Annotated in this window: 60 protein-coding genes and 3 pseudogenes (1 of these 63 running past the window's edge); 46 read left to right on the forward strand and 17 right to left on the reverse strand. The window is 36.7% G+C overall.

Annotated features, from left to right (window positions below; genetic code table 11):
* The 7 genes from CN326_RS03515 to CN326_RS03550 form a co-directional block, all read left to right on the forward strand.
* Positions 1–309: S4 domain-containing protein (locus CN326_RS03515; protein WP_255258085.1), on the forward strand; the 309-nt coding region annotated here is incomplete at its 5' end.
* A 383-nt stretch (positions 310–692) separates the two neighbouring features.
* Positions 693–1406 (forward strand): protein rep, encoded by a 714-nt coding sequence (locus tag CN326_RS03525; RefSeq protein WP_098306288.1) that lies wholly within the window; start codon positions 693–695, stop codon positions 1404–1406.
* Positions 1407–1973: 567 nt separating this feature from the next.
* On the forward strand, positions 1974–3413 hold the full coding sequence (tyrP, locus tag CN326_RS03530; RefSeq protein WP_098306290.1) for a tyrosine-tyramine antiporter: 1440 nt from the start codon (positions 1974–1976) through the stop codon (positions 3411–3413).
* A 54-nt stretch (positions 3414–3467) separates the two neighbouring features.
* Positions 3468–5330, forward strand: coding sequence for a tyrosine decarboxylase (gene tdc, locus CN326_RS03535; RefSeq protein WP_098306292.1), 1863 nt, complete (start codon positions 3468–3470; stop codon positions 5328–5330).
* Positions 5331–5447: 117 nt separating this feature from the next.
* Positions 5448–6263 (forward strand): pyridoxine/pyridoxal/pyridoxamine kinase, encoded by an 816-nt coding sequence (gene pdxK, locus CN326_RS03540; protein ID WP_218007842.1) that lies wholly within the window; start codon positions 5448–5450, stop codon positions 6261–6263.
* 282 nt (positions 6264–6545) lie between these two features.
* Positions 6546–7931 carry a Na+/H+ antiporter NhaC gene (nhaC, locus tag CN326_RS03545; protein ID WP_098306296.1) on the forward strand — a complete coding sequence of 462 codons (1386 nt, stop codon included), beginning with the start codon at positions 6546–6548 and terminating at the stop codon, positions 7929–7931.
* A 457-nt stretch (positions 7932–8388) separates the two neighbouring features.
* Positions 8389–8682 (forward strand): YerC/YecD family TrpR-related protein, encoded by a 294-nt coding sequence (locus CN326_RS03550; protein WP_098306298.1) that lies wholly within the window; start codon positions 8389–8391, stop codon positions 8680–8682.
* 214 nt (positions 8683–8896) lie between these two features.
* On the opposite strand, the gene CN326_RS03555 is transcribed toward CN326_RS03550, so the two are convergent.
* Complete coding sequence (locus CN326_RS03555; protein ID WP_098306300.1) at positions 8897–9181, reverse strand: hypothetical protein; 285 nt, start codon at positions 9179–9181, stop codon at positions 8897–8899.
* A 273-nt stretch (positions 9182–9454) separates the two neighbouring features.
* Complete coding sequence (locus CN326_RS03560; protein WP_098306302.1) at positions 9455–10312, reverse strand: glycine betaine ABC transporter substrate-binding protein; 858 nt, start codon at positions 10310–10312, stop codon at positions 9455–9457.
* Between the two features lie 210 nt (positions 10313–10522).
* Between CN326_RS03560 and CN326_RS03565 the strand changes: the two genes are divergently transcribed.
* Together CN326_RS03565 and CN326_RS03570 are read left to right on the forward strand one after the other, a co-directional pair.
* Entirely contained in the window at positions 10523–11728 is a 1206-nt protein-coding gene (locus tag CN326_RS03565; RefSeq protein ID WP_098306304.1) for a quaternary amine ABC transporter ATP-binding protein, read from the forward strand.
* A complete protein-coding gene (locus CN326_RS03570; protein ID WP_098306306.1) occupies positions 11721–12560 on the forward strand; it encodes an ABC transporter permease in 840 nt (279 codons plus the stop codon). The genes CN326_RS03565 and CN326_RS03570 overlap by 8 nt, the downstream gene beginning before the upstream one ends.
* 270 nt (positions 12561–12830) lie before the next feature.
* Here CN326_RS03570 and CN326_RS03580 read toward each other — a convergent pair.
* Positions 12831–13112 (reverse strand): annotated as a pseudogene (locus CN326_RS03580) (IS66 family transposase); the annotation flags it as partial.
* A gap of 60 nt (positions 13113–13172) precedes the next feature.
* Positions 13173–13325 carry a hypothetical protein gene (locus tag CN326_RS24490; protein ID WP_176524524.1) on the reverse strand — a complete coding sequence of 51 codons (153 nt, stop codon included), beginning with the start codon at positions 13323–13325 and terminating at the stop codon, positions 13173–13175.
* A gap of 402 nt (positions 13326–13727) precedes the next feature.
* On the opposite strand from CN326_RS24490, the gene CN326_RS03585 reads away from it, so the two are divergent.
* The 5 genes from CN326_RS03585 to CN326_RS24495 all read left to right on the forward strand — a co-directional run bounded on the left by CN326_RS03585 (position 13728) and on the right by CN326_RS24495 (position 18912).
* A complete protein-coding gene (locus tag CN326_RS03585) occupies positions 13728–15194 on the forward strand; it encodes an amino acid permease (RefSeq protein ID WP_483295627.1) in 1467 nt (488 codons plus the stop codon).
* Positions 15195–15236: 42 nt separating this feature from the next.
* Positions 15237–16559: a 4-aminobutyrate--2-oxoglutarate transaminase gene (gene gabT / locus CN326_RS03590; RefSeq protein ID WP_098306310.1), complete on the forward strand. Its 1323-nt coding sequence runs from the start codon at positions 15237–15239 to the stop codon at positions 16557–16559.
* 36 nt (positions 16560–16595) lie between these two features.
* Complete coding sequence (locus tag CN326_RS03595; RefSeq protein ID WP_098306312.1) at positions 16596–18038, forward strand: aldehyde dehydrogenase family protein; 1443 nt, start codon at positions 16596–16598, stop codon at positions 18036–18038.
* Positions 18039–18202: 164 nt separating this feature from the next.
* Positions 18203–18562, forward strand: coding sequence for a DUF3870 domain-containing protein (locus CN326_RS03600; protein WP_098306314.1), 360 nt, complete (start codon positions 18203–18205; stop codon positions 18560–18562).
* Positions 18563–18765: 203 nt separating this feature from the next.
* The gene (locus CN326_RS24495) at positions 18766–18912 is read left to right on the forward strand and encodes a hypothetical protein (RefSeq protein WP_176524525.1); all 147 of its coding nucleotides are present in this window, start codon (positions 18766–18768) and stop codon (positions 18910–18912) included.
* Between the two features lie 159 nt (positions 18913–19071).
* Here CN326_RS24495 and CN326_RS03605 read toward each other — a convergent pair whose 3' ends face one another.
* Together CN326_RS03605 and CN326_RS03610 are read right to left on the reverse strand one after the other, a co-directional pair.
* Positions 19072–19983, reverse strand: a complete 912-nt coding sequence (locus CN326_RS03605) for a sigma factor regulator N-terminal domain-containing protein (protein WP_098306316.1) — start codon at positions 19981–19983, stop codon at positions 19072–19074.
* Positions 19983–20474: an RNA polymerase sigma factor gene (locus tag CN326_RS03610; RefSeq protein ID WP_098306318.1), complete on the reverse strand. Its 492-nt coding sequence runs from the start codon at positions 20472–20474 to the stop codon at positions 19983–19985. The genes CN326_RS03605 and CN326_RS03610 overlap by 1 nt, the downstream gene beginning before the upstream one ends.
* A 430-nt stretch (positions 20475–20904) precedes the next feature.
* On the opposite strand from CN326_RS03610, the gene glaH reads away from it, so the two are divergent.
* The 19 genes from glaH to CN326_RS24935 all read left to right on the forward strand — a co-directional run bounded on the left by glaH (position 20905) and on the right by CN326_RS24935 (position 33842).
* Complete coding sequence (glaH, locus tag CN326_RS03615) at positions 20905–21843, forward strand: glutarate dioxygenase GlaH (protein WP_098306320.1); 939 nt, start codon at positions 20905–20907, stop codon at positions 21841–21843.
* Between the two features lie 85 nt (positions 21844–21928).
* Positions 21929–23161, forward strand: coding sequence for an L-2-hydroxyglutarate oxidase (gene lhgO, locus CN326_RS03620; protein ID WP_098306322.1), 1233 nt, complete (start codon positions 21929–21931; stop codon positions 23159–23161).
* A gap of 259 nt (positions 23162–23420) precedes the next feature.
* The gene (locus tag CN326_RS03625) at positions 23421–23804 is read left to right on the forward strand and encodes a hypothetical protein (RefSeq protein WP_098306324.1); all 384 of its coding nucleotides are present in this window, start codon (positions 23421–23423) and stop codon (positions 23802–23804) included.
* Between the two features lie 50 nt (positions 23805–23854).
* Positions 23855–24160 carry a WXG100 family type VII secretion target gene (locus CN326_RS03630; protein WP_098306326.1) on the forward strand — a complete coding sequence of 102 codons (306 nt, stop codon included), beginning with the start codon at positions 23855–23857 and terminating at the stop codon, positions 24158–24160.
* A gap of 428 nt (positions 24161–24588) precedes the next feature.
* The gene (locus CN326_RS03635) at positions 24589–25320 is read left to right on the forward strand and encodes a DUF5081 family protein (RefSeq protein WP_098306328.1); all 732 of its coding nucleotides are present in this window, start codon (positions 24589–24591) and stop codon (positions 25318–25320) included.
* A complete protein-coding gene (locus CN326_RS03640; RefSeq protein WP_098306330.1) occupies positions 25320–25652 on the forward strand; it encodes a hypothetical protein in 333 nt (110 codons plus the stop codon). Before CN326_RS03635 ends, CN326_RS03640 begins: the two co-directional genes overlap by 1 nt.
* Positions 25653–25683: 31 nt before the next feature.
* Complete coding sequence (locus tag CN326_RS03645; protein WP_098306332.1) at positions 25684–27381, forward strand: GH-E family nuclease; 1698 nt, start codon at positions 25684–25686, stop codon at positions 27379–27381.
* 12 nt (positions 27382–27393) lie between these two features.
* The gene (locus CN326_RS03650) at positions 27394–27810 is read left to right on the forward strand and encodes a tetratricopeptide repeat protein (RefSeq protein WP_098306333.1); all 417 of its coding nucleotides are present in this window, start codon (positions 27394–27396) and stop codon (positions 27808–27810) included.
* A 13-nt stretch (positions 27811–27823) separates the two neighbouring features.
* Positions 27824–28243: a hypothetical protein gene (locus tag CN326_RS03655; RefSeq protein WP_097837230.1), complete on the forward strand. Its 420-nt coding sequence runs from the start codon at positions 27824–27826 to the stop codon at positions 28241–28243.
* A gap of 232 nt (positions 28244–28475) precedes the next feature.
* Positions 28476–29024, forward strand: a complete 549-nt coding sequence (locus CN326_RS03660) for an AHH domain-containing protein (RefSeq protein WP_255258086.1) — start codon at positions 28476–28478, stop codon at positions 29022–29024.
* 20 nt (positions 29025–29044) lie between these two features.
* A complete protein-coding gene (locus tag CN326_RS03665) occupies positions 29045–29554 on the forward strand; it encodes an ankyrin repeat domain-containing protein (protein WP_098306335.1) in 510 nt (169 codons plus the stop codon).
* Positions 29555–30084: 530 nt separating this feature from the next.
* Complete coding sequence (locus CN326_RS03670; RefSeq protein ID WP_141524959.1) at positions 30085–30408, forward strand: hypothetical protein; 324 nt, start codon at positions 30085–30087, stop codon at positions 30406–30408.
* An 11-nt stretch (positions 30409–30419) separates the two neighbouring features.
* On the forward strand, positions 30420–30809 hold the full coding sequence (locus tag CN326_RS03675; RefSeq protein WP_098306340.1) for an immunity 22 family protein: 390 nt from the start codon (positions 30420–30422) through the stop codon (positions 30807–30809).
* 115 nt (positions 30810–30924) lie between these two features.
* Entirely contained in the window at positions 30925–31125 is a 201-nt protein-coding gene (locus tag CN326_RS25520; protein WP_483295628.1) for a GH-E family nuclease, read from the forward strand.
* On the forward strand, positions 31122–31691 hold the full coding sequence (locus tag CN326_RS03685; protein WP_098306342.1) for a suppressor of fused domain protein: 570 nt from the start codon (positions 31122–31124) through the stop codon (positions 31689–31691). Before CN326_RS25520 ends, CN326_RS03685 begins: the two co-directional genes overlap by 4 nt.
* Positions 31692–32123: 432 nt before the next feature.
* Positions 32124–32579, forward strand: a complete 456-nt coding sequence (locus CN326_RS03690) for a hypothetical protein (RefSeq protein WP_255258092.1) — start codon at positions 32124–32126, stop codon at positions 32577–32579.
* Between the two features lie 186 nt (positions 32580–32765).
* Entirely contained in the window at positions 32766–33176 is a 411-nt protein-coding gene (gene mce / locus CN326_RS03695; RefSeq protein WP_098306346.1) for a methylmalonyl-CoA epimerase, read from the forward strand.
* Positions 33177–33397: 221 nt separating this feature from the next.
* A complete protein-coding gene (locus CN326_RS24930) occupies positions 33398–33604 on the forward strand; it encodes a DNA/RNA non-specific endonuclease (RefSeq protein ID WP_255258087.1) in 207 nt (68 codons plus the stop codon).
* A gap of 13 nt (positions 33605–33617) precedes the next feature.
* Positions 33618–33842: a DNA/RNA non-specific endonuclease gene (locus CN326_RS24935; protein WP_255258093.1), complete on the forward strand. Its 225-nt coding sequence runs from the start codon at positions 33618–33620 to the stop codon at positions 33840–33842.
* 135 nt (positions 33843–33977) lie between these two features.
* Here CN326_RS24935 and CN326_RS03705 read toward each other — a convergent pair whose 3' ends face one another.
* From CN326_RS03705 to CN326_RS24500, 5 genes and pseudogenes are all read right to left on the reverse strand, one after another.
* Positions 33978–35213 carry a helix-turn-helix domain-containing protein gene (locus CN326_RS03705; protein ID WP_098306348.1) on the reverse strand — a complete coding sequence of 412 codons (1236 nt, stop codon included), beginning with the start codon at positions 35211–35213 and terminating at the stop codon, positions 33978–33980.
* A 14-nt stretch (positions 35214–35227) separates the two neighbouring features.
* Positions 35228–35379 (reverse strand): annotated as a pseudogene (locus CN326_RS25525) (DDE-type integrase/transposase/recombinase); the annotation flags it as partial.
* Between the two features lie 52 nt (positions 35380–35431).
* Complete coding sequence (locus CN326_RS03710) at positions 35432–36556, reverse strand: M20 family metallopeptidase (RefSeq protein WP_098306350.1); 1125 nt, start codon at positions 36554–36556, stop codon at positions 35432–35434.
* Between the two features lie 32 nt (positions 36557–36588).
* Complete coding sequence (locus CN326_RS03715; RefSeq protein ID WP_098306352.1) at positions 36589–38043, reverse strand: YfcC family protein; 1455 nt, start codon at positions 38041–38043, stop codon at positions 36589–36591.
* A 259-nt stretch (positions 38044–38302) separates the two neighbouring features.
* Positions 38303–38473 (reverse strand): hypothetical protein, encoded by a 171-nt coding sequence (locus CN326_RS24500; RefSeq protein ID WP_176524526.1) that lies wholly within the window; start codon positions 38471–38473, stop codon positions 38303–38305.
* A gap of 96 nt (positions 38474–38569) precedes the next feature.
* Here CN326_RS24500 and CN326_RS03720 point away from each other — a divergent pair, with 96 nt between their 5' ends.
* The gene (locus CN326_RS03720) at positions 38570–40666 is read left to right on the forward strand and encodes a sigma-54 interaction domain-containing protein (RefSeq protein ID WP_098306354.1); all 2097 of its coding nucleotides are present in this window, start codon (positions 38570–38572) and stop codon (positions 40664–40666) included.
* A gap of 156 nt (positions 40667–40822) precedes the next feature.
* Here the strand turns inward: CN326_RS03720 and CN326_RS03725 are convergent.
* Positions 40823–41188: pseudogene (locus tag CN326_RS03725) on the reverse strand (IS6 family transposase); the annotation flags it as partial.
* 626 nt (positions 41189–41814) lie between these two features.
* Here CN326_RS03725 and CN326_RS03730 point away from each other — a divergent pair.
* From CN326_RS03730 to CN326_RS03750, 6 genes are all read left to right on the forward strand, one after another.
* Positions 41815–45777, forward strand: coding sequence for a S8 family serine peptidase (locus CN326_RS03730; RefSeq protein WP_255258088.1), 3963 nt, complete (start codon positions 41815–41817; stop codon positions 45775–45777).
* Positions 45778–45965: 188 nt separating this feature from the next.
* On the forward strand, positions 45966–46523 hold the full coding sequence (locus tag CN326_RS03735) for a signal peptidase I (protein ID WP_176524527.1): 558 nt from the start codon (positions 45966–45968) through the stop codon (positions 46521–46523).
* A 29-nt stretch (positions 46524–46552) separates the two neighbouring features.
* Entirely contained in the window at positions 46553–47278 is a 726-nt protein-coding gene (locus CN326_RS03740; protein ID WP_098306360.1) for a hypothetical protein, read from the forward strand.
* Positions 47279–47295: 17 nt separating this feature from the next.
* Positions 47296–47421: a hypothetical protein gene (locus tag CN326_RS24940; RefSeq protein ID WP_255258089.1), complete on the forward strand. Its 126-nt coding sequence runs from the start codon at positions 47296–47298 to the stop codon at positions 47419–47421.
* An 85-nt stretch (positions 47422–47506) separates the two neighbouring features.
* On the forward strand, positions 47507–47812 hold the full coding sequence (locus CN326_RS25530) for a TasA family protein (protein ID WP_483295626.1): 306 nt from the start codon (positions 47507–47509) through the stop codon (positions 47810–47812).
* Between the two features lie 2 nt (positions 47813–47814).
* Complete coding sequence (locus CN326_RS03750) at positions 47815–47970, forward strand: aspartyl-phosphate phosphatase Spo0E family protein (protein ID WP_098306362.1); 156 nt, start codon at positions 47815–47817, stop codon at positions 47968–47970.
* A gap of 406 nt (positions 47971–48376) precedes the next feature.
* Here CN326_RS03750 and CN326_RS03755 read toward each other — a convergent pair whose 3' ends face one another.
* The 3 genes from CN326_RS03755 to CN326_RS03760 form a co-directional block, all read right to left on the reverse strand.
* The gene (locus tag CN326_RS03755; protein WP_255258090.1) at positions 48377–48760 is read right to left on the reverse strand and encodes a protease inhibitor I9 family protein; all 384 of its coding nucleotides are present in this window, start codon (positions 48758–48760) and stop codon (positions 48377–48379) included.
* 296 nt (positions 48761–49056) lie between these two features.
* Positions 49057–49194: a hypothetical protein gene (locus CN326_RS24505; RefSeq protein WP_176524528.1), complete on the reverse strand. Its 138-nt coding sequence runs from the start codon at positions 49192–49194 to the stop codon at positions 49057–49059.
* Between the two features lie 3 nt (positions 49195–49197).
* Positions 49198–50115, reverse strand: coding sequence for an AraC family transcriptional regulator (locus CN326_RS03760; RefSeq protein WP_098306364.1), 918 nt, complete (start codon positions 50113–50115; stop codon positions 49198–49200).
* Between the two features lie 199 nt (positions 50116–50314).
* On the opposite strand from CN326_RS03760, the gene CN326_RS03765 reads away from it, so the two are divergent.
* From CN326_RS03765 to CN326_RS25375, 5 genes are all read left to right on the forward strand, one after another.
* Positions 50315–51037: a ThuA domain-containing protein gene (locus tag CN326_RS03765; RefSeq protein WP_098306366.1), complete on the forward strand. Its 723-nt coding sequence runs from the start codon at positions 50315–50317 to the stop codon at positions 51035–51037.
* A 24-nt stretch (positions 51038–51061) separates the two neighbouring features.
* On the forward strand, positions 51062–52087 hold the full coding sequence (locus CN326_RS03770) for a Gfo/Idh/MocA family protein (RefSeq protein ID WP_098306368.1): 1026 nt from the start codon (positions 51062–51064) through the stop codon (positions 52085–52087).
* A gap of 12 nt (positions 52088–52099) precedes the next feature.
* The gene (locus CN326_RS03775; RefSeq protein ID WP_098306370.1) at positions 52100–53113 is read left to right on the forward strand and encodes a Gfo/Idh/MocA family protein; all 1014 of its coding nucleotides are present in this window, start codon (positions 52100–52102) and stop codon (positions 53111–53113) included.
* Position 53114: 1 nt separating this feature from the next.
* Complete coding sequence (locus CN326_RS03780; RefSeq protein WP_098306372.1) at positions 53115–54083, forward strand: sugar phosphate isomerase/epimerase family protein; 969 nt, start codon at positions 53115–53117, stop codon at positions 54081–54083.
* 556 nt (positions 54084–54639) lie between these two features.
* Complete coding sequence (locus CN326_RS25375; RefSeq protein ID WP_369680107.1) at positions 54640–55035, forward strand: M23 family metallopeptidase; 396 nt, start codon at positions 54640–54642, stop codon at positions 55033–55035.
* Between the two features lie 561 nt (positions 55036–55596).
* Here CN326_RS25375 and CN326_RS03795 read toward each other — a convergent pair.
* Positions 55597–56274, reverse strand: a complete 678-nt coding sequence (locus CN326_RS03795; protein ID WP_176524529.1) for a GNAT family N-acetyltransferase — start codon at positions 56272–56274, stop codon at positions 55597–55599.
* Between the two features lie 65 nt (positions 56275–56339).
* A complete protein-coding gene (locus tag CN326_RS24945; RefSeq protein ID WP_483295629.1) occupies positions 56340–56573 on the reverse strand; it encodes a hypothetical protein in 234 nt (77 codons plus the stop codon).
* Between the two features lie 391 nt (positions 56574–56964).
* Here CN326_RS24945 and CN326_RS03805 point away from each other — a divergent pair, with 391 nt between their 5' ends.
* On the forward strand, positions 56965–57671 hold the 5' portion of the coding sequence (locus CN326_RS03805; protein WP_098306380.1) for a proline racemase family protein. It continues 298 nt past the right edge of the window; only the first 707 of its 1005 coding nucleotides appear in the window; the start codon lies at positions 56965–56967; its stop codon lies off the right edge, out of view.

Genomic DNA, 57671 nt, shown 5'->3' on the forward strand with positions numbered 1-57671 from the left:
ACAGAAGCATTATTTAGCGGGGATATTAAAGCGTTAACTGCGGATGAAATTGAACAAGGCTTTAAAGATATGCCAACTTTCAATGCTGCAAAGGAAACAAAAAATATTGTCGAGTGGTTAGTAGATTTAGGAATTGAACCTTCTAGACGCCAAGCAAGGGAAGATATTAATAGTGGGGCTATTTTGATGAATGGAGACAAAGTAACAGATGTAAATACAGATGTTACAGTAGAAAATTCATTCGATGGAAGATTTATTATTATCCGTAAAGGTAAAAAGAATTACAGCTTGGTGAAATTAGGAGAATAAAGCTCTGTAAATATATAAATACAACCCCCTTTTCTTTTTAGGTGGGCGAGGGCACCTGGCCATGCGTATAAGCGGTCAGGGCCTTTTTCTGCCAGCAAAGGGAAAGCGAGTGCAGGTTATTTTTTATCCCGCTATTCGCAGGCTTTCCATCAGTGGAGGACCACTAATGGAAGTTTCACTTTATCCCGCATTAACGGGCAGTAAGCCCCCCACCTCAAGATTGAGANNCCGTAAAAGCCCGATTGGTTCAACTAACCGTAAGTGGGGGATAAAGAACCCCCCACTTACAGAAGGTTCACTTTATTCTGCATAGCAGCGACTTATCTGTTTGGAAATTAAAGTAGATTTATATATAGATAAAGTGAAGGTGAGGGGGATTAATTATGCTGACATCATGGGAACGAACTCTGGAATTAGCATATGTTAATCATCATGTGATAACGGAAGTTAATAAAAAGCAGCAAGTCAATTGGTTATTAGTAGATTTAGGCTTAGATAATATAAACGAAGAACAAATTAATGGAATGCTAGACAAGATGTTAATTGGGTTCAATCGGTTATTTAAGTATAAATCTGTACAACAAGCCAATCTAGGTTATTTTAGGATGTTGGATATTTTTAAAAAAGGTGATATGTATCATCCAAGAATTCACGTTTTACTTCCGGTGATAAAAAGCTATTTTCAAGGGAGATACTATATCAAATATGATAACTGGATCTCTTTGTGGAGTAGAGCGTTAGGAATAGAAAATGATTTGTATGTAAAAGTGAAAGTAGTTAACGGAAAAGAAGATGGACGTGAGATTTTTCAAGAAAAATTGTTAAAATTTCGTGAACAGAGAAGTGAAATCCCTCTTCGGGAAAGTAAAATAATTACATCTAGACGTTTAATAGGATACAGCAAATTGTTAAAAAATGTAATGGAGCGGTTTTTTTATGAAAATGAATCTCATTTAGGTGTGGATGAATTATGTATAAACGATTCAATTGCAAATCATGCGTTTGTAAATATGTTAGACTGGCATCCAGGTTTAAGAGAAGATGAAAAACTCCTTTTTAAAAATAATAATCAGCCTTTTTATGTAGCAGAAGAGTGAAGCAAATTCACTCTTCTTTTTTTTTGATTTTTACCGTGGTTATTTATCATTTAATTGTGTATTAATATTCATTTTTATTTATATTTATTTCGTGTGTTTTTATAAATAAAAGATTTAAAGCTTTAATGGATGAAAGCATTAAATCTTTAATGCTTTAAATAATAAGTTTTTAATTTATTTCAATAAACACTGTCAAATCAGTGTTTATTCGATTGTTGACAAAACAAAATTACGGGAGTAGACTGACGTCATAAGTTAACTTGTGTAATGATTCACAAGATGAAACTTAAGTTTTGTGAAGTGGTTTTTAGCAAAACAGATGATTATTTTATGAATATTATTCATTTCGTATTATGAAGAAATGAATGGCTGTATTCTACGAAATAATAGCATTGTTTGAAGAAAGGAATGATTCTATAGGATCTACAAATCTTGTATCAGATATTTTGTTTTAATACCCTAGTTTTTAACGTTTGTATTTTGATAGTGCAGTTCTTTTGAAAATTAGCGTATTAGTTCAGTTTATGTATTCTATAAAAATTAAATAAAGGAAAGAAGGGCATAGTTATGGCCAAGACAAAAAAATTAACGCTTTTTGGGTTAATTGGTATTACGATGGCATTCTTTGGTACTGTACGTAGTGTACCGACGCTTGCTATTACAGGATGGACGCAAATTTTCTATATGTTAATTGCTGCAGTTGTATTTGCTCTCCCTATTGCGCTCATGTCAGCCGAACTTTCGACAGGATTTCCTGAAGAAGGTGGCCCACAAGTTTGGGTTAGAAATGCATTAGGTGAAAAATGGGGATTTGTTACCTCATGGTTATTATGGGTTCAAATGTTTTTCGGGATGGTAATGGTTTCGTCAACTGTTGGTGTTCTATTCGGTTACGTTATTAATAAGCCAGAACTATCTTCAAACAACTACTTTATTTTTGCCGTAATCTTAATTTCATACTGGGGTGTGACTTTATTAAACCTTAAGTTTGATATGGTAAAAATCGCAGGTAACTGGGGCGCTGTTATTGGTGTATATATTCCATTTGTTATTCTCGTAGTTCTAGGTGTTATCTATATGATTAAAAATGGAATTCAGCCAAATAGTTACTTAGGGAATTTTAAACCAAGTGATTTAATACCTAATTTAAAAGACTTGGGAAGCTTAGCGTATTTATCAGGGATTATCTTTATTTTTGCGGGGGTAGAGATCTCATCTGTACATGCAAATAATATTGAAAATCCGAAACGTAACTATCCAATTGCTGTTATCGCTTCTGTTGTTTTACTAGTAATCTTTAATATTATCGCTGGTTTAACAGTTTCTAACGCAGTGCCACGCGGTCATTTAGAGTTAGCTAACATTACACAACCATACTTGATTTTCTGTCAAGATTTAGGAATTCCATCTATCTTTGTTAACATCATTTCTTTAATGATTTTAATTGGTGTTTTAGTGCAGCTAAGTGCATGGGTACTTGGACCAAGTAAATCTATGATTAAAGTGGCAGACGAAGGGAACCTACCTAAGTTCTTCCAAAAGAGAACAGAGAAAGATGTTCCTATCACTTTTGTAATGATTCAAGCAATTGTTATTTCGTTAGTATCTTTCTTATATGTAGTCGTTCCAGATGTTAATAGTGCATTCTTAATTATTACCATTACAACAACGATTCTATATTGTATCGTATATGCTTTAATTGCAATTTCAGCAATTCGCTTACGCTATAACATGCCTAATGTTAAGAGACCATTTAGATTAGGTAGTAAAGGAAATGGATTAATGTGGTTTGTATCTATTGTTTCAATGATAGGTATTGTACTTACGATTATTGTAAGTTTGATCCCACCATCCATTTTAAAACCAAGTCAGTATACTGGTTACGTAATTTATCAAGTGGCCGCTACGGTGGTTATGATTGGGATTGCTCTTATTATTAACAAATGTAAGAAACCAGAATGGAAAAAAGAAAATAACGAAGCAGAATATTTAAAACAAGCTAATTAAAAATAATTATTCTATATATTTATATAATTTGATTGAAAATTGGAGGAAATGAAAATGAAATATGAAATGCCAGACATTAATTTAAAAGCATTATTCTTAGGAGATAAAGGGGAAAATGTAGATTTATTTAAAGAACTATTATTAAAAATGGTAGATGAGCATGTCGGTTGGAGACAAAACTATATGCCGCAAGATTTACCTGTTATCACACCTCAAGATAGAAGTTCTAAAAATTTCCAAGAAACTGCAGATCATATTCGCAGTGTGTTCAATGTATTATCTTCTAAATTACGTACGAACTCTTTACCTTGGCATGCTGCTGGTCGTTTCTGGGGACATATGAACTCTGAAACATTAATGCCTTCTATCATCGCTTATACAGCAGCAATGTTATGGAACGGTAATAACGTAGCATATGAATCTTCACCAGGTACTTCTCAAATGGAAGAAGAAGTGGGACATGAATTTGCTGCACTGATGAGCTATAAAAAAGGTGAAAGTTGGGGACATATTTGCGCAGATGGTTCCATTGCTAACCTAGAGGGCTTATGGTATGCGCGTAATATGAAATCCTTACCACTAGCAATTAAAGAAGTAGCTCCTGAATTTGTTGCAGGTAAATCTGAATGGGAATTACTGAATATGTCTACAGAAGAAATTCTAGATATTTTAGATCAAATTCCTGAACAAATTGATGAAATTAAAGCTCATTCTGCACGCAGTGGTCAAAATCTACAAAAATTAGGTAAATGGTTAATTCCACAGACAAAACATTATTCTTGGTTAAAAGCTGCTGATATTATCGGTGTTGGTCTTGAGTGTGTAGAGCAAGTAGATGTTGATGACAACTATCGTATGGATATTAATAAATTAGAAGAAAAAATTCGTGAACTAGCAGCACAACAAATTCCTGTTCTAGGTGTTGTTGGGGTTATTGGTACAACAGAAGAAGGTCAAGTAGATCGTATTGATAAAATGGTAGAACTTCGTGAAAAATTAGCAGAAGAAGGCATCTATTTCTACATTCATGTAGACGCAGCTTATGGCGGTTATGCTCGTTCTATTTTCTTAGATGAAAATAACGAATTTATCGAATGGGATCAAATCGAAGAAGTGTACGCAAAACACAACATCTTCAGTGAAAAATGCGAATGGTTAACAAAAGAAGTTTATCATTCATTTAAAGCAATGAACCAAGCAGAAACGATTACAATTGATCCACACAAAATGGGATATATTCCTTACTCTGCGGGCGGTATTGTTATTAAAGATATTAGAATGCGCGATGTAATTTCCTACTTTGCAACGTATGTATTCGAAAAAGGTGCAGATATTCCAGCATTATTAGGTGCATATATATTAGAAGGTTCTAAAGCAGGTGCAACTGCAGCAGCAGTTTGGACAGCTCATAAAGTGTTGCCGTTAAATGTAACTGGTTATGGAAAATTAATTGGTGCAAGTATTGAAGGAGCTTATCGTTTCTATGACTTCTTAAGTGAAAAAGAATTTAAAGTTGGCGATAAAACAATTCGTGTGTATCCATTAACAAAACCTGACTTTAATATGGTTGACTATGTATTTAATGAAGAAGGTAATACAGACTTAGAAAAAATGAACAAATTAAATCATGATTTCTTCGATCAAGCTTCTTACGTTAAAGGCGGATTATATAATAATGAGTTCATTACATCTCATACTGACTTTGCTATTCCTGACTACGGTAACAGCCCACTTCCATTCGTGAAGAGTCTTGGATTTAGCGAAGGAGAATGGGATCGTGAAGGTAAAGTAACAGTATTACGTGCTTGTGCGTTATCTCCATATGCTCATGATAAAGAAGTATTTGAAGAATATGCTGTTAAGTTAGAAAAAGCAATTCAAGCTAAACTTGAAGCAATCTACAATGAAATGAAATAAGTTTAGTAGAAAACCATTTTAATAGAATGAATGTATAACGCTAACAGTCGTTATGCATTCATCTTTATATATAATTGACCTTATTTATTTGAGTAAGATCAATTGAGGAGTGAAAACGTGATGGTAAAAAAAGTATTAACGATAGCAGGTTCTGATTCAAGTGGAGGAGCAGGATTACAGGCGGATCTGAAAACATTTGAAGAGTATGGTACGTTTGGCCTAACTGCCATTACAACAATCGTCACAATGGATCCTGATCAAAACTGGCATCATCATGTTCATCCAATTGATAAGGAACTTGTACAAGCGCAATTAAAAACAATTTTTTCCGGCGGCAAATTAGATGCGATGAAAACAGGAATGCTTGGATCTATAGATATGATTGAGCTCGTAAGTGATGTAATTGAAACGTATGAGATGCAAAATGTTGTCATTGATCCGGTCATGGTTTGTAAAGGAGAAAACGAACCACTGCATCCTGAAAATGGACTTGCCATGCGTGATCTTCTTTTACCAAAGGCAACAATTGTAACACCAAACTTATTTGAAGCGGGTCAGTTATCTGGAATGCAAAATGTAAAAACGGTAAACGATATGAAAGAAGCAGCAAAGAGAATTATCGATTTTGGTGCTAAAAATGTTGTAATAAAAGGCGGAAAATCTCTAGCGGATCATAAGGCAATCGATTTACTTTATGATGGAACAGAGTTTGTGCTTTATGAAGCGGAGAAAATTCATACGAACTGTAACCATGGTGCCGGATGTACGTTTGCAGCAGCGATTACAGCCGGACTAGCTAAAGGACTTTCGGTAAAAGAAGCTGTGGCGAAGGCGAAGGACTTTACGACAGAGGGAATTAAACGCGGATTTGCTTTTAATACATTTGTTGGTCCAGTTTGGCATGGTGCATATAATAAAGCTGATTTGCGTTAACTGTTTTATATTTTTAGGTGAATAAAATAGGGCATAAACATCCATTGGCATGATTTGTAAGTGATATATACTCATCCAAAGCATTGTTTATGCCTTTTTATGGTTTATCCCGCTATTTGCGGGCAGTAAGACCTCCACTGATAAAAGTTTCACTTTATTTTCATTGATTCTTTTTTAATATAGTGTTTAGATATTGAATGTGCAATTGTTCACAAAAGTTAATAGTAAATGGATTAGTTGGTAGAATCCTACAACCATTTTACATGATAAGGAGTTATTAAAATGAAAAGAGATGTAACACTTAAAGAAAGTATCTTTCTTTTAGTTGTTTTATTAGCGATTATAGGAACTTGTATTATAGGCTTAAGTTTACCTCCTCAAGTGCCTATTTTAATCGCCATAGGAATTGTTATTTTATTTGCAAAAGTGAAAGGTTTTTCTTGGGACACAATTCATAAAGGGATTCAAAACGGAATTATACCCGGTTTAATTCCTATCATTATATTTATGCTAATTGGGATTTTAATTAGTGTTTGGATTGCGGCAGGAACAATTCCAACCATAATGATTTACGGATTTAAAATTTTATCTGCAAAATTCTTTTTACCTTCTGTTTTTGTCATATGTGCACTTGTGGGGATAATGGTGGGAAGTTCCTTTACAACCATTTCAACTGTGGGCATTGCATTTTTAGGAATGGGACAAATGATGGGCTTAGATCCAGCGATGATTGCAGGTGCTATTATATCGGGTGCTTTTCTAGGGAATAACATTTCTCCGTTATCTGATACAGCGAACTTAGCAGCTGCTATTGCAGAAGTAGATTTATTTGAACATATTCGTAGCATGATGCGGACAATTATTCCAGCTTTTGTTATAACTCTTATCTTTTTCTTACTTGTGGGACATGGAGCATCAGTATCAGCAGGAAATAATATCGATGAGCTGGTTCAGACACTTCATTCATCTTTTACTATTTCAGCTTTTACATTAATTCCAGTGTTAGTATTATTTTTATGTGCAAGAAAAAAAGTACCAGCTATTCCGACATTGTTACTTAGTATAATGATTACGATTGTTATCTGTTATATTTATCATCCGCATACTAGCCTTAGTCAAATGGCTGCTTTTATGCAAGATGGATTTGTTTCTAAAACAGGTGTAAAGAGTGTAGATGTGTTACTTACTCGCGGAGGAATGCAAAGCATGATGTGGTCTGTTTCTCTTATCCTTCTTGCTTTAGCACTAGGCGGATTATTAGTGGAAGTAAAAATCATTGAAAAGCTAATTTCTAAAATTTCGGGCATGGTAAGTACGAAAGGAAACTTAATGCTCATGACTGCATTAAGTTCTATTGGCATCAATGTTCTTTTAGGAGAGCAGTATTTATCAGTTATTTTACCAGGTGAAGCATTCAAATCACAATATGAGAAAATTCATGTAGATCCGAAAAATCTTTCAGGGATCTTAGCGAATGCCGGGGCTGCTGTGAATCCATTGATTCCATGGGGAGTGAGCGGTGTGTTTATCGCTGGTACACTAGGTGTACCTACGCTGCAGTATTTGCCATTCACTATATTTTGTCTAGTAGTTCCTGTAATTCATGTTGCTTTAGGATTTATTGGGAATGGAAAACAACAATTAAAAGAACATAAAGAAGCTAGTTAACGCATCATTTTCCATCGTAAAAGGAATTTTAATAGTTTTAAAAAAGCTGGTAAATGCCAGCTTTTTTATTTGAAGTATATGATACATAATGTAGACAAAATTTTGCCACGAATATTTAATATAGAGGCAGGATTCAATATTAAAAAATAGTGATATAATACCTTATACTCTTTAAAGTATTAATAAGATGGAAATAGAGGTGAATTACCTTTTTTTATATTTTTTTGATATATCTTTAGGGGTAGATTTGACATGAGAGTGTAATCGTACTATTTATATTTGTGAGGAAATTCACATTTGATATAGAAGAAAATAAAAAATAGATAAAGTCTTATCAGATAAAACATAATAGAAGATAAAGCAAACTTTCTCATGTGGAAGAGCTTTCATATACTTTGGCATAAGAATGAGGATCTTGTGGCGCAGCGGCTACTCTAATGAAAGTGGAGGTAGGCATATGCTAATAGATAAATTACGTGGAAAAGATTTAGATGAATTTTTTGAAGCAATGTTAACATTGGAAACGGTAGATGAGTACTATAGTTTTTTTGATGATTTATGCACAGTGAATGAAATGAAGACAATCTTTCAAAGATTTAAAGTAGCTAAAATGTTATATAAGCACAACACGTATCATGAAATTGAAGAAGAAACAGGAGCTAGTACAGCAACAATTTCTCGTGTGAAGAGATCTTTACACTATGGAAATGATATGTATGATGTTGTTTTTAATCGTATGAAAGAAAAATAAGTTTCACTTTATAGTTGCAGAAAATGAAGCGTTTTTTACTCTATAAACCTGGCCCTTTATCAAACCAATCATAGAAGAAACACCTTCACAAATGTGGTGGGTGTAAGAGTTGAGATACGGGGTATGGAAACGATTCAAGGAATGAGAGATTGCTCATACAATCAATTTGAAATCAAAGAAGAAAGCAGGTTCATTCGGCCTGCCTCTTCTTTTTTTATATATGTTGATCTGCTTGATCCAGTAAATTTGCCAGTATCATGCTATTCTCTTGATCTGCATCGTACTGTACAATATCGTCATACTCAAACAGTTCGAATCCTTCATCAAATTCCCGTTTCATGAAGTTGATAAATTCTCCAACGTTTTCTCCTATTTCTTTATTACGGCGAAACTCCATCATAATCGCTCTAAATCGGTGGGGAGGAATTTCGCATTTAATATGATAAGCTTTGCTGATACTAAAGGAATCTCCTGAATCGTATAAGGTGTATGTATACAATAGGAATCGTCTCCTTTCTTACGTGATATGTATATTGTTCTATAATTGAGCAAAATTCATCCGTGCTTATGAGATGGTTGCTTGTATAATTCATTCATCATCTTCTCCATCTACAGCATGAATGATTTTAAAAAAGTAAAAGACGGTTATCCCGCATTAACGGACAGCGGAAGAAGCGAAAAAATACGGTATCGTGGATGCTGTGATTGACAAAAAATAATGTGAAATAGGCAAGAGAATCTCATGTTCTCTTGCCTATTTTTGAGTAGTAAATTAATCCTTTATCCACCCATCCACTAATGCTTGATTCTTTTTAATCCATTTTCGTGCAGCATCTTCAGGGTCCTTTGTTTTATTTAACATTACCATCAATGTACCAAGCTGTTCATCATTCATTTTCCATCTATCAAAATAGTTCACAATTGCCGGATAATCTTTTTCGAAATCTTTTCGTACAGAGTAATAAATGTCGTCTTTTTCCCCATATACTTTCTTAGGATCCTTTAAATATTTTAAATCAAATTCTGAAAAGCCCCAGTGTGGATTCCAAAGCGTAACAGCGATTGGCTTCTTTTGCGTATATGCTTTTTTTAACTCGCTCATCATTGCAGCTTCTGAAGACTGGACAAGTTTTAGTTTTATATCATATTCTTTCATCGCTTTATTCGTTAAATTCATAAGGCTACTACCTGGTTCAATACCGACAATTTTATTATCCAGTTCGTCTTTATGAGCGTTTAAATCTTCGATACTGTTAATGTCCTTCATATAAGAAGGGACGACTAAACCTAGCCCAGTTCCTTCATACCATTTTGATTTTAAAACAATGTCATTTTTATACCGATCATTTAATGGTTTATCAGTAACAGGGAGCCATACTTCTAAGTTTGCATCTACATCGCCGCGAGCAACGCCGGTCCAAATGGCAGCTTTTTCTAAATACATGAGTTCAACTTTGTATCCTTTTTGTTCTAATAAAACTTTCCACATATTTGCAACCGCAATATTTTCCTTCCAACTTGTTACACCAAGTTTAATTTTTCCTTTTATATTTGCATTTGTTGCATTACAAGAGGTAATAATCATACTGATGAATAACAAAATGCATATAAGCCATATTTTTCGTTTCATTGAAAGCCTCCCGTTTCATAAATAGAAAATTTCTTTTTATGGGAATGTGTGTATTTAATTTTGTATAGCATTGCTAAATCTATATGCGAACCTTCTTATTATGAACGGAAACGAAGATTTTAAAAAATCTTATAGGAGTAATTTCTATGTAATATTTCTGTTTAAAATCGCTACACTATGTGAATAGATGGGCAGAAAAGGAGTCGTTGTATGGAAAATACAAAAGTTCGTGTTGAAAACGTAACAAAAGTATTTGGAAAAAACCCTCAAAGAGCAGTTGCTTTATTAAAAGAAGGAAAAAGTAAATCAGAAATATTGAAAGAAACAGGGATGAACGTTGGGGTGAAAAAGGCAACGTTTGAAGTATATACAGGAGAAATATTTGTAATTATGGGATTGTCAGGAAGTGGGAAGTCGACTTTAGTTCGGATGTTAAACCAATTAATAAAACCAACAGCAGGTCATATATACATAGATGGAGAAGATATCGCAACGATGGGAAAAGAGGCGCTTCGAAAAGTCAGAAGAACAAAGATGAGCATGGTTTTTCAAAAGTTCGCGTTATTTCCTCATCGTACAGTTATACAAAATGTTGCCTATGGTTTAGAAATACAAGGGGTTCCGGTAGGGGAAAGAGAAGTAAAGGCACTGGAATCACTTAAGTTAGTAGGATTAGAGCATCATAAAGATAGTTATCCAGGGCAATTAAGCGGCGGTATGCAGCAACGCGTCGGCATTGCAAGAGCTCTTACAAACGACCCGGATGTCCTACTTATGGACGAGTCATTTAGCGCATTAGATCCACTCATTCGAAAAGAAATGCAGGATGAATTGTTAGAGCTACAAGATAAGATGGAAAAAACAATTATTTTTATTACGCATGATTTAGATGAAGCGCTTCGAATTGGTGATCGTATTGCATTAATGAAAGATGGAGAAATCGTACAAATTGGAACTCCTGAAGAAATTATGATGAGCCCTGCGAATGAATTCGTGGAAAAATTCGTTGCAGATGTGAATTTAGGAAAAGTTATTACTGCTGAATCTATTTTGAAAAGACCAGAAACATTACTAATCGATCGCGGACCACGTGTAGCACTGCAAATTATGAGAAATGCAGGCGTGTCTACTGTATATGTTGTAAATAAAAAACATGAATTTTTAGGGATATTAACAGCTGATGACGCAAGTAAAGCAGTTCAAAAACAGTGGCCGATTGCTGATTTACTGCTGAAAGATATTCCGCACGTGTATTTAGATACATTACTTGAAGAGACATATGGGAAAATGGCAGAGATGAAGCTCCCATTACCGGTTATTGATGAGAAGAAAAGGTTAAGAGGCATAATCAAACGAGAAAGTGTCATTCAAGCCCTTGCAGGAAACATTGAGGAAGAGGTGAATGACGATGAATAGTATTCCACGCATTCCATTAGGTGAATGGGTCGATGTGTTTGTAGCTAGTTTATATGCTCATTTTGAAGGGCTATTTAGAGGTTTTTCATACGTTATTGGTGGTTTCGTTGATTTATTTACAAATTTTTTAACGTTGATTCCATCATTTTTCATGATCATCATTGTATGTTTTCTCATTTGGTATACAACGCGGAAAATATCCTTGGTGGTTTTTGCGTTAATTGGCTTATTATTCATTCTAAACATTCACTACTGGGGACAAACGATGCAAACATTAGCGCTTGTTCTTACGTCGGTTATCATTTCCATTATTGTTGGGATTCCAATCGGTATTTTAGCGTCACAAAATGAACGATTTTCAAAAATTTTAAGGCCAACATTAGATTTTATGCAAACAATGCCAGCGTTTGTGTATTTAATTCCAGCGATTACATTTTTTGGGGTAGGTGTCGTTCCAGGGATTATTGCATCTGTAATTTTTGCGATGCCACCAACAATTCGCTTTACAGACTTAGGAATTAGACAAGTACCAGAAGATTTGGTTGAAGCTGCGAATGCTTTTGGCTCTACTGCATCACAAAAGTTGTTTAAAGTACAATTGCCGCTTGCGACAGGAACCATTATGGCCGGGGTTAACCAAAGTATTATGTTATCATTATCAATGGTTGTTACAGCGTCACTTGTAGGAGCACCAGGACTTGGTGTAGATGTATATCGCTCTGTAACACAAGTTAACATTGGAATGGGATTTGAAGCGGGGCTAGCTATTGTAGTAATTGCAATTATATTAGATCGAGTTACACAAGGGTTTCATCGAAAAAGAAGAGGATAAAAAAGCATTCATTATATGAAGATAGTTACCGAAATAAAATTTTGAATTGAATATAATATGTCGAAACATATTTATGATGGAATTTTATCCCGCTATTTGTGGGTAGTAAGACTCCCACCTCAAAATTCGGCGAAAGCAAAGAAGTTAAGTGGGGATAAATTGCCCGTAAAAGCACGATTGGTGAGGGCTGATAATCAGTGGAGGAGTAAACGTAAAGTAACTCCAAAATATACAATAAAAGTTGATTTAGGAGTTATTTTTTGTTTACTTCACTTTTTTCCCCTTCTGTGAATCAGGTAAAGCCTTTAAGGTTTCATCAAATTTCCGTCTGGCATGTGCCCAACATCCCACAAGGGTGACATCCGGTACTTGATGATAACCACTATATCCATCTACTTGTAAATACCCTTGAAAACCAGTTAAAAAACGTTTCGGATGCTCCCCTGCTCTTGTGGGTTGATAGTCATAAAGAAAGATAGGGATATCTCCTGTACGGTATCACCACAGATAGGACTTGGTTGTTGCGGCCCGCCCAGGTTCGCGTAAGACTTCCGATTGGGAGGGCCATCAGTGGGGGATGAAGAAAACCCCTCCACTGTTGGAAGTTTTACTTCATTGCAAAAGAGTTACTACTATGCCGTAAATTGATAATCCAATGAAAGTTGGAATACCGACAATAACAATTTGCTTTACATTTTCATATGCTTTCGGTTCTACAAGAGGCAAATCTTTTTCCTCCATTTGTCTATACTGTTCTCGTTCCATATTATCCCACCTTTATGATTGTACGATAATGTATTCAAACAAGGCGGTTTATGTTAATTTTGCTGAATTTAAAATAAATGTTGAATATTCAGTTTATTTGTATTATTATTAGTCTATTAACGGATGACAGTGATTAGCCTCCCTGCAAGCCCGGATATTGTTACGATGAATTGAATAGAAATGAATTGGCTTCTTTCCACTTGAACTTCCTTAGCAGGAAGACGAGCCATAGGGATAGAGACAGTAAAATCCAATGTGACTCTTTACATTGTTTTTCTGGCTCTTTTTATTTTTTCTATAAATAAGAAAAGGATGAGCGTTACATATGCTTATCAGAAGAACGATTTATAGGACGGGTTTTAGAAAGCGTTATCAATGACGGGCAATGTTTCAATCTTATGTATGCTAGAAGGATTTGTGAAAATAAATACTTATAGGTTGGTGATCTTTTTGGTTAAAGAAAAAAATGAACTGCAAAAAGACTTAAAAACCAGGCATATAACAATGATTTCAATTGGTGGGGTTATTGGAGCAGGATTATTTGTAGGGAGCGGAACGATTATTCAATCAACAGGTCCAGCAGCAATTTTGTCTTATATTATTGGTGCTTTAATGGTTGTACTCGTGATGCGGATGTTAGGAGAGATGGCTGCGGTAAATCCTGATAGTGGTTCTTTTGCAACATATGCTCATAAGGCAATTGGACCTTGGGCAGGGTACACAATCGGTTGGTTATACTGGTTTAACTGGGTCATTATTATCGCAATTGAAGCGGTATTGTTAGGGGCGATGGTCAACAATTGGTTCCCTTCCATACCAGCATGGATAGCTAGTCTTTCCATGATTATTTTGATGACGATTACGAATATGTATTCTGTAAAGCTATATGGAGAGTTTGAATATTGGTTAGCTTTTATTAAAGTTGCAGCGATTCTTGTATTTTTAGGTTTAGGAATTGCTATGATTTTTGGAATTGTCCCTGGTGTGGACAGGCCTGATTTTTCTACAATCTCTGAAAACGGGGGCTTTTTTCCAAAAGGGATTGTTCCTGTACTGCTGAGTGTTGTATTTATTTCCTTCTCTTTATCGGGGAGTGAGGTAGCTGCTATCGCGGCGGGAGAATCTGAAAATCCAGAGAAAAATGTTATAAAAGCAATTAATACTGTTGTATGGCGTCTTATGCTTTTCTTTGTAGGGTCTGTAACAATTTTGGTCATTTTCATTCCGTGGAACGATGCGTCAGCATTGAAGCTTCCTTATGCAAGTTTATTTCGTATGGCAGGAGTCCCTGCTGCTGCTGAAATTATGAACGGGGTTGTGTTCTTATCTTTGCTTTCTGTTTTAAATTCAGGATTATACACGAGTTCTCGCATGTTATTTTCGCTTGCGAAAAAGGGAGATGCTCCTATTGCTTTTTCAAAATTAAACAGTAGAGGTGCACCAATTTGGGCAATATTTGCAAGTGTATTATTTGCATTTGTTTGCGCTATGCTGAAGTTTATATCTCCTGATAAACTATTTGCTTTCTTAGCAAATAGCTCAGGCGGCGTTACAATGCTTATGTATATGTTTGTTGCGGTTTCTCATATTCGATTAAGAAGAGAGGCGGAAAGAGAAAACCCAGGAAAACTAAAGGTGAAAATGTGGTTATTCCCTTATCTCACGTACGCAACGCTTCTTATGATTGTTACGATATTTGTTTCGCAAGCATTTATAGCCGATATGCGCATGCAATTTTATATGACGATGTTAGCTACTGCTATAGTGATAGCATCCTATTTTCTAAGAGTTAGAAATACGCCTATCAAGGATGATAAGGCAGGATTTCCAATTTTAAAAGGTTCGGGGATCGGTTTAGAGAAGGACTAGGTCGTATGTAACGCAAAAAAAACGAAAAAAGGGGTAAGTTCAATGTTAAAAGAAAATATTGTAACTACAAAATCTGATATTTTAAACGAGAGAAGAAAAAATGCGGTGCCTGCAGGTCCATATAATATTACCAATTTATATGTTCAATCTGCGAAAGGAGCTATTATTACTGATATAGATGGTAACGAATTAATCGATTTTGCAGGCGGGATTGGGATGCAAAATGTAGGCCATTGTCATCCGAAGGTAGTAAAAGCAATTCAAGAGCAAGTAGAATCTTCTATTCATAGCTGTTTTCATGTAGCGCCGTATGAAAGCTATATTGCGTTAGCTGAAAGACTGAATGAATTAACGCCAGGAGATTTTAAGAAAAAAACAATGTTTGCAAACAGCGGAGCTGAAGCTGTAGAAAATGCTGTGAAGATTGCTAGAAAAGCGACTGGGCGCAGTGCCATCGTTTCATTTGAACGTGCGTATCACGGACGTACGCTTATGACAATGTCTCTTACAAGTAAGGTAAAACCTTATAAACATGGATTTGGTCCGTTTGCACCGGATGTGTACAAGCTGCCTTATCCGTATTATTACCGCGCAGAAGACGGGATGACGACAGAAGAAGTAGATCAACAAATTTTAGATTATTTCGAACGTTTTATGTTAGAGGAAGTAGCAAGTGATAATATTGCCGCAATTATTTTGGAACCGCTTCAAGGTGAAGGTGGATTTATTGTCCCAAGTGCTACGTTTATGCAAGGAGTAAGAGATCTTTGTGATAAATATGGAATTGTCATGATTGCAGATGAAATTCAAACAGGCTTTGCTCGTACAGGAAACTTGTTCGCAATGGATCATTTCGGTGTAGCACCTGATTTAATGACATTTTCAAAATCCATCGCAGCAGGTATGCCGCTTAGCGCAGTGACAGGAAGAGCTGAATTAATGGATGCACCTGGCCCAGGACAACTTGGCGGGACTTTTTCAGGAAGCCCGGTTGCTTGTGCGGCTGGCCTAGCTGTTTTAGAGGTAATTGAAGAAGAAAACTTAGTACAACGTGCTCGTGAAATCGGTGATCGTATGATGGAAGTGTTCAATAGCTGGAAGGATAAATATGAATTAATTGGCGATGTAAGAGGCCTTGGTGCGATGACAGCTATGGAACTTGTAAAGGATCGAAATACGAAAGAGCCGGCAACAGAAGAAGTGAAAGCAATTATGCAGGAAACACATAACAAAGGTTTAATTACAATAAGTGCTGGTATTTATAGCAGTGTACTTCGTTTCTTACCGCCGCTTGTCATAACTGATGAACAGCTTGAAGAAGGACTTGCTATTCTTGAAGCAGTAATTGCTAAGGTATCCAAATAAGAAGAAGCAATTATTTTTCCAGTTGGAGGTAGTACAATGAAGTTTTTTAATTATATAAATGGTCAGTGGAAAGAGCCATCTACTAATCAATATTCTAAAAACTATAATCCGCATAATGGGGAAGTATTAGGAGAATTTCCATTAAGTTCAGCAGAAGATACACAAGCAGCGATTGCATCTGCGAAAGAAGCCTTTCAAAATTGGCAAGGTTTATCGTTTCAAGAGCGGGCAAGTTATTTATGGAAAGCGGCAGCTATTTTAAAAGAACGAGTGACTGAAATCGGTCATGATTTAACGAGTGAAGAAGGAAAAACACTCGCTGAAGGAATAGGAGAGACGAAGCGGGCGATTAGTATTCTTGAATATTATGCAGGAGAAGCGAATCAGCCTGTGGGAGAAATCATTCCTTCGGCCAATCCGAAAACGATGCTCTACAGCAAACGAGTAGCGGTTGGACCAGTAGGATTAATTACGCCGTGGAATTTCCCGATTGCGATTCCAGTATGGAAAATGGCACCGGCACTGATTTACGGAAATACTGTTGTCATTAAGCCTGCAGAAATTACACCAAAATCAGTATTTCACCTCGTGAATGCTTTTCACGAGGCGGGAATTCCTGCTGGCGTTATCAATTGTGTATTTGGGAAAGGTTCAGTAGTTGGATCGGAATTAACAGAAAATCCTGATATAAAAGCAATATCCTTTACTGGTTCTAATGGCGTCGGAAAAACAATTCAGCAAACTGCTGTTGCGAACGGCAAAAAAGTACAATTAGAAATGGGCGGGAAAAATCCATTAGTTGTATTAAAAGATGCTGATATTAGTAAAGCAGTAGAGATTGCGATAAGAGGTGCATTTATGTCAACAGGACAAAAATGTACTGCAACAAGTAGAATTATAATTGAAGAGGAAATTTATGAGGAATTTCGTAATGCACTCGTGTTACGTACAGAGGCTCTTAAAGTTGGAAATCCATTAGAAAATAATACGTTTATGGGCCCATGTGTATCCGAGAATCAGCAGCAAACTGTTTTATCGATGATTGAAGCAGGTAAGAAAGAGGCTTCCTTAATTTGCGGGGGAAGCGTACCAACAGAAGATGAGTTAAAACACGGGTTTTATATTTTACCTACTATTTTTGAAGATGTACCTCACGATGCGCGCATTGCGAAAGAAGAAATTTTCGGCCCGGTTATTTGTTTGTTTAAGGTGAGCAATTATCAAGAAGCAGTTCACCTAGCTAACGATACGGAGTATGGGCTTAGCGCATCCATTTGTACAAATAATCTAAGTCTTGCGCAGCAATTTATTGATGATATGGAAGTTGGAATGGTTCATGTAAACTCCGAAACAGCAGGAGCAGAGCCGCAAGTTCCGTTTGGAGGAATGAAAAATTCTAGTGCCGGACCACGCGAACAAGGGAAAGCAGCTGCAGAATTTTATACAAGGTTAAAAACAGTGTATGTAGATCAAGTATAATTATAAAGTGAAACTTCCATCAGTGGGGGTTTCACTGATGGTTAGTTGAACCAATCGGGCTTTTACGGGCAGTTATCCCCCGTCTATCTTTTTCTCTTCTGGGGGATCTTACTGCCCGTTAACGCGGGATAATATAAACTGATGCACAATAATGGGGGATGAACATGCGTAAAGGTACTTTTTTCATGGCAGGACATGCAAGGCTTCCGAAAGGGATGGCTGTACGCAGCGTCTATGAAACACTAACGATTACAATAGAGGCAGATCACAAATATCATGTAATTATCGAATCGTCATGTACCCTTGCTACAGGACACGGGAGAGACTTTATTTCTCAAATTTTAAGAGGATATAGTTTACGAGATGGCATTGAAGACATCATTCAAGAAATCTCTTACCATTATCAAGGAAAAGCGCAAAATGCGATTATTAGCGCTTTAAAAGATTTGTACCGCCAATATACAAGTTACGTAAACGGCGAAACACCTGAGGAGGACTATGAGGAAATAGGTCCTATAAAGTGAAACTTCCATCAGTGAGGATCTTACTGCCCGTTAGTGCGGGTAAAATAGCTTTTTGATTTCAAATTAAATTATGAAACTGTCGAGTTTATTGCACTTTACTGTTTAAAGAGCGTTCGTAAACGAGAGCCAGTTGTATTTCTGCTTATTTGATGCGCGGAATATAACTGGCTCTTTCATTTTATATACAATAAGGAGGCAGAAATATGTCAAAATCAAGTGAAGTTCAAGGTGTAAAGGAGCAGGTAAAGCCAAAAAGAGGGTGCGTGGAAAGTAGTGCAGCGAAATCGTGTAAAATGTGTAAAGTGTGTGGTCGAGATCAAGCAAAGTACACGAATATTGTTCACAAATAATAAAGTTATTTAAAAATGCGGTATAGAATTGGAATTTTACACCGCATTTTCTTTTTGTCTTCTATGAATAAAGATAGAAATATTTCGATATTAGTTAAGTTAACCAAAGGGCAGATTAACAAAAAAGAGAGACCAAATGTTCATCTGGTCTCTTGCTTATTATTTCTCTGGTTTAATATAAGGGACGATTTGTGCAGTAGCTCCTACAGAGGCACCACGAATAAAATCTTGATTTTCTAAAGCTTTAAAGTTTTGGGTTTGACCAGTCAGCATTACCCCTAAAATTTTTATTTCATCAAACTGTTTATTTTTATTTGAATTTAAAAACTTCTGGATTGTTTCGTCATCACCACTTGCATCATATTTTTTAAGTGCATCAATAAAGCTATTGTATGCCTCTTTCGGTGAATCAGATGGGCCAAATCCATAAATCGACGTACCAGCGGGTCCCTTACTTTCATCTACAATTGGTGATGTCATATACAACCATACGATGTTTAAATTATCGGGAATTTTTTCTTGAATTTCTTGAAATGTATAAGGCTGATCGAAAGAAATCGCAACTTCTGCAACGTGATTTTCCATTTGTGAAATTTCCCCTAGTTCATTTTGTACACCATCATAGTACTTTTTAATAGACGGATGATAAAATGTAGCGACTTTCTTCTTTGTTTGTTTGTCATATTCATAGAACTCCGTATCAGACCAATAAAATCCCGGTATTAACTCGTTGTGATCAATATTAATGCGAAACCAATCATACGAACTTGTGAGTGTGCTCCATTGTACTAAATAGCCATTAATATTTTTAGAACGATTCGTTACAATGTTGCCACCAAACATGGAGGTATTACTCGTAACTTGAGAGTTGATTTGAATATTAGGTTCGGCAATTTCATTATGTAAAAAGAGTTGTTCGTGAAGTCTCGTAGAACTTTTCGCTGCGAAGTAATTTCCAGTTTTGTAAAGGATCAGTAATAGAATAAGTGCAACGATAATTGAAGTAATGACGATTTTTAGTAATTGTTTTCGTTTCGCTTTTTTTAAAGCACCTTTTAACGAAGTGTCCATTAATGTGTTCCTCCTATTTTTGAGTGAATAAATTTACGTGCACGATATAAATTTTGCTTTACACTGTTTACTTTAATGTCCAAAATAGTTGCAATTTCTTCATATGAAAAATCATAGTAATACTTTAAAAAGAAAGCTTCTGTGTATTCTTTTTTGATGTCTTTTAATAAATAGAAAATCTCATCCTTATTTAAAATGGCATCAAATTCGCGGTCTGTATATTGTAGCTTTGAGTAAATTTTCTCGGTTAAGTAGATGTTCTGCTGCTCCTTTTTTCTTTTCAAGTCAATATATTCATTAAGTGCTACTCTAAAAAACCACGGACGTATATTGTCCTCTGTTAGACTATCCAACAGTGTATACACTTTGTAAAAAGTGTTTTGAATTATATCTTCCGCATCTTCTTTTTTGGCTCCTTTCGCTAGCAATAAATTGAATACTTCCTCTCCTAAATTGATAAGATAGGAGGCTAGTACATTTTCTTTTTTCATCATTTATCCTCCCTATACTTATATAACGAATAAGTAATAATAAATGTATACACTTAAATAAAAAGTTTTTGATTTATCATATCTGGCGAGAAGACCCCCACCTCAAGCGCGAAGCGCTAGGTGGGGATAGTTCAATATCACTACACAAATATACAAATTGAAAATAAATGATATAAATACATTGACAGTCAGAAAATTATGAATTAATATTTAACTATAAAGTGATAAGATCCATACGAGAAATTAGCCTTCTCTAAATCCGATCTTCATTTTCTGTTTTGCACATATTTTAATAAAAAAACTGTCTATTATTATTGTACTTTAAGAGATTAAAGAACACTCGTAATTTTAAGCCAGTTGTACGTTTCTACAATTTATTATTGTGGATGCGTATGACTGGCTTTTTGGTTTATTTGAACTAAGGAGGAAGATGTCGATGATTACGGAACAAGAAGTAAAGATGAAATTTGCAAAGAAGTATGAGGGATATGAAATTGTGCCTCATCCAGAACATAAACGCTTGTATCATATTGTATTAAATCAGCAATTGCTTCAACAATTTTTCGAAGAGGTAAAAGAACATTCTGAGCAATCATTGCAATATATTCCTTATTCTCGCTTTATCCTTGCTGATCAAATGAAAAAAATCTTTGGTGCATCCTTTATGGAGAATGTTCGAGGGATTATTCATGACCGTGAAACGGGCGGATTTACAATTGGTGTACAAGGCGAAACGACAGATGCAGAAGACTATGTGAAATTTGCAACGGCATTAACCCACTTAATTGGTGCATCTAACTTTGATGCAATGACAGGAACGTATTATGCTAGATTTAATGTGAAAGATACAGACAGCAGTGATTCTTATCTTCGCCAAGCGTATCGATTATTCACGCTGCATACAGATGGAACATTTGTTGATGAACCGACAGATTGGCTGCTTATGATGAAAATTGAGGAAAAGAATGCAGTAGGCGGAGAATCACGTTTACTTCATTTAGATGATTGGGAGGAGCTTGATAAGTTTCGAAGTCATCCACTAGCACCTGTTAAAGTCACATACAAAGCACCGCCAAGTAAAAATGCACAGGAAATCGTATACCGTGAAACATTTTTTGATGTAAATAATGCGCCTTGTATTTGCTTTATCGATCAATTTGCTTACCCTGATAATATTGAACAGGCAACATATCTGAAAGAACTATCACACTCTGTCGAAAACTCTCCAGCAACGCATGCCTTAAAATTACCAGTTGGTGATTTAGTTCTTTTAAATAATCTATTTTGGATGCACGGGCGAGCTCCTTTTGAGAAAAATAAAGATTTGTATAGAGAGTTAATGCGCCAACGCGGCTGCTTTTCCAAATAATAATATGTATGGCGGGTCTTGAAATAAGACCTGCCTTTCATGATATACGGGTATACGTACATATAAGATATAAGGAGGAAGGTTGATGTATGATTTTATAATTATTGGCGGCGGGATTGTTGGGCTTTCAACTGGGATGGCTTTAACGAAAAAATTTCCTCATGCCAAAATAGCAGTTATTGAAAAAGAGCCCATACTTGCACATCACCAAACTGGGCATAATAGCGGTGTTATCCATTCCGGCATTTACTATAAACCAGGCAGCTACAAAGCTAGATTTGCAAAAGAAGGAAATGCAGCAATGGTTCAGTTTTGTAAAGAAAACGGAATTGCTTATGATATGTGCGGAAAGGTGATTGTAGCTACAGAAAAGGAAGAACTTCCTCTTTTACAGAACCTTTACGAGAGAGGTCTGCAAAATGGTTTGGAGATTTCTAAAATTGATCAAGGAGAATTAGCGGAAATTGAGCCTCATGTAAAAGGGCTAGGAGCGATTCGAGTTCCTTCTTGCGGTATTGCCGATTATAAAGGGGTAAGTTATGCGTTTGCACATTTCATCCAAGAGAACGGAGGAGAAGTGCACTTAGATACGAAAGCGGAACATATTTTTGAGAAAAAAGATTTCGTTACCATTGAGACAAACCAAGGCGTTTTTACAACGCGGTTTCTTATTAACTGTGCCGGATTACATAGTGACCGAATCGCCAAAAAAACAGGATTACTAACGGATATGAAAATTGTACCGTTTCGAGGCGAATATTATGAACTTGTTCCGGAAAAGCGTCATCTCGTGAAACACTTGATTTACCCAGTTCCAAATCCAGATTTTCCGTTCTTAGGCGTTCATTTTACAAGAATGATAAACGGAGACGTACATGCAGGACCTAATGCGGTATTAAGTTTTAAGCGCGAAGGCTATACAAAAAAAGATTTTGATCTAAAAGACTTTATGGAAACAATGACGTATGCCGGCTTTTGGAAAATGGCAATGCCAAACATGAAAGAAGGCATGAAAGAGATGATTCGTTCTTTTAGTAAACAATCATTCCTCAAAAGCTTGCAGCGTTTAATACCAGAGCTCACGGATAAGGATATCGTTCCGACTCATGCTGGTGTAAGAGCACAGGCAATTATGTCCAATGGAAATATGGTAGATGATTTTTGCATTATTTCAGGCACGAACTCCATGCATATTTGCAATGCCCCGTCCCCGGCGGCAACAGCGAGCTTGAAAATTGGGGAGTCGATTGCAGAGAAAATTCCGGATGCAGTGGCGGATATGGTAAGTTCATCGGGGGCGTTTCAGGTGAAGGCTTGAATAGAAGGAGAAATATAGATTTGGCGTTTGTGATAACAATCTTCTTAATTTGTTTGAATGGACGATATTTAATAAAAGGATGGTTTTGGTTCATATACCGAAGCCATCCTTTTATGTTCCTTCTTTCATAAAATATGGTAAATGTATAAGCGGTTTGATAAAATGACGGTATTGAACATTTTGTGAATAGAAAATGGAATTGTGGATAAAAAAATACCAATCTAGCATGTTGCATTCACAGAAATGGGGAGGTTTAGAAATGTCAGAAAGGTTTTTAGATAGTGTTGGTAACTTCTTTCATATTAGTTATACAGAAAATGAACGAAAACGTGATGAATATGACCGGTTATATGAATATTTAAAATCTAAGGAAATACAAGTAAGACAACGTATTGAGAAAGCAGAGTCGGCAAAGAGAAGTTATGAATCAAAAAGTAATGGCTTGCCGGCTGGGAAAATTCCAGCTCGGGAATTTGAGGATAAACGTCACCAAAAAGATGATACTTTATCTGCGCTTATGACTCATTTTCAGCATTCTTTAGATAACGTTACACATGCTAAAAGTAGAGCATACAGCAAATATTTAGAGTATAAAGCAAAAGCAGTGGCAGAAGAACGGGAAGCTGCGGCAAAGAAAAAATAAATGCAAACTACGAATTATAACGGAAGTTTAGTAGAAACGGAGGTTTAAACATGAGTGGGAAAGAAATTGAAATTTCTGGTGAGGGAGCGGCAAATGCAATTTCCTATGCACAGCAAATCGAAAATAGTGTAAAAGACGCGCTCCAACAAGCAAAAGACTTACAAGCAACTGTGACAAGCTCTCACTGGAAAGGAAAAACACGAGATGAATTTTTGTGTTATTTGGAGTTGATCATTCAGTTAAATGCAGATATGGCAGACGCACTTGAAGATCATACGAAAGCGTTGAAAGATCTCGACAAACATATTCATACATTCTCTAACACAAGTGAAGTACAAACGATTAAAAACCTGTAATGAATACTCCCCCACTTAACTTCGTTTGAAGTAGGGGTTTCTAACGTATCGAACATTGCTGAACGCTTAACGTTAGTGGAGTTGACACAATGGTGTGCTAAAAACACCCAACCCCTCTATCCCATTAGTCTTGCTTTTGGGGCTGCGTATGAGCCTACTGCAAGATTCTTAAGAATCATCAACACGTCTTCGGCTACTTTTTAGGCTTGAACATTTTACATAGCAGAGCCAATATGTACCTGCTACAACTTCGTATGTTCAGTTTTCAAAGTACAACTTGTGCATGGGAATATCATATCATAAGAACAAGTGTTTCGCCTAGCAAAAACCGAAATTCACCCCGCTACTTATTTCTGGGCTGCGCCCTTCGCGAAATTGAAGTAGGGGTACTCTTTCGGTAAAATCTGATAGAAATGAGGGATCAAACGATGCAAAATATCATAGAGAGTTTCAGTCCTTCTGAATTATATGTATTAGCTGGTGCAGCTGGAGTTACTTATTTATTTGGCTTACCAGAGCGTGAAAAACTCATCATGGATGATGCCGAGTGTGTAACGAAAGCAACCGAAAGTTTAAGGAAAAAAGGGCTCATTATGGAAGATGGCGGACTGACAATGGCTGCATTCCAACTCATTGAATTACTGAAAGCTTATCAAGAAAGTCAGGAATATACGCGATTCAATAACCTGCTCATAGGATTTTTACCAAATGACAAAGACCGAGTAGCTGTACTAACAGAAATAAAGCCACATGAGAAATATGAACTCCATTACATACCGAAGCGGGATGTGTACTTATCGTTATTAGAGAGAGTTCCATTTTTAATGAGAGAACCGAGAGAGAAAGATACTACGTTTTTAACAAGTAAGATGACGCAGGAAGAACAGGAAACATTTGAAGAAATGGATTTGTCGCAAAAAGAAATATTAGCAATAGAAACATTCAGTCGACCGCGTACAACAAGTTTCATAGAACAAGGAAAATGGGATTGTTTCTTGTACTTCACAGAGGGAGACGACTATATCCAAATTGATGTAGAACGGAAACGATATGAATGGATTAGTCTATATGCTTTAAATAAGAAGATATATGATGTGTTAAAAATGCCATATAAGAAATTTATTGATCCAAAAAGTTTATCATTAGGAGGAATAAACTAATGCACGCACAAATGACGGATGGCAGTTCTGGAGGTGGCGGCTCAGAAGTTTTAGTCAATTTCACAGAAATGGTTGATATCGCAACGCGCCTGCAAAATATTTATAACCTGTATGCTGATGGCGTAGCGAAAAATATTGATAGTCTCGCAAGCTGTGATTTTTACAAAAAAGGAGAGGCAACAAAAGTCATCGCGCAGTACAAAGATATATTAGGAAAAACGATGGAACTCGCAGACAACTATAAACAAGCGGCACTCGTTGTGAATTATACACTAGAAGAAATGATAAAAAAGGATGAAGAATTACAAAAAATCTTAGGTATCAGCGGTTAATCATTATACGGCAAGGGAGGATAAAAAAGAAATGGATGTGCATTACAAGCCAAGTGATTGGCAAGAAATGAAAGAAGGAATCGACAAACTCACAAAAGATGCACTAATGGAATTAAAACATGCCAATGACCTTTTAGAAAATATAGAGGGAAAAATACGTTCTCTAGACTCCGACCGAAGTATTCACTTTCAACACACGAGTCAGCAAGGAAAAATCAATCGATTGCTTGACGACTATATTACACTAGGAAACTACTGCGAAAAAGCAGGGGAAGCTGTATCGAGACATATTGATGAACCTTTTTATAAGGACATGGACAAATTTGCGGGGAAAATGAGAGATCTATCGATTCGAAACTACTCTACGAAAAATCGCATTGGCTCTACTTCTACGACAACGCTGCCAAACGCACACGGCTATGGCATGGCACAAACGATTACGACGAAAAAAGATAAAATAACAGTGGACGATATTTTCAAAGACTCCTTAGCGTTTGATAAAGTTCTCCGCGCACAGTATAAAGAAATAAAACAAGAAAATCCAGATGCAAAGCTAGATTACGCCGAATACCGTAAGCTTGTCCCATCCATGCGTGGATTCGAGTACAAAACGAGAGAAGACGAACAAAAAAAGCTGGAGACGTGGCGTGATCTTGCAATAGGAGCCGGACTTATCATTTTAACCATTGCTTGCCCGCCAGCCGGACTAACAGCCTCAGCACTATATGGAGGCTTACAAATCAAGAGTGCATACGACGGAAAAGATTGGGGAACCGGCAGAAAGTTAAGCGATGCCGAACGAGCAGAGAACGGGATATTCGGAGCACTCGATGCCATCCCAGTCCTTGGAACAGCGGTAAAAGGATTTAAAGGATTAGATAGCGCTGCATCCCTGGCGAAACTATCAAAAATGCAAGATGCAGGCAAAGTATTAAATCCAAATACAACCAAACATGTGGTACAATCATTGCATAATAGTAAAAATATATGGCTACATAACTTAAAAACAACAGGCTGGAAAACAGCAGATAAAATAAATGATTGGGATCACGCGATAAAAAGCGGAGTTGCCAAGGTGGTAGACGGTACAACAGGTGGATTCAATGTCGCGAAAGATTTCGTATTAGGTAAATCTCTAGCACCCGTTGATGGAGTCATGGGACTAAATCGTGGCACGAATTGGGAAGCTGCGGTGAAGGCGAGTCATGAAGAGTCGAAAGGGATTATTCAGAGTCGGATTTCGAAGTTGGAAGAGAGTGCTGTTAAGGGTACGGGTGATGTTCCTAAAGGTTATTATCAAGATGCAAGTGGAAGATGGCACCGACCTGATGGGGGTTACGCAAGTAACAAAGAAGTGGGTTTACCTGAACCAAGTGGCAGCACTAAACGTTTGGAATATATGGGTAGTACACCTAGCAAAGACTCCAGGACTGGTAAAGCAGTAATAGAGAGAATGAAAAATGAAGATCCACCAAAAATACGAACAGTACGTGGTAAAACTGAATTTTTAGACGGTAACAATAAGTGGCGTCCGTTAAGTGAAGCAGATATGGCACATAAAACAGATGCAGTTACTTGGTGGAATGAAGTTGGACGGAATTATGGACCAAAGTCTAAAGAAGTAAGAGATTGGATGCTTGATCCAGATAATTATTATTTGGAACACTATAGTAAAAACCGTTCTGAAGGTGCTAGTTTAGGACAGACATATTCACCACCAGATAATTAGGGGGAGTTTATATTGGAATTACAGGATGAACTGTATGAAAGAATAGTAAGTATATGTTCTCAAGGTGATGACTTAGTTGATCGTTTTGAATATGAGAATGCAATAAAAATGTACTTGGAAGCCTTATATTTAGTTCCAGAACCTAAATATAATTGGGCAGCAAGTACATGGATTTACACAGCATTAGGTGACACATGTTATATGAATAGAGATTTTGGCGCTTCTAAAGACTTTTTATTTAATGCAATTAATTGTCCTGATGGAATAGAAAACCCTTTTATTATGTTACGTCTCGGTGAAAGTTTGTATGAATTAGGAGATGTTAATAAATCTAAAGAGTATTTGCTAAGGGCATATATTCTTGAAGGATATTCGATTTTTTATAGTGAAGATGATAAATATTTTGAAGTGATTAAAGATGAGATTTAGGAGGTAGATAGTAATGGCTTATGTAACAGGTGAAAAAGGTGCCTATATACAAGGGTTAATGGATAAGAGTAATGAAGAGTTTGATAAGGGGAATTTAGAAGAGTCTGTTTTTTTATTGGAGCAAGCATGGGAAGAACTTCCAAATGATAAAGTAACTTATGACGAGAGCTTTTTAATAATATGGGGTATTTTAGATATCTCTATTTTATTAAGTGATGTTGAACGGATGAAAAAATGGGTTGATAAAATATTTGTCGCAGATCCTGAAAGAGGAGATACAGGTGAACGAGAACTCTGGGCTGGCAAGGTGGCTTATGAGGTAGGGGATTTCTCTAAAGCTAGAGAGTATTTAGAGATAGCTAATAAGAAATCCAGAGGTAGATGCTTTAGTGCAGAAGATGGAAAGTATTTAAAATTTTTGAAAGATAAATAATAAACTTAGTGTTAATTATTGTGTGAGTTAATCTAAACTTAAAATTTTGTAATTATATAAGTGATTAATGTGCTCAGTACACCATTAATTTGGTCGTATTGAGCTTTTTCTTATTTCTACTAAAAAACTTTTTATTTGAATTCAAGGATCAGATGATAAAAAGATATTTACGATTGATTACAGTTCGAAAACGTAGTCTTATTGAAAATAGAAATTTTCTTTTAGCAGTTCAGTGAAAGAGACCAGTTCTAAGGGTACGGGTAACACTGTAAGCGATTATCTTGATGATATAGTCGAGGCTGGTAGTGTCAATGCCACAAAGATGAATAAGCTTAAAAATGCTATTCAAAATAATACTTTTAGTGTAGATGAGTTGTCTGAGATTAGTAAAAAGATGTCTGATTTAGGCATTACTAAAGAATATAATGAAGCATTAATTAAACTTGATTTTGGTAAGTATCTTAGAGGACTTATAGGTGAGCCACCTGCTGCTATGATAGATCCACATGCACATCATATTCTATTTAAAAAGGGTTTAGGTGAGGCTCAACAAAAACTCGTTCAAGAAGGTCAAGAATTATTAAGAAAATATGGTATTGACCCTATAATTGGTAAAGAAAATTTAGTTTGGGCGCCAAATAGAGTTGCCGGACAACATAGTATTGCAGCTTTAGAGAATGTTGTAAATCAATTGAAAGCAGTTGATGCGGCAGGTGCAGATTTAGATGATATTATTGAAATACTAGAAGACCTTGGAAAACAAGCTGCTTCTAGAAAATAGAAGTTAAAGGAGAAATTAATATGGATAAGACTCAATTTGCAAAAGATATTAGAAGTGCCATAAAAAGTGGTCAATTGGATACTTTAAGAGATTTACTTGAGAAAGAACCAGAAATGTTAACATGGATGACACCTTTTGGTACGTGGTTACATGTAGCGGCAGCTCATGGACATTTAGAGATAGTAGAATATCTTATTAATGCTGGAATAGATATTAATGCACAAGGTGGAACTTTCTCTACAAATGCTCTTGAAAGAGCGACTACAAAAGGACATTTAGATATTGCTGAATATCTAATTAGTCGGAATGTAGAGATTGATATTAGTGAACCAGATAGAAATCCTCTGTTTGCTGCAATATACGGTGGGCATTTGGAGATTGTTAAATTGTTAGTTGAGAACAATATAGATATATCTATAAAATACTCTGGTGACACCATGAAAGATATGGATGCTTATGCATTTGCTATTGAAAGAGGGCAAACAGAAATTGCTGAATATTTAAAGCAGAAGATGGATGAAAAAAAATAGGCTGTTAAAAAGTACATGCTCCATGATGGTTGTACCATCATGGAGTACTGTGTGCAATGATAGAATAGAAAAAGAAGTACGAACTTAGGCGAGATGACATTTTACTGGGCGACGAATATAAAGACATGGAATGGACATTAAACTAGTGAACTCGTACAAACTCGTAAGTTTTAATGTAATACTTGTCATGACATATAAAAGGTGTCATACGATCAATAAAACGTGATAAAACTTGAAGCGACTGAAAAACTTAGAAAACATATGAATTTAAAGCACTTCATTGTCTACTAAAGGCAACAAGTGCTTTTTATTTTAAGATTACAACATAGGGTACGGGTGAAGCTACAGTAAAGAGACAAACTCCAAATCAAAGGAAATCGGAAGTTATTCAAAATAATTTTGTTAAAGTTACATCTCGTACTAATATTTATAGTCCAAAAGATATTCCTAGTGTAAGAGATGGTGAGTTTATTAAGTGGTTTGACAATATAACTTTAGATGAATTAGAGATAGCGTGGGCTAATCCTGAAGTGAAAAAAGTAATTTCTTCAAGATTGAGATCGCCTGGAAAATTACATGAATGGTTAATGATTGCAAGAGCACCTACTTTTAAAAGATGGGGTATAAGTGCTAAACAAATTCAAGAATTGAGAACACCAACAAAAGATGTTGAGTTTATTAATCCACCAGGAAAACATCATCGTGCACCGGGTTCTAAGCGAGCGCATAATGAGATATTAGAGATAATAGACACATCACTTGACTATGATACATTTGTAAGAAGGTTACAGATGTGGTCTCATTATAGATACAAGGGTGGAGTAGAAGGGTTACCAGGTACTTTAAAAAAATGAGGAGTGATAATATGGAATATAGTGGAATGGTTTCAGTGTGGTTTGGAGTTTCTAAATCGTTTGAGAATCTTGAGGAGTATGTTGATATAGAATATACGGAAGATGGAGATTCAATAGACTCAAGGTTTGGGATAAACTTTGAATTTGGTTATTATGATGAAGATAATATTGAAATTTGTTTTTATGAAGATCCTAAAAATAATGTAGACGATATTTTAAATGATTTTTCTTATAGTGAACTAATTATCCCCAAAATAAAAGAGTTAATAAATGGTGATAATTTAGCATACAGTATTAATTCTGTGATTGTACTCTATGATTTTAAATACAATGAAGTGAAAAGTGGAGATGAATCCGAAAATATAGAAATTAAATTTATTGGTACTGTACCATACAAGTAGTTTGTACAAGTTCGTTAGTTTAAACGTACTATTTACCATGAAATACAAAAGATTTCATATTATCAGTATCAAATGATTGTACGTACAAACCTAAAGCGACTTAAAATCTTAGAAAATATATGAACTTAAAGCACTTGGTTGTCTAAGAAAGGCAACGAGTGCTTTTTATTTTAAGGGTACGGGTGAAGTAAAACCAACACGAGCAGAAGTATTGGATGAATATAATGCTCGACTAAGGGTTCAATGTCATGAATGTAATATAAGTCATAAATTTGAGGGAATAGAAGGAACATATAAAGGAGATGTAAAAGAATGATTAATTACGGAGAACTTTATTATGACCATTATAGTAAATATTTAGGTGATCCAATAGACCGAGAGGTGTTTAAGAATAATGAAGAGCTTCCAAGTATACAAATTTTAAAATATGAAAATGTATTTGAAGAATGTTTAGTTTTTAATACACTTGGATTCAGTAAATATGAAGAAATAGTAGGGGATAATGTTGAAATTTCAATGGTAGTTGATGGAGCATTTAATAGTACAGGGTATATTCTTGCAAATGCTTTATTTTATTGTATAGGTAATGGAATAGAAATAGGCCGAGGAACAGCAATTAGTGGTATTGAAAGTATTGATAAATCATTTGTTCAAAAATACAATAAAAGTGCAGTTTACTTTACTGAACCATTCGCTTTCCCAGAAGAATATAGTGATGTACGTACTGGAAGTGAAGATCAAGATGGTAAAATTCTGTTAGCATTCTTTATTTCCCGGTCGGAATATGAATGTTTTGTAAAATACGGGACAGAAAAATTTGAAGAGTTGTTAGAGGAAAATGACGTAGATCCTTTTAATGTTAGCAGGAAATCTATAATTTGAGGGCTAGCTAGTACTAAATGGAATACTTTATCCTATGATAACTAATATACTATTTGTTTTAATTGTAGGAAGATTGTTGAGTTGAGATATATGCACATAAAAACTGAAAAAGTATACATTATTTAACGTAATAACGCTACATTGGACAGGTCGATTATAGTCAGATACTACTATGATTGGCCTGTTTTTTTGTTAAGGTTACTTCACTTGGTACTTGATTGTCTACAATAGACTACGAGTGCTTTTTTTCGTTTTAGCATGAAAAGTGAAAAGAGTATTATAATTTTATTAGTGTACTAAGTGTAAATTTTTTATATCAGTACGAACATAAGAAGAAAAGGCTGGAAAACAGCAGACAAAATAAATGACTGGGATCACGCGATAAAAAGCGGAGTTGCTAAGGTAGTAAACGGTACAACAGGTGGATTCAATATCGCGAAAGATTTCGTATTAGGTAAATCTCTAGCACCCGTTGATGGGGTCATGGGACTTCGTCGTGGCACGAATTGGGAAGCTGCGGCGAAGGCGAGCCATGACGAGTCGAAAGGGATTATTCATAATAAGATTTCTAAGTTGGAAGAGAGTGTTAAGGGTACGGGTGAAGTGGTTAAGAAGATAGGCGATATTGACGATCCTATTAGAGCCTATCGTGGTGCTGATTTAAGTAAGATAGAAGCTAAATATATTGCTGATCCGCGGTTGATTGTTGAGATACCTTATGTTGGTAAGGGGCAAAAAAATACAAACGCAGAAGATTGTTTAAGTGATAAAGACCTTTATTGGAAAGAGATGTTAGAGAAGCACCCAGAAGCTTTTAATAAGTCAAATAAACAAAAAATGGAATTAGGTTTCTCGCCTATAAATAATCCAACATTTAGAAAGTATTAATTTTAAGTTAAATTTTCATAATTATTATTTTTAAATTTTGTCCGAAGTTAGTATGGTCATATGGAGGGATCACTAAGTTAAGTCATAGATTTCAAGAAGGAAGAGTCTGTATGACGAATAAAAAATTAATGAGAAATATAATAATAAAAACAAAACGGATGGGCTATTTTAGAAGGAGGATATTAAGTGATTGAGCAAATTGACCATATCGGAATTGCGGTACAATCTATAGAATCAGTTTTGCCATTTTATACAGAGATATTAAAATTGAAACTTTTAGGAATAGAAGAAGTACAATCACAACAAGTAAAAGTAGCTTTTTTAGTAGTAGGAGAAAGTAAACTAGAATTGTTAGAGCCACTAAGTAACAAAAGTGCAATTGCACAATTTATTCAAAAACGTGGTGAGGGTATTCATCATATAGCATTTGGAGTCCAATCGATTAAACAAAGAATTCAGTATATAAAGCAAAATGGAATACAGATGATTGATGAATTACCTCGAACTGGTGCACAAGGCGCGCAAATTGCTTTTATTCATCCAAAATCAACATATGGTACATTGTACGAATTATGTGATAAAGGGGATAAAATATGATTGATATTTACGAGAAAAAAAGATGTCATACGGTCACTCTAACCCGATAAAATTTATAAACTTGAAGCCATTTAAAAATACATGAACTTAAAGCACTTGATTGTCTCCTATAGGCAACAAGTGCTTTTTATCTTAAGATTAAAACAAAGGGTACGGGTAACACTAGTAAGGCTAATGCGGATGTAATTAAAGATGGTACTCACTTTTTAGATGAATTCAAATTGAAACCGAATGTGAAATATGAAACGAATGGATATCTGTATCAGACGGATGACCTAGGAAGAATTGAAAGAGCTTCCGGAGAATTAACGTTAGAGATGGGAGAACGTAATAGTAAGCATCAATTAGCTGCTGGAGGAGAAGATAGAGTTAAAGCTCCTAAGTACTCAAGGGGACCATGGTGGACATTTAATCGGTACACAATTTAATGGATCTCCGTTTATTGATAATATAGTTGCAATGAATGGTAATGTTAATGTAAGTGCTTATAAAAAATTGGAATCTGCTTGGGCAAAAGCTTTAAGAGATAAGCGGGAAGTTATAGTTGATATTAGACCTGTATATGAAGGAAATTCTGTAAGGCCTGTTAGCTTTAACATAAAATATAGAATTGATGGAGAAAAATTTAAAAATGATAGGTGGGGAATATTTGACACTTACAAGTAAAACTAGTGCCCCATCAGCTAACAAAGATCTTGTTTTATTATGCAAAGTTCCATTGTTATCTCCCCTTTAGCAAGGTAACGGGACATTAATGCAAGCAAGAGGAAAGTTTCCTGATGGGGCATTTCTTTATCTTTCTTATTTCATTTCTTTATTGATCAAATTGTAGGAGAGTTTTAAAGCTTTATCGCTCATCCCCGTTTTAAAATAATAGTTAAATAATTCTTGTTCATATAGCTGCACTAACTTTACATAATTATTTGCTTGAAAGAATGGTAAAGCATAAGTTTCTATATATTCATGATAATAATCTTCTTTGTCTTCTATTAGATAAACAAGAAGGGTAAAAAGTATGGTAGATAAAAAATCATTAGCATTTGTTGCACTGGCCATGCCTTCATGAGTAAGACGTAATAATTCCTTATTAGATAATAAATTTCCTTTAAAGCAACTTTGAATATAGCCGTATAAAGAAGTTAAATTTTGTGGTAAAGTCTCCCTTTTTAAATCTATCGCCTTCTTGTACAATTCACTCGCTCTGTTATATTCTTTTCTCTTAAAATACTGGAGTGCTAAGTTCTGTATGAGAGAAGCCTTTCTATATGGGACGTTGCATAAGTCACAATTTTGAATTAAATTTTCATATCGTACAACCGTTTCTTTGAAATCAAAGTATTCATTTTCTTCTATTTGCATTAACATAAGCATTTCTGCATCAATGATTTTTCGGAAATTGCTACTTGCTTTGAAAAACTGCAATGCTTTTTCAGCATAGTAATATGCCATCAATTTAGAATTCATTTTATGATAGGCAAGAGCTAAATCATAGTAATATTCAGGGTTATTATATTCTCCAGCATCGATTGTTTTTAAAGTATTGATTGCACTTGGAATGTCTTTTTTTAATAAATAACATTTTCCCATGATATGTTTAAATAAATTCTGCTCATAGGAGGTTAGTTTTTTATAGTTTATTTGTACCTCTCTTGCTATTTCGTATGCACTCTTTTCATTCTTATATAAGAGATAGTATTTTGCTTGTAGCAATTTATAGAGTAAGTGATAGTCAGATAGATATAACCATTTGTTCTTTTCGAGTTTATTTTTTATCTTTTCTGACTTTTTAAAACACTCCATAATAATGAAATCATGCCAACGATGTAGTTGTCTTTCAATATTACGGAAGGAATGTATTTCCTGATTCATATCTATTCCAAGACGTTCGGACAGAAGTGTTATAATTTCTGAAGAATACTCGGTAATCCCGCGTTCGATTTTGCTAATATGAGTAACAGAACAAATTCCTTTTACGAGTTGTTCTTGCGTTAATCCAGCTTTTTCACGATGAAACTTAATGATTTTCCCCTCGTGCATTATACACCCACCTTTTGTTTATCTCTTAGTTGTTGAATAGCTACTGAATAAGCTGGATTTTTATCAACTGTTATCACCTGAAGTTTTGAAATATGAACAGCAGCCAAGGCTTTCTAAAAAAGCATTTAGCTGCTGTGGTATTCCTCGATTCACTAAGATAAAAATCAGCGAAAAAAATGCAAGTACCAAACCGGCACTTCCATTTTTATTTATTAAAATTATAACTTACGAAGAAGGTGGGCAATCAGGGCAGCCCTAACGGGAAGTTGGTCGATTTCAATATGCTCATTTTCGGCATGGTTACCTTCTCCTACTGGACCTAACCCATCTAGCGTTGGAATGCCTAATGCGGAAGTGAAATTCCCATCACTGCCTCCACCCACTGATTCCTCAGTCAAGTGAAACCCTAATTCAGATGAACATGTTTTTGCCAGATGAAACAATTTTTCATTTTGAGCTGTTCTTTCCATAGGCGGGCGGGTAACTCCACCTGAAACCTGTAAGGATATCCCTTCTAGATGCGGCTTTAGCCCATAAATGATTTTCGAAACACGCTCCCCTTCACCGAACTTGCTGATTCGCAGATCCACAGCCAGTTCCGCTTGTTCTGCTACCACATTTCCGGCGCTCCCGCCTTGTACCACGCCGACATTTAGAGTTGTATCTAACTCATAATCGGTAAGTGAGTGCAAGAATAAAATTTGATGAGCCATTTCCTGTATCGCGCTGATTCCATCCTGATGATTCTGCCCTGCATGCGCTGCTTTTCCTGTAATCTGGATCGAAAACTTGCCAATTCCTTTTCGGACTGTTTTAAGTGCACCTGTATGTTCCGCTGCCGGCTCCGGAACGAGAACAGCCCTGCTCTTTAAAGCTTCCCGTTCGATCAATGCCCTAGACGTTTTGCTTCCAACCTCTTCATCGCTAGTGCAAAAGAAAACGATTTTCTTGTTTAAGGAAATCCCCAACTCACGGCAAGCTTTCAGCGCCCAAAGAGCTTGGGTAATTCCTCCTTTCATATCCAGGATGCCCGGCCCGTACGCCTTGTTTCCTTCTACTCGGTAGGAAAGCCTTCCCACCTCCCAGACAGTGTCAAAATGGCATATGATTAAAATTTGGGCATCGCCTTTCCCATAACTAAACCGCAGGTGATTCCCCGCATGCTCTTGAGGAATCACTTCCGCCTCAATGTCAAGATGCTTCTTAAACAGCTGTTGAATCACTTCTCCACATTGATCCACCCGTACTTTCGAACGCGAAGGCGACTCAGCTAGCACAAGTTTTTTTAGGTCCTCCATGATCTCTTCTTGGTGTTGCTTTAAGTATTCTAGTACGTTATCCATATTTGAAGTCCCCTTTATTAATGGTCAATCTCTTAGAAAGGTCCCCAGTTGATCATCATACCGATAATGATGAAAATACATGAGAGAACAAACCAAACTGCTGTTAATGGAAGCATGAACTTCAGCCATTTTCCATAGGAGATGCCGCTCATTGCTAGTACCCCCATCATCACACCGGATGTCGGATTGATGGTGTTCACTACTCCTTCCCCAAATATAACCGCCTGGACAGCTACTTGACGTGTAATATGCAGTAAATCTGCCAAAGGGACAAGAATCGGCATCAACACAGTAGACTCCCCGGAACCGGAAGAAATCAAAAAGTGCAGAGCCGCACTTCCAATAAACATTCCAATCGAACCGGCAATCGGAGATAACGGTTCAAGGAGCTTGGCCAATTCATTGACGATGGTATCTAATATCTTTGCATCCTCAAGGATTAAACCCACTGCTCTGGCCATCCCCACAATGAGAGCTCCATAGACCATTTGTTTACAGCCTTGAATAAATGTGAATGCAATGTCATTTGCACTCATTCGCGCGATTAAACCGGCGCCGATGGCAATAAAAATGAAAAGACCGGCCATTTCATTTTCTGTCCATTTAAATATCTGAGAGAAAATCATAAAACCTAGCAAGGATAATCCCGCAAACGATAAAATTAGCTTTTGCTGCAAGGAAACTGTTACCGTAGTCTCTACTTCATCACCTTCCTCTGCAATCTTAGAAGTGAACGCTTCTGGGCCGAGTATGCTTTTAGTTGGATTTTTTTGAATTTTGCGTGCATACAAATATATATATATAAGAGTAGCGGCCAGAAATGCTAGGTAGATAATGATCCGGTAGCCTATTCCCGAGAAAAGTGGAAGTTGGGCAATACGCTGAGATAATCCAAGCGTTTGAGGAGCAAAAACAGGTACGTTCCAACCAGCATAGGTTCCTAGATAGATAAGAGCAACGCCGAACATAGCATCCAATTTCAATCCACGCGCGATAAATAATCCTAATGGAATGAAAGCGATTACCGAATTGACCACAATTCCAGTCGTTCCTAAAGCAGACAATAGGAATCCTACAGGGATAATTAAAAGCAGCAAGCGATCCCTGAATCGAGTAAGGGTGGACTTAAGAAACGCATCGATCGCACCCGATTTTTCAATGACAGCTAAGGCTCCGCTTGTAAATAGGATAAGGAAAATAAGCGGTGCGCCTTTTACCATTCCGTTTTGGATCGTAGTAAAGAAGTCTACGAAACCAGTGGGATTTGAAGCAACAGGGTGATAACTTCCAGGTATCGTTATGGAAACAGCTCCCTTTTTTATCTTTTCAAATTTACCTGCCGGTAAAATGTATGTCGCAATAGCGCAGATCAATGCAACAAAAAATAATAGAACATAAGCGTCAGGCTGTAGGAATTTTCTTTTTTTCTCTATTTTCTCCTGAGCGGCTGTCTTTTCAACTGCTGTCTCTTTCCTAATGGATTGCATGAAGTATCCCCCAATTCCGAAAATTTTTTTTATCTTGCTCCTCTTTCCTTTGGAGTTTTGACCCCGTTATTTTGATTGGTTCCTCAATAGGCCATCCACCCATTTCATTGTGTTATAAACTTCAGAAGTTATATTTTTTATTATGCAATAATTATGCCAATTTTAATTACTACAAATACTCTATTAAATGCTGATTTTCAGTCGGTTTTTAGGTTGTTTTATCGGTTATTGGATAACCTAAAATATAACCATTATTATATTATAAACAAGGTTCATAAAAACAGATTTCCGATTGTTTCTGAAAACTGACAATTTCCTCTTGAAGATGATTATTCTTCTGTTGCTCCTTTGCAATCGCCTTATTAAGCTGAACAAAATAAAGGAATATAATTACGGCTACAACTGTAATTATGAACACTCTAGGTTTCATTATTTCCTACCCCTCTATATCCTAGAAATTTGTATCGTTTTACGTTTGTTTTTAGGTTATTATTATTTGAAAAAGGGGTTTTAAGAGGAGAGAAAAATGGGGAGACCAAGTATTTTACTACTAACAAGAGGGGAAAAGCTAGCACAAACCTTTGAGACTAACCTGAGAATGTTTTTCGGTACCAATATTCAGATTTATACCGTTCATGAGCACGGAGAGCTGGATAGCCAATTAGTGGATGAGTGTGATCTGATTCTAGTTTCCGCCGAAAGTATAGTGGATCGTTTACCGAAACTACTCCATGAGCGGGCACTGTTTGCCAGAAGAACCGTTTATTGGCCAAAGCTCGAACAACTGATGGATTTAGCTCCGGGAACCCAATGTCTATTTGTCTCGAACAGTATGGACACGATTGTAGATGCCATTGAGCTTTTGAATCGCCTGGGGTTTGATCATTTGCACTTTATTCCATATGTTGCACAGCCAGCGGAAATTCAGCCTGTACTTGAGGGTATCGATGTGGCAGTTACTCATGGATTAAAAGAACTTGTCCCGGAGACGATTGGTAAAGTGATTGATTTGGGCATACGCCCGATTGATTTGACAACGATTTATGATATTGCTCAACAATTGAATCTTCCTATAGAAAATGCGCATTTCTATACAGCGGAGTTTTTCCGTGATTTTGTCCGCCTTGGAAGAAATTTAGCCAATTCTGTAAACAACGAGAAGCGGTTAAATCAAAAGCTGGAATCCGTATTTAATGCTGTTCATGAAGGGATTATCAGTATGGATGAATGGGGACACATTACGGTTTTTAATGAAGAAGCAGAGAAAATCCTCGGCCTGTCTGCAGAGAATTGCCTTGGAAAGACGTGCTGGGATGTAATCCCTGAGTTTAACCTAAATCAGATTTTTCAGTCCCACGCGGAGGAGTCCAATCAATTATTGGAGATACGGAACAAGGTTCTTTTGGTTACCAAAGTTCCCATGGTGCTGGACGGGCATTTGATGGGCGTCGTTGTTACGTTTCAAGACGTCACGATTGTTCAACGAAATGAACAGGAAATCCGCAAAAATAGCAGCCGTCTGGGATTAACGACAAAATATTCTTTCGAAAATATTATCGGTGTAAGCGGGTCCATCACCTCTGCAAAACAGGTTGCTGTCAGACTGGCAGAAAGTGATTTTACCGTATTGATCACAGGAGAAAACGGTACGGGTAAGGAAGTATTTGCCCAAGCGATTCATAGGTATTCCACCCGGCGGGATGGCCCATTCGTCCCGGTCAATTTTGCCGGCCTTACAGAAAGTTTGGCAGAAAGTGAATTGTTTGGATACGAAGAGGGCTCTTTCACAGGAGCTAAAAAAGGAGGGAAAATGGGTCTATTCGAATTGGCCCATAATGGAACCATTTTTCTAGATGAGATTGGGGATGCTCCTCTCAGTATTCAGGCAGCCTTGCTGCGTGTGCTTCAAGAGCGGCAGGTGATGCGGGTAGGAGGAAATCGCGTAATTCCCATCAATGTCAGGGTGATCGCTGCCACAAACCGAAACCTGAATAGTATGGTGTCGAAGGGTGCTTTTCGGGAAGATTTGTACTATAGACTCAACGTTTTGCCATTAAATATCCCAAATCTTAGGGAACGGCAAGAGGATCTTTTTATCCTCATTGACTATTTCCTTCATAATAATGGGAGAAAGCTACGATTTACACCTGAAGTGAAAAATGTTCTTTTAAACTACAGCTGGCCAGGTAATATTCGGGAGTTGGAAAATTTCATAAAGTATCTGAAGGTAATCGTAGAAGGAGATACAGTAGAATTACAACATATTCCTGAACGTATATTGAATAGCAGCGTCATCTTGTCAACCCCTCACGGTCCAACAGCCGGAGGGGAAACAGTGGAAAGAGAGGACATCCTTCAATTCTTGTCACGCCACGGTTCCCTGATGGATTATGAGGATATATTGACGATTCTGTGGAATATCAGTAAACGGCAGGAGCGGGTGGGACGAACTGTTTTACGCTCATTGCTCTCCCGTCCCTTATCCGAAGCTCAAATTCGCAATAAGCTATCGATTCTCAAACGGTGTGGATGTGTCGCGGTAGGTGTCAAGAAGCAAGGTACAATGATCACTCCTATGGGAATACAGGTTTTACAAAGTATCAGAGAGAAATTAATGAATTGAAGAAGATGCTCCAGTAGTCATCGTTTTGTCTGTCCTAAGGAAGATGTCGTAAATTTAAAAATAGGGAAGTTTTTGATTAGATTTTTTAGCCCTTTGGAAAACTGAAGGGTGCTTCACCACAATAAAGAATAAAATTAAAAATCCGAAAATATGCAATTTTTTATTCGCAATTTGCATACTTTCGGATTTTTTCCATTCACTAAGATAAAAATCAATGGTATTCCCTTCTGAATCAACAGCACGATATAAATACATCCATTGACCTTTTACTTTGATATACGTTTCGTCAACTCTCCATAAGTCATTGATTGGCTTAAGATGACGACGGATTCGTTTATCCAATTCAGGACCATACTGATGAGCCTAGCGCATAATGGTTGTGTGAGCTATGGATAAGCCCCGTTTCTCTCTCATTTCCACCAAATCACGAAACCTAAGTGTGTACCGTAGATACCATCTCACCGTTAATAAAATAATATCAGGTTGATAATGTTTACATTTGAACAAATTTTGGTTTTCCATACTGATCATGCCCCTTTTTTAGAGTAATAGTATCAGTATGTCCAAGATTTAAAGATTCATTGCAAGTGTTTTGAAGTTCTTGCACCAGAACCTGAAAATCTTACACATTAGGGTCAAAATTTTTCGCGAAGGGTTATTGCTGAATATTAAGATTCTTAATTTCTATTACCCCAATTTACAGAATATTTAAAATTGATTAATCTTACTATAAGCACATTGATAGTTTATACCCCTATTATCTTGAATAAGTATAAGGCCATCATGATTGAGATGAAGAAGTAATAGGTTTCTAAAAGATAAGATATGTTGAAGTTTAATAATTTATTCTTTATAAAGAATAAAATTACACTGTGTTTTATGTATATCTCATACATGAAAATAAATTTTTAGGAGGAGAAGTAGGTTTACGTTTAATATTCAGAATTTTTAGAAATGGGTAGTTGATTACCAGTATTCTGAAAAGTTTATCAAAATTGGAAAGAAGGGGTCTTATGGAAATTCATTCATTCATTAAGAAAGCAGCTACTATGGCGTTTGCAGCGGGCTTAATAATCTCACCTATTCATTCGGTACTTTCCACTGAAGCAATAGCACAAGAACTTAAGACAGAGGACATTCTGTCATCTTTGACAAAGGAACAACGTAAAGCATTGAATCAATTGCAAGTGAACAAGCCTACAGGCCTGCAAGGATTCAGTGAGGCGGAGTTAGCGTCGAAAGAAGATATATCCGTCATTGTCCAATTCAAATCGGAGCCTAGTAAAGTAGCTGTATTAGATGCAGCTGCAAAAGGCAAAACATTAAAACATGAAGACGCTGCTGCGAAAGTAGAGAAAGAACATAAAACGTTTAAAGAAGACATCAAAAAATACTTGCCTCAAGAGAACTCTAAAACAAAAAACACTTCTAGCTCCATCACCCAGACATTCAAAGAAGCCTATAACGGCGTATCGATGAAATTGCCAGCCGATCAAGTAAAACTCCTATTGGAATCTGATGTTGTCCAAGCTGTCTACAAAAACCAGACCGTTACGGTTGATCCTATTAAGCAAGATCTTCCAACAGATGTTGATCGAAAAATCACAACTTCTGTTGAGAGTATTCCTTATTTAAAGATTGACAAGTTACATAAGGAAGGCATTACTGGAAAAGGCGTAAAAGTAGCTGTTCTTGATACTGGGATTGACTATAATCACCCTGATTTAAAGGATGCATACAAAGGTGGTTATGATTTTGTAGATAATGATAATGACCCAATGGAAGCAACGTATGTTGATTGGCAGAAATCAGGCGCGCCTGAGTATCAACTTGGAAGTCCCTATTACACATCACATGGTACACATGTCTCTGGAACGATTGCAGGGCAGCACAAAAATGACAGTGAAGTGTCTGTAGAGGGTATCGCACCAGATGCTGACCTTTATGTATACCGTGTTTTAGGACCATATGGAAATGGAACATTTGCAGCGGTTGTTGGAGGGATTGAAAAAACAGTGACAGACGGAATGGATGTCATGAACCTTTCATTAGGGGCACCTGATAACGATCCGTATAATCCAATAAGTACTGCAATTAATTATGCTGTGTTAAATGGTGTAACGGCTGTTATTTCTGCAGGGAATTCTGGTCCAGATTTCAAAACAATAGGATCTCCTGGAACAGCGGCACTGGCACTTACTGTCGGAGCAAGTGATGTTCCAGTTAAGCTAACTTCATTTACAGGAAGCATTTCAGGAAACTGGTCCACTGAGCTCATCAGCATGGGAAGGAGCTATGCAGATAATTTCTCCACATTAAATGGGCAATCACTTGAGCTTGTCGATGTAGGCTTAGGTTCACAAGGAGATTATGCAGACAAAGATGTTAAAGGGAAAATCGCTTTCGTTCAACGCGGGAACTTTGCCCTCAATGACAAAATCAAATTTGCAAAAGAACATGGGGCAGCCGCTGTTATTATGTATAACAATGTTGATGGACAGATAGGCCTTAATCTAGGGGAATCGACTGAATTTGTTCCGGCTTTCTCTATGACAAAAGGGGCTGGAGAGCAATTAAAAGCGAAAATAGCTGAAGGAAACAAGACCTTTACGTTCTCCAACTTGAAAGATATCGTAACCGAAGGAGATAAATTAGCTGACTTCAGTTCAAGAGGGCCAACCAATCGTACTTATGATATGAAACCAGAGGTCGTTGCTCCTGGGGTGAGCGTGCTTTCTACAGTCCCTTCTTATATTACGAACCCTAAAAATCAAGAAGACTATAAATATGCCTATGAGCGTCTTTCCGGAACATCGATGGCTGCCCCACACACGACCGGAATTGCCGCATTATTATTACAGGCGAATCCGAAGCTTGATCCAGATGATATTAAAACAATACTTATGAATACGGCAGATCCGTTAAAGGACAAGTATAGTTTGTTTGAAGTGGGAGCAGGTCGTGTAGACCCTTATCAAGCCATTCATGGTCAAATGAAAATGCAAGTGACCGAGGACACCCGCATACCAGATGGCGAAGATTTCATGACGGTTAAAAATCCATCCGGTGATATAAGCTTTGGCCTTTACAAACGTTCGGAAATCGGCAATATTCGTGCGAATAAAAACATAAGCTTCACAAACAACAGTGACATCACCAAAAATTTCACTGTTTCTGTAGAAGAAAATGTAGCGGAAGGTACGACGAACAGCCTGAGTAAAAATGGTATTGTCGTTAGCACCAGCAAAAGCATTACAGTAAACGCCAACAAAGAAGTAAAACAAAATGTATTTTTGACAGTGCCAAAGACGGCAAAACCGGGTCTATACGAAGGGTTTATCGTACTGACGAATAAAGCGGATTCATCCGATAAGTATCGCATTCCATTTAATCTCATAATTGTGAATGATGCAGGCTATTCTTTAGATATCGTTGCGCCTTCCTTTTTACCGAAATATTTAAAGCAAGATCCAAGCAAACGTCCGCCTAACTATAATTATCTTGCTTATGCCAAATTTATGACACACGAACCCTTGAAAACAATGGATATAACCCTGCAAGATGGAGAAACAGGAAAAGATTTAGGTTTTGTCGGAACGTTGGAGGAAGCAAGTTCTCTTCCAAAGGATACAGAATTTCTCCTATCAGTCTTTACTGGGACGTACTATGCATTTACAGGGGACCCTAAACAGCCTATTGCAAAAGAAAAGAGTTATGCAAAACCTGGCCACTATAAGTTGACTATTACGGCTGTAAATCAAGCTGGAAAAGTGACGAAAGAAGTGAAGGATGTTTTCATTGATGTTGAAGATCCTACATTTACAAGTTCATTAGATGGACCGTCTCCGTTCATTGAATACAAACCAGGTCAACAAACGTATCCATTCAATATTCAAATTACCGATCCTCTCGTGGAAGAAATGCAGAAAGTAGGAATAGAAATCGACCAATCCTCGAATGAGGTGCTTCCTAATTGGGACCCTAAGAAACCTCTCTATCCGATTTCTATGAATAAGGACGGAAAATGGGCAGGTGTAGTTGCCCTGGATGAAGGCGTTCCAGCACTGAGATATACATTAGATGGATTTGATTTTGCCGGTAATTTACCACTAACAAAAGAATATTTCTTTGTCAAAGAAGGGACACCTGTTACGTATGCAAAAAGCGATATCAAAAAAGTAAAAACAGGTGAAACGATTAAAGGCCAATTATTCTTGGATAATGTAAGCGATGCGAAAGAAGTGGTTTGGAACTTGAAAGAGCAATATGGCAATGCAATGGATTTAGTCGATGCCAAACTTGCGAATGGAGTTTCAGACAAAGCAACCATAACAGTGAATGGAGACGAGGTAAAGGTTGTCTTTAACGATTCCAATTTGACATTTGATCATACGGCAGTTGTGGATGTTACATTAAAGATAAGGGATGAAATCTTCACTTTAGATGCTAGCATCAATCCAACGGCTACTGTAATAAATAGTCAAAATCAAACTAGCAAACTACTTAACGCCGGTTACAATTTTGAAATTCTGCCGCAATTCAATGCCGCTTCTGGCCGAGTATTGCCGGACGCATTCCGCACTAGTCCGTATAGCTCTACTATTGATAAAAAAGATTGGACAAAGGTTGGGGCATCGCTAAAGCTCACGGGTTCAAGCGGATTTACTTTTGACGCTACTTCTTCAATCAACGAAGAGGGATATTACGGAGTAGGAAAGCTTCCATTAAGCAAGGATCCATATACTTTAGATATTAAAGTACCTGGTCACTTTGAGGTTCACAGCAAACAACCGATTGGGTTTGAATATAAGGGAGAACTTTTTGGTCAAAAGCTTTATATCGACCCATATTATATTGATATTAAAGCTGGTGATGTCAACCAAGATAACGTCATTGATGTTTTAGACGCGATTGAAATTCAAAAAGCTTGGCAGACGAGCAACCGTGCGGCGGATATTAATTTTGATGGTATTGTTGATGCGAAAGACATCGGCTTTGTTAAAGAGAATTACTTATTGCAAAACAAATATGCTGAAAATCCACCAGCTGCAAAAGAAACGCATGATGGTAAGACATTAGAAAGTATTTTGAAAGAGTTGGGAATTCAGTAAATAGAATGCACTTTATTCATCGAATTGTAAACTAATTCATTCCCCTACTACTGTGTTCGAGAAACATTTCTTGATTGAAAGTGGTAGGGGGCAATTAAGTGATAGTAAATTTACGGAATTATATTAATCTTCCAACATCAATAACAATGAGAAAACAACACAAAAATAATGATGTTAGGAGCCAAATTATGAAAAGAAAAACAATAAAATGGCTTTCAAATATTATTTTACTTATTTTTTTTCTATTAACTGTCTATATCGGTGTTACGGTGTATCAATCTAGTAAAAATCCCGGCAGCTTACCGCGTTTTTTTGGATACACACCATTAACGGTTCTTTCTAATAGTATGCAGCCGCATCTTCAATCGGGAGATCTTGTATTTATTAAAAAAGTAGAATTCGAAGATATAAAAGTGAATGATGTTATAACCTTTAAAGAATCAGATAGAAAATTCATTACACATAGAGTAATAGATGTTAAAGAACAAGATGGACAAGCTGGTTTGGTGACAAAAGGTGACAACAACAATGTTGAGGATTCTATGATTGTCACGAAGGATCATTTCGTTGGAAAACAAGTAGCTGCAATACCTAAACTCGGATATGTATCAAATTTTGCAAGCAGTCCGATCGGGTTTTTGCTGTTCATCACCATTCCTCTCACAGGCTACATCTGTCTAACGGTTTTTGAACGTCTTTCCCGAAAAGAAAAACAGCATACGAATGAAGAAATTGTATACAAATAAAAACTATTTTAAGTTGGAGGAATTATTTTATGAAAATCGCTAAAGCAAAGAAAGCGTTATTAGGCACAACACTTGCTGGTGCAATTGCAGTTGCAGCAAGCTATGGAACGTATTCTTGGTTTACTTCTGAAACAACTGTTAAAGGTAAAATCACAAATACAATTGTGCAGCTTAATAATGGTGAAGATATGAAGGGGAACCTTGTTGCAGCTGGAAATTTTGCACCATCACAACTAGTATTTGGAGATTGGCTAACTATTGATAACACAGGGACAGCTGATACATTCTTACAAGCAAAACTGAAGGAATCATTAGATAAACCTCTTTCATTAGATACGTACAAAGTGGGTTATGTTGCAATTAAATACAAAGTGAAACCAACGCAAGACGTATTAAAAGAATCACAAATGAAACTAGAAGAATTATTCGAAGGAACTACGAATGAAGTACAGCCTTCTCTAGCTTCAGCTAAACTTCCAGAAGGTGTAGAAATAGTAACTGGTTTCTTGAATGCTCCTAAAGCAGCTGGCTTTGCTGCTGCTGCAGCTGTTGGCGAAAAAGAAATTCTTTTGGGTGATGGTGCAGAATCAGGGAAAGACAACGAATTCTGGAATTTAGAAACAGATGAATACATTGATATTTCATTTGGCGTAAAGCTTGATGAGTCAGCACCGAATGATTATCAAGGTGTAACATACTCTGCTAAGCTATCTGTTAAAGCGAAACAAAAAGACGATGGTGCTTTATACGAGTAATGTAATGATCAAAACAGATGATTGAGAAAAACTTCTTACAAAAAGAAGTGGGCGTTCCTGAAACGGTGAAGCCAAAAGAAACAATCGGCAAAAAAGGCTTAGAGTACTTCCTTCGTTTGATTGTTCTTGAACCAAAAAAATAAACAGGTACAGCAACTGGTACGTTATAACATCTCATGTGCAAACTATAGATAAATCATAGATAATCTATATGATAACTAAGAATCGGTGACGCTTCATTATGACGTTGCCGGTTTTTTACCCTTTATATCTCTATTCTGTAGGAATAAGCAGAGAAAAGGGGTTGCAGATGTTACTCTAGATTTGAGCGTTGACCCGCCAGTTGTCATGAGTGTTGACAAAATCAAGCGCGGCTTTCAATTAATAAATAAAATTACTTTAAAAGTCAAGGACGTTCACCTTATTGCTGATTATACTGTAACAGGTGCAAAAGATAACAACGGGGCAGCTAATTTCGGCAGTCACATCAAGATAAAATTCTTACTGGAGAGTTATTCGAATGGAGGGTTATAGGGATGGCTACTTTATTACAACAAGTAACACAAGAGATAGAGAAAAAGAGAAATGAATTATTTGATATTTATAAGCGGTATGGGTTTCTTCATTCCAAAACCATTCAATGTAGTCAAGAGTTAGACAAGTTATTAAATCAAATCAGTTATTCAAAGTAAGGCATGTTGGGGTGTAGTATTAAGTCATTCTCTATACAGGCTAACGAATTTTGGTGCAAAAGCTTTGCGTTCTGGGGTATTACTTATACTTGAAGCAGTATGGGGATCCAACCTCATATCCATCAACTTAAGATTCATTTTTATATAAAATTTACGGCTTTAAAGTAACAACAAATCCGAAAACAGTAACTGTATTGCAGCAATGATAAAAAATATAAAAAGACCGGCCTCACTATTGAAGTGAACCATATAGGACATGAAAAAATACCTCTTATATCGTATTTTATTAGTACGAATATACAGAGGTGTTTCTTTTTACGGGAACAGAACTGGATAATATCAGCGATAGGTGGGAGAGGTTCAATGGTTGACGAAGGGCGAACTACGCGCTCCATTGAATAAAACTCTAATCAAGATAAGTTGGTTGAGGTGGTGGATCTAGATGGTATTCCTGATTTGTATAAATGGCATTGATTTCTGTGGATTGTAACAATGTTATAATCTCATTCGCTGGCAACTCCATGGCAACTCCGTTAAACGCAGATTTATAGGTATGAGTAATGGAATAGGGAATTTGCTTCTGATCTAAAAATCTTTTTACATCCTTTTGAAATCGTGCATGACTATCCTCTACGTTCTGTTTGGCCTCTTCTAATGTTAAAGAAACACCGTTCACCTCTGCCAAGGCGACAGCGACTTTTGCCGGTTTTGTTTTAAATTGAATAATAATTGAAATCGTCTTTTTACTATTCATATCAATTTTTGGATCGATATATATAGCTGAAGTCATTACTTCTTCCCCCTTGTTTTCTTGCCGTTTCTCCATGTTTTTATAATCATGTGAATCCGTTTCCCCACAGTCTGCCAGGGACAAAAGGCAAATGAACGATAGAAAATGATAGTACTTTCTCATAGTCATATCAGCCTTCCTTATATAGGGTAATTCCATAATTTTCCTTTTGGCATATTATACCAAGTTTTAACGTAGTTTATGTTCATTTCGCGGTAAACATCAAGTAACTTCAAAATATACAATGATAAATAAATTCGGCGAAATCATCTAAATTTCCTTTTTATATATGATTTTTATAGAATGGTTCTCGCATGTACAGCTTGATGCTCTTGTTTTTGGTGAAAAGCAAATCCATATTTTACACAATATGCATACTCTACTGTTAAATTAGTAGAAACTGAAACTGCAAGTCCAACGAATCTAGCGTACATTGTTTATTCTTTTTTAGCTTCCAATTCATTTTGCATGCGTTGTTTAAATTCCTTTGGAGAGCATTGATTATACCTTTTAAAAAGTTTATAGAACTGAGCCATGTTGGAGATACCAACCTCATAACCTACATTTGTAATACTAAGATCACTTGTCATTAATAAACATTCAGCTTTTTTGATTCGCTTATAATTAACGTAATCAATAAATGAAGTACCGATAACTTTTTTGAAGTACTTTATAAAATAATGGTAGCTAAGTCCTAGTAATGAGCAAGCTTCTTCTACAGTAATCTTATCTTCCAGATGTTTGTCTACATATTCAAGAACTGGCCGCAGTCGGTTCAGACCAATTCCCTCTGTATAGTTTAATATGTTGCGTGTATCATTTCTTAAGAGTAATAGCATCATTCGCTTAATAGCAGAACTAATGGCAATTTCATATCCTCTCATTTGTGTTTGTGATTCTTGAAAGATTTCCATAATTAAAGTATATATTTCATCTCTTACAGTTTGTTTTTCTTCAAAAATATAGTTTATTTCATTCAAAGGTTTCGTTTGTTCAGAGAAACAGTATATGTACGGCATGATACTTTCATCGAAGTGTTTCCCTAAATCGATTTGAAACACTACATATCGTAAATCGTCCATCAGTGGTTTATGAGAACGATGCGGCTGAGATGCCCCTAAAACGATGACATCGCCTGGGCCCATTAGAATATACTCGTTTTTACTTTGTATCCCCAAATTCCCTTCAACGACGGCAATAAATTCTACTTCTTTATGATAATGCCAAGGGTGTTTCTCTATCGTACTGAAATGATGTTTTTTCATATTAATTTCCCATATTTTTAGAAACAGCAACGGATTTTGATAAATGACTTTTTCATTAATAACTTCTAAATCGTTTTCTATTAAAGTCATACGCAATTTCTCCCCTTTAGAACATGCCACTTTTGTAAATAAAACATATCATAATTCTTCTTATTTTCTCTTTCGATTTTTAATAACTAAAAAAAATGATGACACTTTTGAATAAAAAGACAGCTAAATTAAGCATATCCTTCATTACTTATCTTTTCTATACTAATCACAAATAAAGTGAAAAAGGGGTGTTGTCACAATGTTAAAAGTAACTGTATGGAATGAAAATCGACATGAACAAATCAATCCTGTTGTAAATGAAATATATCCGAATGGAATTCATGGTACGATTGCAGAATTTTTAACGGAAGCAGGATTCGAAGTAAAAACGGCTACTTTAGATGAATCAGAACATGGATTAACAGATGAAGTATTAGAGCAGTCGGATGTATTAGTATATATGGCACATGAAGAAGTAGCAGATGAAATCGTTGAAAAGGTAAAACAACGTGTATTAGGCGGAATGGGATTAATTGTTTTGCATTCAGGTCATTTCTCGAAGATTTTCAAAACATTAATGGGAACAAGCTGCGATCTAAAATGGCGTGAAGCGGATGAAAAAGAACGTTTATGGGTTGTAGAGCCAAGCCATCCAATTGCAGAAGGAATTTCAGAATTCATTGAACTTGAACGTGAAGAAATGTACGGTGAACACTTTGATATTCCGGCGCCGGATGAATTGATATTTACAAGCTGGTTTGAAGGCGGGGAAATTTTTAGAAGCGGCTGCACATATAAAAGAGGGAATGGCAAAGTGTTCTATTTTAGACCAGGACATGAAACATACCCAACGTACCATAATAAAGAGATTCAACGCGTGATCATAAATGCGATTCAATGGGCAAAACCAGTAGAAAGAGAACGTCCTGTTTACGGTAATGCCAAGCCGATTGAACAAATTGCTGTAAAAACGAATAAGTAAACTGAAACAAAGGGGATAAAGGTCATGGAGAAAATAAAAGTAGCGGTTATTGGTTGTGGAAGCATTGCGAAGTATCGTCATTTACCAGAGTATCAATTCAATGAAAATGTAGAACTAGTCGCAGTTTGTGATGTAAATGAAGAACGTGTAAATAGCGTAGCAAAGCAATACGGCGTAAAAGCGTATACAAAATACGAAGAGCTGTTAGCTAGCGGCACCGTGGACGCGGTTAGTGTATGTACACCAAACTATCTGCATGCGCCTATTTCGATTGCAGCTTTAAACAGCGGCGTTCATGTATTATGTGAAAAGCCGATGGCCACATCGGAAGAAGAAGCAAAAGCAATGATTGAAGCAGCGAAACTAAATGGTAAAAAACTAATGATCGGACACAATCAGCGCTTTGTCGCATCTCATCAAAAAGCGCGCGAGCTGATTCAAAATGGTGAAATCGGTAAAATCTATAGCTTCCGTACAGCTTTTGGTCATGGCGGACCAGAAGGATGGAGCGCGGACGGCAAAGAAAGCTGGTTCTTTAAAAAAGAAGAAGCGTTTATTGGGGCGATGGGAGACTTAGGCGTTCACAAAACAGATTTACTTCGTTACTTACTCGGAGAAGAATTTGTAGAAGTTGGCGCATTTGTTGAAAGCAATGCAAAAGATTTTGCTGATGTTGATGATAACGCAGTATGTGTATTAAAAACAGAAAGCGGTATTATCGGAACGCTTGCAGCAAGCTGGGCTTATACGAGTAAAGAAGATAACTCAACGATTATTTACGGTGAGAAAGCAATTATTCGTCTAGAAGAACATCCAGTCTATTCATTAATCGTTCAATATGCGACAGGAGAAGTTGTTAATTATGAACTAGGGAAAATTCAGTCCAATGATGAAGGTGGGCAAAGTAACTCTCACGTGATTGAAGAGTTTATACAAGCAATTTTGCATGATGAAGAACCAGCTGTTCCAGGTGAAGAAGGACTTAAATCTCTTTCTGTCATTTTAGCAGCTTTACAATCAAGCCAAACAAAACAAATTACGCGCGTATAAGAGGTGAATACCGTGAGAATCGGCATAATTGGAGCAGGGGGAATTGCCACTGGGCGGCATATTCCAGCGTTTAAACAACTAGGTGATGAATGCGTCATTTGGGGCGTGAGTGACATTAATCATGAAAGAGCTACAGAGGTAGCGAATGAGTTTGATATCCCGCAAGTATTTGCTGATTATAAAGATATGCTTACAGAAGTAGATGCTGTATGTATTTGTACGCCGAATAAATTCCATGCTGAATTTGCAGTTGAGGCTTTGAAAGCAGGTGTTCATGTATTATGTGAAAAACCAATGGCGCTATGTAAGCAGCAGTGCGAAGATATGCTGGAAGCTTCCAAAAAAGCTGATAGAAAGCTGGCAATTGCCTATCATTATCGTTTTATGAAAGAAGCACAAGCAGCAAAAAGAATGATGACAGAAGTAGGTCGTCCTCTCGTAGCGCGCGTAAAAGCGATGCGGCGCCGCAAAGTTCCTGGGTGGGGAGTATTTACGAATAAAGAACTGCAAGGCGGAGGAAGTTTAATAGATTATGGATGTCATTTACTTGATTTATCTCTTTGGCTAATGGGAAATCCAAAACATACAGCGGTTCTTGGAAGTGCGTACAACGAATTAAGTAGAACACCTGGTCAGTTAAATCAATGGGGAACATTTGATCATGAGACATTTCATGTGGATGATCATGTAACCGCTTATATGAAATTCGAAAACGGTGCTTCATTGCTGCTCGAAACGTCTTGGTCTGCCAATATTGAAGATGACGAAGAACATGTTAGCATTTCCGGTGTAGACGGAGGGATTAACGTTTTTCCACTTAAACTTTACACAACGAAAAACGGCATGCTAATGAACAGTAAGGCAACTTGGATAGAGGGAGAAGAGGATTATAGTTTTATGCAGGCTAAAAACTTCATTGATGCCTGCAATGGAAAAGCTGAGTTAGTAGTGAAACCGGAAGAAGCGCTTCAAGTCTCAGCTATTATCGATGAAATATATGAAACGAGTCAAATAGGGGGAAAATAAAATGAAACTAGGCGTATTTACCGTTTTATTTGCAGATCATTCATTTGAAAAGATGTTAGATAAAGTAAAAGCAGCAGGTCTTCACGCCGTTGAAATTGGAACGGGCTGTTATCCTGGAAATCATCACTGCCCATTAGATGAACTGCTTGAAGATAAGGATAAAAGAGAAGCATATCTAAAAAAAGTAACGGATCGAGAGCTGATCATTAGCGCATTTAGCTGTCACGGCAATCCAATCTCACCGGAAGAAGGCTTTGCGAAAGAGTCTGACGATACACTTCGTAAAACGATTCAATTAGCATCGCTGCTAAACGTGCCGGTCGTAAACTGTTTTTCCGGAACAGCAGGGGATCACGAGGGAGCGAAATATCCAAACTGGCCCGTTACCCCGTGGCCAAATGAATATGCAGATGTATTCACTTGGCAGTGGGAAAATAAGCTGATTCCTTATTGGAAAGAGCTCGGGGAATATGCGGAAAAACATAACGTGAAAATTGGTTTAGAATTGCACGGCGGATTTTTAGTGCATACACCGTATACGCTATTAAAGCTTCGTGAAAAAACAAGCAAAGCAATTGGCGCCAACTTAGATCCAAGTCATCTATGGTGGCAAGGTATCGATCCTGTCGGAGCCATTAAAATTTTAGCAAAAGAAAATGCGATTCATCATTTTCATGCGAAGGACACGTACTTGGATCAAGACAATATTAACATGTATGGCCTAACAGATATGCAGCCGTACGGAGAAGTACAAACGCGTGCTTGGACATTTCGATCAGTCGGATGCGGCCATGATATGAAAGAGTGGTCAAATATGATGAGTGCACTTCGTACGTACGGATATGACTACGTCGTAAGCATCGAACATGAAGACCCAATCATGTCGATTGAAGAAGGATTTAAACGCGCGGTTACGAATTTGAAAAGCGTATTAATAGAAGAAACACCTTCGCAAATGTGGTGGGTGTAGGAGGTACGGAAACGATTCGTACTTTCAGGTGCTGTATTTCAAAAATGAACCATTTTGATAAATGTATTTGAGAAGCTTTTTAGCATTGAGGGGATAGTATCAGCGTAGTTGTCACCACCCGCAAACACATATAAGAACAGCCAATGAAAGTTCCAAAATGGTGTGAGCACACTGGTACTGGACTTCTTTCAAAGCCCCCCGTAAAAGAACTTGATTAGGCTTCATCTCTTGAGAGGTAGAACGAAGGAATGTAAGGGCATAGACTCAGGGAGATATGGGGAGGTTAAACGTAAGGGTATATGTGGAGATCCACTTGTGCCCATAGTTTTTTTATGGGGTGACCGCCACCTCTATTTCCGACAATAGGTCAATCTCATATTTTGCTCTTATCCATATGTGCTTCGTACGTAAAAGGTGAAACGTAGAAAACATTAATTTATTGAAGGAGAGATGAACATTGAAGGCTTATTGTAGGCATCCCTTTGATACGTCGTTACCAGTCACAATCTCTCAAGGGTGTGGACCTAATCATACCCCCGGTGGTGCAAAGGATTTAGTGTTTAATGGTATTAGATGGGGCGAGTTCTCCCCCGGTGTTGGATTCGTCCATGGCACACCTGTTTATGCCATAGAATCGGGCACCGTACGAATAGTAAGACGAAATAGCCCACATTGTCCAGATCCAAACAACTGTCCCCAGTATGATAATATGGTTCTGGTCGAAGATATTGATGGGTTCTACACTCAGTACGGTCACATTACACCAGATGGCCCCATACAGGAAGGGGTGTCAATCCAAATAGGTGACTGCCTTGGATTTGTGGACAATTCAGGCGTCACGACAGGACCTCATGTTCATATTGGACGATACGAACCCGGTGATGCTACCACTTGGTTTAATAGACCGACTTGTGATTGGGTGCTACCTGTCAGCCGTGGCGATTACCAGTGATTGTTTTACAGTTTTTCGCATGATTTTGCGGGTGGTAATAGCTACGCTGGTACTACCCCTTGAAAATCAAAAAATAAGACTATGATTAAAAAAGTTCCTTCTCAACGAACTAGGGTGTATGTATACAATAGAGAGCCATCTCCTTTCTTACATGATATGTATAGCGTTCCATAATTGAACAAATCACTGCACTTATTCAATCTTGCAGGAAAGGAGACTTCGCATGAAAGAGTTATAAATATGAAATTTTTATAAAGTGAGAAGTATGATGATCGCAACCTTTAGCCATAATTACAACTAAAGGTTTTTTAGTATAAAAAATGAAACAAAATAAAAAATTACAAGGAGACAATTTTATGGAAAATAATAAAAATGCAATACTCGCTTTTGTTGTTTTAGCTCTAGGTTTAGTGTTTTTTGTTGGGGGCATGGTGTATTCAATATGGTGGTCTTGAATACTTAAATGCACAAAATCCATGTTTTAGGGTAATTTTAAGTCTTTAACTTGAAGGGCATGCGTCAAGAACCCAATAAGATAATTAGATGCTAATTACCAAAAACTTAACTTATATGCAAGTCTATTCCATATCTATGAAGACCCAATTTTTTAGCTATTGCTTGTGAAGAGAAATTATCCCACGCTGTACTATAAAGAGGATGTAACCCTTCTTTCTTGACTTCGTTTGCCCAAGCAATAACACTTTTTGTTCCATATCCGTTTTCTTTATAGGCTTCCAAAGTTTCCGCACTAGCCTCTGCTGCTTTTGCACTCTTTCTCACACTACAACATACAGAAACTACAATACCGTCTTGAATAATAGCGAAACAAGGCTGTTTCCATTCAAACTCCTCAAATAGATTTGGGAAATCCACTTTTAGTAACTCCTTATTTTCATTTGTTACTCTTACTGCGTCCGAAGTCATATTAAAATTTTCGGGAAAAACGTAAGCTGGGCCCATCCATATGCTACTTATGGTTCTTATCTCATTTAGAATAACAATTAAGTTTTTAAGGTCAACGATATGCTCATTGTTGTTAATAACTTGCAACACTTTATCCATCTTTGAATTTGGGAAAATTTTATTGAAACGAATGACATTTCCTTCTCTGGTACCACCAAGGAAAAATAAAGGGGCAACAAGACCTCCAGGCTCATTTATTTCTGTCATTCTGCCCGAACTATCATATTTAAATAATACATCTGCCTGTATTTCCATTAGCTTGTATTCTTGAGCCAAATTACATCGCCACCTTTCATATCCTGAAAACGGAATGTGAATGTAATTACATATTATTTGTGATTTCATGAACAACACATTATCGCCTTGTTAAAGGCATCTTCAGGAATATATACTTTATTGTCTTTAACTTTATATGGAATGTTATTTCTTTCAAGTTGATCTGTATTAACAGTTTCTACACTGTCACCCCATTGTATATATTTGTCACTGTACCCTTTTTGGGAAATATAAAATATTAAAAGAATAGAAAAAAATAAACATAGAAATACTATTCGTTTCTTTTGCAAATTTATCATCTCCTCTTTACTAACAAAGCAATCTACAATTCCTAAAACTGTTAAAATTATACTATTTTTCACTTTCCGGTGTCACCATTTGTTCTAACTGGGATATCGCCACATGCCCATCAAGGTAAGACAAAGTCATATTCAAAAAACGAAAAAAACGCTATTCTTTCGGTATAAATTCAAAACGAGAGGATGAAATAGTGTAAAAGAAAATATACACATGTCTAAAAAATTGCTATGCAAAGGGTATAATTTTTTAGAAAAAGTGCAAATACAATTGATTGGTTATTGATAATATTCAGTTCCTAAATTCCGGCACAATATTTGCTAATAAAAATATAGGAAACTTTTAAAATAACAAGCGTCTCATATGAGAGTACAAATAACGGAGGGACAAGACATGAATATTAGCAAAATGTACACAACAATCGATGCACATGTAGCTGGAGAACCGTTGCGTATTATTACAGGCGGAGTACCAGCGATAAAAGGAAAAACACAACTAGAAAGACGGGCATATTGTATGGAGCACTTGGATCATCTTCGCGAAGTTCTTATGTATGAACCGAGAGGACATCATGGTATGTACGGTTGTATTATTACGCCTCCTGCAAGTCCGCATGCTGATTTTGGAGTATTGTTTATGCATAATGAAGGCTGGAGTACAATGTGCGGCCATGGAATTGTTGCTGTAATCACGGTAGGAATTGAAACGGGCATGTTCGAAGTAACGGGAGAAGAACAAAAATTCATTATTGATAGCCCTGCAGGAGAGGTTATCGCGTATGCAAAATACAGTGGAAACCAAGTGGAATCCGTGACATTTGAAAATGTTCCTTCTTTCGTTTACAAGAAAGATGTTCCTGTAAAAATTGATGGCTATGAATTTCAAGTAGACATTGCTTTTGGAGGAGCTTTCTATGCTGTTGTAGACAGTAAAGAATTTGGTTTGAAAGTAAATTTTAAAGATTTATCTGCTATTCAAACATGGGGCGGAAAAATTAAACACTACATTGAAAGTCAAATGGAAGTAAAACATCCTCTCGAAGAAGATTTAAAGGGAATATACGGCGTTATCTTTTCAGATGAACCAAATGGAAAAGATGC

The sequence above is a fragment of the Bacillus sp. AFS018417 genome, assembly GCF_002560985.1.
Lineage (GTDB): Bacteria > Bacillota > Bacilli > Bacillales > Bacillaceae_G > Bacillus_A > Bacillus_A rhizoplanae.

Excerpts from the sequence above, each read along its gene's own strand:
- CN326_RS03685 (WP_098306342.1), top strand. The coding sequence starts at position 31,122 with ATGATTAATTACGGAGAACTTTATTATGACCATTATAGTAAATATTTA.
- tyrP (WP_098306290.1), top strand. The coding sequence starts at position 1,974 with ATGGCCAAGACAAAAAAATTAACGCTTTTTGGGTTAATTGGTATTACG.
- CN326_RS24490 (WP_176524524.1), bottom strand. The coding sequence starts at position 13,325 with ATGGAACGAGAACAGTATAGACAAATGGAGGAAAAAGATTTGCCTCTT.
- CN326_RS03570 (WP_098306306.1), top strand. The coding sequence starts at position 11,721 with ATGAATAGTATTCCACGCATTCCATTAGGTGAATGGGTCGATGTGTTT.
- CN326_RS03640 (WP_098306330.1), top strand. The coding sequence starts at position 25,320 with ATGCACGCACAAATGACGGATGGCAGTTCTGGAGGTGGCGGCTCAGAA.
- CN326_RS24495 (WP_176524525.1), top strand. The coding sequence starts at position 18,766 with ATGTCAAAATCAAGTGAAGTTCAAGGTGTAAAGGAGCAGGTAAAGCCA.
- CN326_RS03750 (WP_098306362.1), top strand. The coding sequence starts at position 47,815 with ATGGCTACTTTATTACAACAAGTAACACAAGAGATAGAGAAAAAGAGA.
- CN326_RS03710 (WP_098306350.1), bottom strand. The coding sequence starts at position 36,556 with ATGGATAACGTACTAGAATACTTAAAGCAACACCAAGAAGAGATCATG.
- CN326_RS03760 (WP_098306364.1), bottom strand. The coding sequence starts at position 50,115 with ATGACTTTAATAGAAAACGATTTAGAAGTTATTAATGAAAAAGTCATT.
- CN326_RS03560 (WP_098306302.1), bottom strand. The coding sequence starts at position 10,312 with ATGAAACGAAAAATATGGCTTATATGCATTTTGTTATTCATCAGTATG.
- tdc (WP_098306292.1), top strand. The coding sequence starts at position 3,468 with ATGAAATATGAAATGCCAGACATTAATTTAAAAGCATTATTCTTAGGA.
- CN326_RS03645 (WP_098306332.1), top strand. The coding sequence starts at position 25,684 with ATGGATGTGCATTACAAGCCAAGTGATTGGCAAGAAATGAAAGAAGGA.
- CN326_RS24945 (WP_483295629.1), bottom strand. The coding sequence starts at position 56,573 with ATGATAAATTTGCAAAAGAAACGAATAGTATTTCTATGTTTATTTTTT.
- CN326_RS24505 (WP_176524528.1), bottom strand. The coding sequence starts at position 49,194 with ATGTACGCTAGATTCGTTGGACTTGCAGTTTCAGTTTCTACTAATTTA.
- glaH (WP_098306320.1), top strand. The coding sequence starts at position 20,905 with ATGTCGATGATTACGGAACAAGAAGTAAAGATGAAATTTGCAAAGAAG.
- gabT (WP_098306310.1), top strand. The coding sequence starts at position 15,237 with ATGTTAAAAGAAAATATTGTAACTACAAAATCTGATATTTTAAACGAG.
- CN326_RS03550 (WP_098306298.1), top strand. The coding sequence starts at position 8,389 with ATGCTAATAGATAAATTACGTGGAAAAGATTTAGATGAATTTTTTGAA.
- CN326_RS03610 (WP_098306318.1), bottom strand. The coding sequence starts at position 20,474 with ATGAAAAAAGAAAATGTACTAGCCTCCTATCTTATCAATTTAGGAGAG.
- CN326_RS24940 (WP_255258089.1), top strand. The coding sequence starts at position 47,296 with ATGATTGAGAAAAACTTCTTACAAAAAGAAGTGGGCGTTCCTGAAACG.
- CN326_RS03630 (WP_098306326.1), top strand. The coding sequence starts at position 23,855 with ATGAGTGGGAAAGAAATTGAAATTTCTGGTGAGGGAGCGGCAAATGCA.
- CN326_RS03765 (WP_098306366.1), top strand. The coding sequence starts at position 50,315 with ATGTTAAAAGTAACTGTATGGAATGAAAATCGACATGAACAAATCAAT.
- CN326_RS24500 (WP_176524526.1), bottom strand. The coding sequence starts at position 38,473 with ATGAAACCTAGAGTGTTCATAATTACAGTTGTAGCCGTAATTATATTC.
- CN326_RS03705 (WP_098306348.1), bottom strand. The coding sequence starts at position 35,213 with ATGCACGAGGGGAAAATCATTAAGTTTCATCGTGAAAAAGCTGGATTA.
- CN326_RS03715 (WP_098306352.1), bottom strand. The coding sequence starts at position 38,043 with ATGCAATCCATTAGGAAAGAGACAGCAGTTGAAAAGACAGCCGCTCAG.
- CN326_RS03720 (WP_098306354.1), top strand. The coding sequence starts at position 38,570 with ATGGGGAGACCAAGTATTTTACTACTAACAAGAGGGGAAAAGCTAGCA.
- CN326_RS03585 (WP_483295627.1), top strand. The coding sequence starts at position 13,728 with ATGCTAGAAGGATTTGTGAAAATAAATACTTATAGGTTGGTGATCTTT.
- lhgO (WP_098306322.1), top strand. The coding sequence starts at position 21,929 with ATGTATGATTTTATAATTATTGGCGGCGGGATTGTTGGGCTTTCAACT.
- CN326_RS03735 (WP_176524527.1), top strand. The coding sequence starts at position 45,966 with ATGAAAAGAAAAACAATAAAATGGCTTTCAAATATTATTTTACTTATT.
- CN326_RS03655 (WP_097837230.1), top strand. The coding sequence starts at position 27,824 with ATGGCTTATGTAACAGGTGAAAAAGGTGCCTATATACAAGGGTTAATG.
- CN326_RS03675 (WP_098306340.1), top strand. The coding sequence starts at position 30,420 with ATGGAATATAGTGGAATGGTTTCAGTGTGGTTTGGAGTTTCTAAATCG.
- CN326_RS03625 (WP_098306324.1), top strand. The coding sequence starts at position 23,421 with ATGTCAGAAAGGTTTTTAGATAGTGTTGGTAACTTCTTTCATATTAGT.
- CN326_RS03770 (WP_098306368.1), top strand. The coding sequence starts at position 51,062 with ATGGAGAAAATAAAAGTAGCGGTTATTGGTTGTGGAAGCATTGCGAAG.
- CN326_RS03740 (WP_098306360.1), top strand. The coding sequence starts at position 46,553 with ATGAAAATCGCTAAAGCAAAGAAAGCGTTATTAGGCACAACACTTGCT.
- CN326_RS03635 (WP_098306328.1), top strand. The coding sequence starts at position 24,589 with ATGCAAAATATCATAGAGAGTTTCAGTCCTTCTGAATTATATGTATTA.
- CN326_RS03665 (WP_098306335.1), top strand. The coding sequence starts at position 29,045 with ATGGATAAGACTCAATTTGCAAAAGATATTAGAAGTGCCATAAAAAGT.
- nhaC (WP_098306296.1), top strand. The coding sequence starts at position 6,546 with ATGAAAAGAGATGTAACACTTAAAGAAAGTATCTTTCTTTTAGTTGTT.
- CN326_RS03600 (WP_098306314.1), top strand. The coding sequence starts at position 18,203 with ATGCGTAAAGGTACTTTTTTCATGGCAGGACATGCAAGGCTTCCGAAA.
- CN326_RS03755 (WP_255258090.1), bottom strand. The coding sequence starts at position 48,760 with ATGACTTCAGCTATATATATCGATCCAAAAATTGATATGAATAGTAAA.
- CN326_RS03780 (WP_098306372.1), top strand. The coding sequence starts at position 53,115 with ATGAAACTAGGCGTATTTACCGTTTTATTTGCAGATCATTCATTTGAA.
- CN326_RS03525 (WP_098306288.1), top strand. The coding sequence starts at position 693 with ATGCTGACATCATGGGAACGAACTCTGGAATTAGCATATGTTAATCAT.
- CN326_RS03595 (WP_098306312.1), top strand. The coding sequence starts at position 16,596 with ATGAAGTTTTTTAATTATATAAATGGTCAGTGGAAAGAGCCATCTACT.
- CN326_RS03565 (WP_098306304.1), top strand. The coding sequence starts at position 10,523 with ATGGAAAATACAAAAGTTCGTGTTGAAAACGTAACAAAAGTATTTGGA.
- CN326_RS03605 (WP_098306316.1), bottom strand. The coding sequence starts at position 19,983 with ATGGACACTTCGTTAAAAGGTGCTTTAAAAAAAGCGAAACGAAAACAA.